Raw genomic sequence first — 57,671 nt, forward strand, 5'->3', positions numbered from 1 at the left:
GCCGCCGTCGTTGACCTGGCTTTCGCTGCGGCCGGCTCGTCCGACTTCGTCACGCTCGGCGAGGAGGGCAGGTCCTTCACGCTGAGTTGGCCCACACCGCTGCCCGAGCCGGTCCTGGACGGGGACACCGCCGAGTACCGCGAGGTGCTCCCCGGCGTGGACCTGCTGGCCACCGCCTCGGTAACGGGCTACTCGTACGTCCTGGAGGTGAAGACCCCCGAGGCGGCCGACAGCTCCGAGCTGGCCGAACTGCGGCTGCCCGTACGCTCCGAGGGCCTCGCCCTCGGCACCGGACCGACCGGTGGCCTCCAGGCGGTGGATGCCTCCGGGGAGCGCGTCTTCGGCGGACAGGCACCCAAGATGTGGGACTCCTCCACCACCGGGGTCCCCGCCGGTGCCGTTCCCGCCTCGGGCACGGACACGCCCGCCCAGGCGGCGCCCGACGCCGGCGCGAAGATCGCCGACATGACCCTCGACGTGTCCGCGTCCGCCGTCACGGTCGAGCCCGACCGGGCCCTGCTCACTGCCGCCGACACCGACTTCCCGGTCTACATCGACCCCGAGGCCGGCATGTCCAAGAGCGAGTGGCTGTATGTGTCCAGCGCCAACCCGGGCACGGAGTTCCACAAGTTCAAGAAGGACGAGGGTGTCGGCCGCTGCTCGGCCGACACCATCGGTGGCATCTACTACGTGTGCAGCAACTCGCCGTACACGAACCGGATGTACTTCCAGTTCGCCACCAAGGGCTGGAAGAACCGCACCATCTCCAAGGCGGTCTTCGAGGTCTACGAGACCTTCTCCTTCTCCTGCACCAAGAGCACCGTCAACCTGCACATGGTCGCCGAGGGTGGTGTCGACTCCGCGACCAACTGGAACAACAAGCCCAAGGACGGCGACCTGCTGGTCGACAAGAACGTCGCCAACGGCCGGGGCGACAGCTGCAGTCCGGACGCCCCGCCGAGCTGGGTCGACTTCCAGGACAACGCCGACGAGAGCAACGAGAACCTCACCTCCTCGGTCCGTAAGAAGGCTGCCGGTGAGGATCCGATCGCCTTCTCTCTGCGTGCTGCCGACGAGGGCGACCCGAACTCCTGGAAGCGGTTCCGGGGTGACAACGCCAAGCTCGTCGTCACGTACAACACCCGTCCGAGCAAGCCCACCGGGGAGAAGCTGAGCAACCCGGAGGAGAAGACCTGCACCACCGACAACACCAAGCGCCCCTGGATCCGGGACGCGACCCCGACCATGTCCGTCACCGGCACCGACGCCGACTCGTACACCGATGGCACTGGCCAGAACCTCACCGCCACCTTCCGGGTGTGGGACCAGATGGATGGCCGGCCCATGGTCTACGAGGGCAAGGACGGACCGCAGAACGAGGGCAAGTTCGAGCGGGGGATTCCGGTCCGGGAGCTGAAGCACGGCCACGGCTACAAGTGGCACGCCCAGACCTACGACGGTTCCACCGGCAAGCTCAAGGACTCCGGGTACTCCGAGTGGTCCGACTGGTGCGAGTTCGTGGTGGACGTGGAGCGGCCCGACACCAAGCCGCGCGTCGAACCGGTGGCGAGCGAGGCCGACCTGCCGGCGGGCGCCAAGCGGCACTTCACCCTCTCCGCCAACGGCAACTCCGACTCGGTCTTCAAGAACGACGTCGAGTTCTACGAGTGGGACCTCGGCAACGACACCCCCACCCGCAAGGCGGACCCGGCTTCCCTCGGCGGCAAGGCGACCATCGAGGTCGCGCCGAGCACCTTCGGACCGAACGTGCTCTACGTCCGCAGTGTCGACCGGGCCGGCAACCGGGGCCCGCTGGAGAAGTATTTCTTCACCGTCGACCGCGCCTGCGCCGACGCTCTCGCCGAGACCTGCGCCGCCGCCGTGTACGGCCTTGACCAGACCTCCGGCACCACGGCCCCCGACACCTCCGGCCACAACCGGACACTGACGGTGAAGGGCGCCGACTGGGTCGCCGGCCACAACGCCGCGAGCGTCCCGACTGACAGGGCGCTGCGCTTCAACGGCACCACCGACCACGCCACCGCCGTCTACGCCGTCCACACCGGCCAGGCGTTCACCGTCTCGGCATGGGTGCGGCCCACGTCACTGGCCAAGAACATCTCGGTGATCAGCCAGGCGGGCAGCCAGGGCAACGGATTCAACCTCTACTACTCCACCGCCTACAAGCGCTGGATCTTCGGCCGGCACATCAGCGACACGGCGGACTCCGACCTCGTACGCGCCATGGCCACCAGCGAGCGCCCCGCGACCGTGAACAAGTGGGTTCACCTGGCCGGGTCCTATGACCCGGTGGCCCGGAAGTTCACGCTGTTCGTCGACGGCGAGGAGCAGGGCAGCGCCACCGCCACTGACGTCTGGAACGCCACGAAGGGCCTCAACATCGGCCGTGCCCAGTACGGCGCCGACTGGTCGGACCCTTTCGCCGGTGACATCGACGACGTGCGCCTGGTCCCCGGCCTGCTGTCGGGGACGGAGATCTTCCGGCTCGCGAACAACTGATGACCGCTGACGACCACTGACGACTCCCGACCAGAGCCGTCCACCCGGGTGCCCGAACTCTTCGGGCACCCCGGGGCACTTTTCCACACCCATACGGGAGGGGGAGCGCGCGTGCGCGCATCTCGCAGACACAGAACACATCCCTGGGCCAGAGCCCTCGGTGTCACCCTCACTTCAGCCCTGACCGTCACCCTGCTCCAGGGCACCCCGGCCCTGGGCGACGACCCGGACGAGGCTAGGGAGAAGCGGCGTCCGAAGACCCAGGACGTCGCCTCCACGCCGGTCGTCGAACAGGACGGCGAGGTCACCCCGCTCAAGCACACCAAGGGGTACGGCAAACCGCTGAACCTCAAGGCCACCTGGCCGAAGGCGGGCAGCGCGACCGTCGACCTGACTAACTCCAAGAAGCGGAGCGCGCTGTCGAGCGCCGCCAAAGCGGGCTCGTTCCCGGTCCGTGTCGGCCCGGCCAAGGGCATGACCCGGTCCGCGATGGCGGCCGGCACACCCACCCGGGCGAAGGTGGACGTCCTCAGTCAAGCCGCCGCGCAGAAGGCCGGCATCGACGGCCTGCTCCTCAAGGTGACCCGGGCCGACAGCCGCACCGCGAACGGCGTGGTCTCCGTCGAGGTCGACTACGCGGCCTTCGCGCAGGCCTACGGTGGCGACTGGGCCCAGCGGCTGCGTCTGGTCGAGCTGCCCGCCTGTGCGCTGACCACGCCCAAGGCGGCCAAGTGCCAGACCGTCACCCCGTTGAAGACCGACAACAACGTCCGCGGCCAGCGGCTGACCGCCGATGTGGCGGCGCTGTCCTCCGCGAAGGCCCCGCTGCTGGCGGTCGCCGCCGGCCCGGCGGGCGATTCCGGCTCGTACGCCGCGACCTCGCTGGCCCCCTCCGCCTCCTGGCAGGTCGCCGGCCAGACCGGCGGCTTCACCTGGCAGTACCCGCTGCGCGTGCCGCCCGCGATCGCGGGCCCATCCCCGCAGCTCGGCCTCGGCTACAACTCCGCTTCCACGGACGGCCGTACCGCCTCCAGCAACAACCAGACGTCCTGGATCGGTGAGGGTTTCGATCTCTCCGCCGGTTACATCGAGCGTTCCTACCGCTCGTGCACGGAGGACGGCCACGACGAGGCCGGCTCGCAGAAGTACGACCTGTGCTGGCACTCCGACAACGCCACCATGAACTTCGGCGGCCGGGCCGGTGAGCTGGTCAAGAAGGGCAAGGACGAGTGGCGTCTGAAGCAGGACGACGGCACCCGTATCGAGCGTAGGTACGACGGCTTCAACTCCGACAACAACGACGAGTACTGGGTCGTCACCACCACTGACGGCACCCGCTACCACTTCGGCAAGGGCAAGCGGGAGGCGGCCGACACCGAGTTCACCGGCTCCTCCTGGGAGGTCCCGGTCTTCGGTGACGACAAGGACGAGCCCTGTCACGCGGACACCTTCAAGGAGTCCCGCTGCCAGCAGTCGTGGCGCTGGAACCTGGACTACGTCGTCGACGTGCACGGCAACACGATGACGTACTACTACGGCACCGAGACCAACAAGTACGACAGCGTGCGCGGTGACAAGGTCGTCTCCTACGACCGCGGCGGCTACCTCAAGCGGATCGAGTACGGCGAGCAGGCGGGCAAGGAGAACACGACCGCCGCGCCCTCGCAGGTCGTCTTCGACGTCGCCGAGCGCTGCACGGGTGCCGCCGCGGACTGTGAGCCGGGTGATCTGAAGGAGTCCACCGCCAAGCGCTGGCCGGATGTGCCGTTCGAGCAGATCTGCACCTCGGACACGGAGTGCAAGGACCAGTGGTCTCCGGCCTTCTTCTCCCGCAAGCGGCTCGCGAAGGTCACCACACAGGTCCTCGGGTCCGACGGCAAGACGTACGGGGACGTCGACGAGTGGGATCTGGCGCACAAGTACCAGAGCGCCGACACCACGCACGCCCCGGCCATGTGGCTGGAGTCGGTCACCCACTCCGGCAAGGACGGCGCGAACAAGCTCCCGAAGGTCACCTTCTACGAGCGCCAGGACGCCAACCGGGTCGACACCGGCTCCGACGACCGGCTGCCGATGTACAAGTGGCGCATCCGGGCCATCCAGTCGGAGACGGGCGGCACGATCTCGGTCAACTACAAGCCGACCGAGTGCACGCCGACGAATCTGCCGACCCCGGAGACGAACACCAAGCGCTGCATGCCGTCCTTCTGGTCGAAGGAGGGGACAGTCGGGGAGAAGGAGGACTGGTTCCACAAGTTCGTCGTCGACACGGTGATCGAGGACGAGGTCACGGTCACCGGCCCGAACAAGGTCACCTCCTACGACTACGCGGGCGCCGCCTGGGCCTTCGACGACAGCGAACTCGTCAAGACCAAGAAGAAGACCTGGAACCAGTGGCGCGGCTACCGCACCGTCACCATGAAGACCGGTGAGGCGGGCAGCAAGCAGCTCCGCACGGAGACCACCTACCTCCAGGGCATGGACGGCGACCGGGAGAAGGAGTCCGGCGGCACCAAGTCCGTCACGGTCACGGCCTCCGACGGCACGAAGATCCGTGACGATGCCCGCCACCAGGGCTTCGTCGTGGAGCAGCGGAGCTTCAACGGGGCCGCCGAGGTGACCGGTTCGGTCAGCACGCCCTGGAAGTCCGAGCCCACGGCGACGGAGGGTAAGGACGAGGCGTCCTACGCGGCCGTCAAGTCGACGAAGACACGTACGGCGTTGGACGACGGCAAGGTCCGCCGCGCTGCCATCGAGCACTTCTACGACTCGTACGGCATGCTGGTCCGCTCCTCCGACTCCGGCGACCTGGCGGTCACGGATGACGACACCTGCACGACGAACGAGTACAACCGCAACACGGACGCGAACCTGCTCACGCTGCTGAAGCGGGTCACGGTCGTCCCGGTCAACTGCGATGACGGAGCGCCGACTTCGTACAAGGGCGAGGCGATCTCCGACGTCCGCACCTGGTACGACGACCGTGACACCTACGGCACCACGCCCACCAAGGGCGACGTGGTGCGCAGCGAGAAGGTCAAGGGCTACACGGCCGACGGCACCCCGCAGTACGTGACGACGTCGACGGCCAGGTACGACGTGCACGGCCGTGTCGTGGAGTCCGCCGACCAGGCGAACAACGCGACGAAGACGACCTACACCCCGGCCACAGGCGGGCCGGTCACCGGCATGAAGGTCGAGGACCCGCTCGGCAACACCACCACCTCCACCGTCGACCGCCGCTGGGGCCTGGTCACCGCCACGGTCGACCCCAACAAGCAGCGCACCGACCTGGAGTACGACGCCCTCGGCCGCCTGCTGAAGGTCTGGCTCCCCGGCCGCGCCAAGGCGACGGACACCGCGAGCCTGGAATACGCCTACCTGATCCGCAACAACGCTCCCGTCGTCACCACGACGAAGTCGCTGTTGCCGAACGGCTCGGTGGCCACCAGCCACCAGCTCTCCGACGGCCTGCTGCGACCCCGCCAGACCCAGACGCCGGCCGCGAACTTGGGCCGGGTCATCACCACCACCGAGTACGACACCCGCGGCCTGGCCGTGAAGGAGATCGGACCCTTCTACAACACGGCGACCGTCGGCACGACGTTCGTGAACGTCGTCGACGCCTCCGAGGGAACCCCTCGCGAGACGGAGACGGTCTACGACGCGGCCGGGCGGACGACCGACTCGATCTTCCGCGTCGCGGGCACCGAGAAGTGGCGCACCAAGACCGCGTACCACGGCGACCACACGACGATCGACCCGCCGACGGGCGCCACCCCCACAGCGACGTACACCGACGCGCAGGGGCAGACGACCAAGGTCTTGGAGTTCAAGGCATCCTCGCCCACGGGCGCGGCGGACACGACGTCGTACGACTACGACGCGGCGGGCCGGCTCACCGAGGTGAAGGACACGTCGGGCAACGTCTGGTCGTCCGAGTACGACGTACGCGGCCGGCAGACCAAGTCGGTCGACCCCGACGCGGGTACGACGTGGATGACGTACGACGACCTCGACCAGGTCAAGACGGTCCGCAACCAGCGCGAGATCACCCTCACCTTCGCCTACGACAAGCTGGGCCGTCAGCGTTCGCTCTTCAACGGCGACAAGAAGCTGACGACCTGGGAGTACGACAGCGCGACCGTGCCGAACGGCAAGGGGCGGCTGACCTCGGCCACGAAGTGGGTGGGAGGCGACGGCTACATCTCGTCGGTCGACGCGTACGACGTGGCGGGCCGCCCGACGAAGACCTCGGTGACGATCCCCGCCTCCGAGAGCAAGCTGGCCGGGACGTACACCTCGACGGCGTCGTACAAGCCGGACGGCTCGGTCGACGACATCAGCCTGCCGGCGGTCGGCGGGCTCCCCGCAGAGAAGATCACCACGGGCTACACGGCGACCGGTCTGCCGTCCTTCACTCTGGGCGACTCGACGGACTACGCCCGCGAGACCCGGTACTCCAACTACGGCGAGATGCTCCAGCTGACGCTGGGCACGGCCAGCGCGGACAAGTACACCTGGCTGACCAACACCTACGAGGAGGGCACCCGACGCCTGGAGCGCGCCCGCATCGACCGGGAGATCGTCAAGACCCCCGACTCCGACATCACGTACGGCTACGACGCCACCGGCAACATCCAGAAGATCGCGGACACGCCCGAGGGCAAGACGGCGGACGTCCAGTGCTTCACGTACGACTACCTGCGCCGTCTGACCGAGGCGTGGACCCAGACGGCCACCGCCTGCGCACCGAGCGCCGGTGAGGCGACCGTCGGCGGCCCGGCACCATACCGGCACTCCTACACCCACGACGCGGCGGGCAACCGCACCGGCGAGGTCCGCCACGCGACCGGCACGACCGGGGACGCGGCGGTCACTCAGTCGACGACGTATGTGCCCAAGGCCACGGACACCAAGGGCGGCACGCACGCGCACGCCCTGAAGTCGGCCGAGGTGCGCACCGCGACGGCGGCCAAGGAAGTGACTGCGGCCCAGAGCTTCCAGTACGACGAGACGGGGAACACCATCCGCCGCACCAAGGCGGCGACGGACCTCTCCCCAGCGGTCGACCAGAAGCTGGACTGGGACGAGCAGGGCCGCCTGAGCGCGGTGACCCCGTACCTGTCCGGCGACAACCTGGACGAGGCGAACAAGACCTCGTACGTGTACGACGCCTCGGGCGGCCGCCTGCTCCGCAAGGAGAAGGGCGCGGTCACGCTGTACCTGGGCGCCCAGGAGATCCGCCTCGATACGTCCAAGAACTCCCTGTCCGGTACGCGTTACTACTCACACGGCGGTCGGAAGATCGCGGTGCGGACGTCGGCTGGGGTGACCTGGCTGGTGGGTGGCCAGAACGGCACGGCTGAGATCGCGATCAAGGCCGTGGACTCGGCGATCACACAGCGTCGGACGTTGCCGTTCGGTGAGGTGCGTGGCGCGAAGCCGGCGGCGGGGGCGTGGCCGGGTGACAAGTCGTTCGTGGGCGGCACGGCGGACGCGACGACGGGTCTGGTCCAGCTCGGCGCCCGTGCGTACGATCCGGCGACGGGACGGTTCGTCTCCGTCGACCCCGTGCTGAACGTCGCGGATCCGCAACACCTCAACGCGTATGCCTACGGTCGCAACAACCCGTTGGCCTTCCCGGACCCGACGGGCTTGTACTGGGGCGAGTCCTGGATCAGCCCGATCGGTCACGGTGCCCTCGATGTCTTGGGCCTGGTCCCGGTCTTCGGCGAGCCCGCCGACCTCCTCAACGGCGTCTGGTACACAGCCGAGGGCAACTACATCGACGCGGGCCTGTCCTACGCCTCGGCGATCCCCATCGCGGGCTACGCGGCCACGGCGGGGAAGGGCGCGCGGTACGTCAACAAGGCCGTGGACGCCGTCGACACGGCGTCGGACGCCACCAAGGCGACCAAGAAGACCGAGGACGCGGTTGACGCTGCGGACAAGGTCACCCCGCCGGTGACCCCGAAGCCGAAGGAGAAGCCGGCCCCGGCACCTCCGGCCAAGGCCAAGGAGGCACCCGAGGCGAAGAAGGGCGACTCCGGCGGCAAGAAGGGCGACGGAGCGGATAAGAAGTCCGAGACCGGAGGGGGCGGCAAGGACGCCGACGCGCCCGCTGCGGGCGGAACCTGCAAGACGAAAAACAGCTTCGTCCCCGGCACGCTCGTTCTGATGGCCGACGGTTCCACCAAGCCGATCGAGGACGTCGAGACCGGTGACAAGGTCCTCGCCACGGACCCCGAGACGGGTGAGACGACCGCGGAGACGGTCACCGCCGAGATCAAGGGCGAGGGCCTCAAGCACCTGGTCGACCTCACGGTCGACACGGACGGCTTCGAGGGCGCGCAGACGAACACGATCACCGCGACCGACGGGCATCCCTTCTGGGTCCCCGAACTCGACGCGTGGGTCGACGCCACCGACCTCAAGAGCGGGCAGTGGCTGCGTACAAGTGCGGGCACCCTGGTCCAGATCACGGCTGTGGAACGCTGGACGAGCCGTGCTGCGACAGTCCACAACCTGACTGTCAGTGACGCCCACACGTACTATGCGCTGGCGGGGGCTACGCCGGTACTGGTACACAACTGCAATTCCTCCCTTTCGGATCTGCCGATCCATGAGAAGCCGACGCGCTTTTACGCAAAAGCCAGTGAAATGTTGGATCGGATTCCTGGGAACCCGGCAACTCGCGAGCAAATGTATGGCAGTGCGGACGCTGGGCACGGCGGCGTGACATCCTTGTCCAACGAGGATCTGATCCGCTTCGGCGGGCCGAATGGGCGTGAGCCTATTACCGGGCACCGGGACTTCGCCCCGGGGGACGATGTTAATCTTCCCGGATCTCGACTGAATATCGTCGACGGGAATAACAGGACCGAGGAGATAAGGAATCGCGTTCTGGATGGGCGGATGGATCCGGACACGCTCATCGAGATCATGATCGGAGGAAGCTAGTGGAGGCATGGGCCGTTCGATTGGACTCACCTGCGCACTTCACAGCGTTTGTTCTGCGTGGGGACGCGGAGGTTTCCGTGCGGACGTGGGTCTGCCTGAGGGCGGCTGATTCGTTGCCGCCTGTCTCCTGGCTCGGTAGTTGGAGTTGCGCCGATGGGGCTGACGCGGACAAGGTGCGCCAACTGCTGGAAGTCATCAGGGCGTCGATCGGAGAACCGGTTTTGATCGGTCCTTACGGGCCAACCATGAAGGCCCCAGTCTTTCTCGATCCATGGGAATCATGGGGTGGAGGAACACCGCGCCCCCTTCTTGGGGTTCGGCTGTGGGAAGCCGAGCCGCGAATCCAGGAGGTCGATGCTGCGTCCCTCGATTTTTCGGACGGTGGCGTAGAAGTCGAGCTGTGACGGTTTTCCGCCTTTGGGCACAGGCCGGGATGGCTGCCGAGCGCGGATAAAACCCTCAAGAGCCCCGTCGGTCTCCTGCCGACGGGGCTCTTACGTTTGCCAGCGAGCGCGTCAGGGCCGCAGGCGGGCCGCCAACCCCTCGAAATCCGCCGATCAGGCGGGCAACGCGACGAAGACGACGTACACGCCGACGACTGGTGGTCCGGTGACCGGGATGAAGGTTGAAGACCGCTCGGCAACTCCACGCCCTCCACGGTGGTCCGTCGCTGGGGCCTGGTGACGGCCACGGTTGACGCCAACAAGTAGCGACCGATCTGGAGTACGACGCCCTCGGCCGCCTGTTGAAGGTCTGGCTCCCGGGCTGTGTCAAGGCCTCGGACACCCCGAGCCTCGAGTACGCCAACTCAGGCCGTGTCATGACGAAGGGGCTCACGGAATGGAGGATCCCGGCCGACCGTTTCGACGAGTTCAACTCGTACATCGACCATGATCTGACGGAAGTGGTGGCCCGCTGGTGGTGGCCACTTCTTCCCGCCACCCGGAACCAGGCACACGGTATGACAGAAGAGGGCGGGCCGGGCCGCACGCCGTTCGATCACCGAACGGATCGCTCGGGGCGCGCGTGGCACAAGCTTGACGACGGTCTCCGCCGCCGCCCGCGCCAGGTCGTCAAGGACGGACTGGTAGATGTCTCGCGTGATGCGGCTGTCGCTGTGACCCAGCGTCTCCGAAACGACCTTGATGTCGACACCGGCGGCGAGCATGAGGGTCGCGGCGCCGTGACGCAGGTCGTGCAGGCGGATGGGTGGCAGTCCGGCTTCGGCGGCGAGCCGTTCGAAGAGATCGGAGATCTTGCCTGGGTGGAGAAGAGAGCCGTCCTCTCGGTGTCGACGTTCAAGTTTTTCGGCTCTGTCGGTGATCTTGTGATGTCTCGCGGCTGAGCTGGGCATATACCGAGTGTGCGGTTCAGGGGGTTTGGGGCGGTTGCTGCCGCATTTAGCTGATGTGGTGGTGGAGTCGGCCGGGCGTACGGCGGGGACGTCACGTTACGTGCGTCCTGCTCGTCGTTACCAGCGAGATTTACGGGGTGCCGGATGCCGTCGTGGAGAGTGCACGGCCGCTACGTCCGCCGGTTGTCCGATGCGCCGCTCGGCGGCGCGGCCGTCGTGATCGAACTGACCGTGCGCCGGTTCAAGTGCCTCAACTCGGCTTGCCCGGCGGTCACGTTCGCCGAGCAGATCCCGGGGCTGACCAGCCCGCACGCCCGCTACACTCCGCTGCTGCGCGATGCGCTCACCTCCATCGCGCTCTTCCTGGCCGGACGCCCGGGGGCCAGGCTGGCCGCCTCGTTGAAGTCGTACGCACGTCTGCGATGCTGGCCAGATGAGCAAGGTGTGGCAAGGACACGTCATCGATGGCACGCGCTTCGTGGTCCCGGCGTCCGGTGTGACGCCGAGGCACGTGCTGTGCGCGGTCGGCGTGGGGCTGGATCCCGATGTCATCAGCCGGGTGGTCGAGGAGGCGGGCGCGGGGGACTTCACGCTCGACGAGTTCCAGCGGGAGCCTGACCCCCGGATGCGTGAGGCGTTCGACGTCGCGGTGGCTTCCCGCCGGGTCACCGGCGTCGACGAGTTCGGCGACGACGACTGGGCCGCGGTGGACGCGCACGACTCGGTCGCCTACATCCTGTCGCCGCCGATCTCCCAGGCCACCGGCCTCGACGTGTCCCGCCGGGCGCTGGCCGTCACCGCGGCCCTGCTGGCCAACGGGGCCACCGCGGTGAAGAACGAGTCCAGCGGGGTGGCCTGCGGGCGGGGGCGGTGGCTGGCCCTGGCGAGCGAGGCGGCGGCCGCCGAGACTACGGACGACCTGGTCGGCGCCCTCATGCAGGCCTGGGTCGTGCCGGTGATCCACGACGGGGAGGTCTACTACAGCTGTGGCATGCACCTCCTGGGCGAGGCCGACGTGGAGCTGGCCCCCGGAACCATTGAGGTGCCCGAGCCGGAGCTGCTGCTCGATTGGATCACCACCGTGGAGATCGCGTTGTACTACCTGCTGACGGAACAGCCGGAGCACGGCGTCCAGAGCGGCGAGGGCTTCCGCATGGCCCAGGACGCCCCGCGCTGGATCATGAACCGTCTGGAGTGCGAACGGTTCGAGGACGACGACTTCTTCCACAACCCGTACGGATACTGGCGCCTGACCCCGGCCGCCCGCGGCCCCCAGAGACGGGCGAGGCTCAAGAGGCGCAACCCCCGCACGACCCTGGGAACGCGACGGAAGAGGTGAGAACGGCGAGGGCGTGACATCTCCGGGCCACGGGCCGAACGCCGTGCCCTTCTCCGGCGTCTCAGTACCGATCGCGGTCCCGCCCACCCGGGCGACCGCACATGGGGCGAAGAACCGCAGGGACGCATGGCCAAGCGAACACCCGCCAGACCCGGCGCGATCGCGGCCGTGGCGGTCGCAGTCCTGGCTCTCGGCGGACTCCAGGGCTCGACGGCCGGCGCGCAGACCGTGGAAGCCGTGTCGAGCCCTTCGACAACCTGCCACGGCACCCAGCCGAAGGGCGGCGGCACCGGTGACTCCGGCGACGGCGGCCCGGAGGACGACACCCCCATGTACCGAACCCTGGGTCACGTGGGCAAGCTGGTCACCGGCCGCTACGCCGCCGTCCACACCGGCCTGGTCCTCGACGAGGACGAAGCCTCCGTGGACATCTACCGCATCCCCTCCAAGCCCTTCGACACCGCGGTCTGCGAGGCCGCCGAGAAGGGCGTGACCGTACGCCTCCACGACCGCGACATCAACGAGAACGATCTCAACGCCCTCCTCGACCGTCAGCGAGGACATGACCCGCTGGGACGGTACCTTCGCCATGCGCGAGGTCGGCCTAGACGGCACCGGCCTCATCGCGGTCGGCGTGGACGACTCGGGTACCGCCGAACCCGTCCTCCGCGACGACCATGGCACTGTCCTCGGTCGCGCGGTCTGATCTTGCGGTCATGGCCTATCTGAAGGCCGCGCGGATGGGTAGACCGCGACTCTGTAGCGGCCGCTCCTGAGACGGTCCACGACCAGGCGCCGCCGTCGGCGAGGTGCCGTACGGCGGCACCGTCGTCTTCGAGACGCCGTGGTGCGCGTGCGGCCTGCGGTGGGTGGCGAGTTCGCCAGGCGGCGGGTGGTCAGCGGCTGGACGGCGGTGTCGAGGGCCTGGCGGATGCGCTCGCGGATAGGCGCCGCCCATGATGCGACTGGCCATAGCGATCGCCTCCACGGTGACTGGGCTCAGTTGAGGCTCTCCCCTCTTCGCTACGGTTACGGAACCGTCACATGCCCCACATGCCTCTGCAACCCCTCATACGCTGCCCTCTCACCACAACCCGCACAACAGGGGGCACGGCATGGCGAACTGGAAAGTCATCGGCGGCATCATCGGGGGCGTTCTCGTCCTCGGCGCCATTGGCAACGCCATTGACGGCAACGACACGACCGGCACGCCCAGTACGGCCGCGAGCAGCCAGTCCGAGACGCTGGCTGCCGACAGCAAGCAGAGCGCAACCGCCGACGAGAAGAAGGCCGCGGAGAAGGCCACCGTCCCCAACTTCGTCGGCATGGGCCTCCAATCCGCCCAGGACACCGCCCAGGAAGCCGGGTTCTACACCCTCGCCTCCCACGACTCCCTTGGCAGAGGGCGCCTGCAAGCCTTCGACCGGAACTGGCAGGTCTGCTCCCAGAACATCAAGGCTGGCACCAGTACGTCGACGGACACCGAACTGGACTTCGGTGCCGTGAAGCTGGAGGAGGACTGCCCGAGGGAGGACCAGTCCGAGCCCACGGCCGCTGGCGGGAAGATGCCTGACTTCGTCGGCAAGTCCGTGAACACGGCCCGTTCGGCGCTGGACGACAGCACTTCGATCACGGTGGAGGACGCGTCTGGCGACGATCGGTTCGTGCTCGTCGAGTCGAACTGGAAGGTGTGCACCCAGTCCCCGGCGAAGGGCACGGTGCTGAACGGGCAGCCGGTGAAGCTGACTGCGGTCAAGTTCGAGGAGAGCTGCCCCTGAACCTGCTGGGGCCCCGCCAGTTGGTGGGGCCCTTCGTGTGCGCCCTACTGGTCCTCGTCGTCAAGGGTGTCCTCCAGCATCTTGTTCTTGTCGAAGTTGCCCTCGTCGTCCGTCCATCCGAGGTCGTCGATGGTCTGCGACATCAGCAGCGCCTGGTAGTCGTCATCCTTCAGCCCCTCGCAGGCTTCCGGCTTCTCCTTGTCGCCGTCCGCGCGTTCCTTCAGCGCAGCAACGCAGTCCTCGCCGATCTCGTCGTACGACTTCGAGCAGCCGACCGCGCCCCCGGCGAGCAGCAGGACGGAGGCGGTAAGCAGAGCGGTGGTGTGGCGCATGGTCCCCCCAAGGGCGTTGCAGTGCGTGGAGAGCATCATGAGGCCGACGTCGGGCGTACGAGGCCGGTATGGCCGTCCTGTGACCCTCGGGTGTGAGGCCCGGCAGCTGGTCTTCAGCACAGCGCCTCGATGGCCTTCAGGATCAGAGCCCGCTCTTCCGCCCCGTACACGGCCATCCCGCGCAGCTGCTCGAAACGCCTTCAGGTAGATGGCGATCCCGGACGGCTGGGTGATGTCGACCTCGGCGGAGAGGGACTCCACCGACATGAGGCTGTCGTCGTACACGTGGAACGTCTCCACAGGCCACTGCCGGCCGGGGTGCCCTGGGCCTGGCCGGGCACCTCGAACGCGGCGCATTCCGCTTTGCGTTCGGGGCCAGGCTTCCAGCCCCGGAGCACGAGTTCCTGCTTGTCCTTGGCGACGTGGCCACCTTCGCCTGATCGATGTGCAGTTAGTCCACCACCGCCGGGCCACGGGAGGGGCGGGTCAAGAGGGCGTGACGCCCGTCTGCCCGCGTCGGGTGGTCGAGTAGACAGATCTGCACATTCCTGGCTGTGCCGCACACGACGCTCATAGCGTCGGCCGGTACGACAAAACCCGGCGGGGGAGCTACCTCCCGGGGCGCGGCCAACGCTGCTGAGGGGTGCCGACATGGCAACTTCTACTACCCCGCTCGGGCGGACAGACCACGATGGATCCGCCGCCCTTCCTCGGGCTTGCTTGAGGAGCCCGCGCCCGTACCGGGCTGAGAGGAATGCGCCGCGCTCACCTGGCAGCGTGCCGAGGCCCGCGCGCTCGGCGACCTGTCGCGGGTCTCCGACTGCAACGCCCGCATGCGCGCCCACCACCCGGCACGCTGGAAGGCGAGGCGATGACCAAGGACAGCCGCGAGGACACCGGCAGGAACCAGGCCAGGAGCAAGATCGAGGAACGCTGGCTCGACACCGGATCAGGCCCCGGTCGCACGGTGCAGGTGGAGGTGTGCGACTGCGTCGAGGACCCCGAGACTGCGTACCGGCGGATCCTGGACCACGGGATGAACCGCCCCACGTGTCGGGCCCTGGACGAGGACGGCCGCGCGAACGGCGACTGCGATGCCGCCCGGCGCCTTAACCTCGCCTGGGGGATGGCGCGCCGCCAGACCGCCTGAGCCAACGACTCCCGCCCGCTCCTGCACCCCGTGAGTTCCTGGGGGCGGGCGGGGCCCGGCGCGTACGAAGCGGGCTCCGGGCGTCCGCCCGTGCCGCGTACGCCCGGCGCGTCTCCGTGGGCGGGTACGCGGTAAGCCCCCCGAGGACGGCTGTCACGCCGGTGGAGTATCACCGGTCGCGGCTCTTAGCCCCGGTGCCTAGCGTCGTGGGCACAGACTGACGAGCATGAAAGGAGGGCTGGCGTATGCCCGTCCTCGCGTATCACCACGGTCCTGACTGGAGCCAGGAGCTCTATCAGGCGACCCTCAACCGGGCCATCCCCGACCCCGACAGCCTGCCGAGCGGGATGATCGCCCACTATGCGGCGCCTGCGGAGGGAGGCGGCTGGCAGGTTGTCGATGTCTGGGAGTCCGCGGAAGATCATGATCGCTTTGTTCGAGAGCGGGTGGTACCTGCTGCCCAGGAGTTGGGCGCGCCTCCTTTCGAGACCAAGGTGACCGAGCTGTACAACTCGCTGGTCGCTTAGCAGTGCTCGCGTCCCGAAACTCGAGCTTTGGCGGATGGGGGCTCGGTATGCGTGGTGAAACCGGCTCTGGATCAAGGTGAAGCCACAGCCTCTCCCCGAAACCAGCCCAGCGGCCTCTACTCGCCGTCCTCGACGGCCGGAAGATCCGCGTACCGCACGCCCCTGGTGACGAATGGACCCATGGCAGACATTTATCTCATATGCGGTGAATAGTGGTGCAGGTCGTGGGCACTTCGTCAGGTGAACCCACCTCAGAACGGAGCCGCCATGGTTATCAAGAAGATGCACGACATGGGCATCCGCAGCGAACACGCCTACATGGCCGCCCTCGGCAGCATCGGTCTCTCCATCGCCACCTGGGTCACCAGCCTCAAAGCCGAACCCGTCGGCGGCCTCGCCCGCGCAGACCGATGGGGAATCTTCGTCGGCGAATGGGCACCCACCTTCTTCGGCCTCGGCCTCGCCCTCTCCCACTACGAGCAGCAGGAAGGCACCCTCACGGCCAGCGTCCACGAACTGCGAGAGCAGAAGAAGGCCGGCTGAACATCCGCCGGGAGGGAGGTTCGGCGAGGGAGCCTGGACCCCCCGTTTTGCGGGGTCCTGAAGGGCCCCGCAAACTGCCTCCCTCGCCTCCCTGACAGGCGTATCCGCAGGCCAGCACGGGGAGGCGAGCCGGGGAGGCGGGTAAGGAGGATCCTCCAAGATCCGGCCGCCTCCCTACTCGTCGAGGTCGTCTTGTGCTCGCCGTGCCCGCAGTCGTCGAGGACGCGCCGCAGGTCGGGGAGCGACCAGCCGTCGTACTCGCCCGGGTTGTGATCACGGAGCGGTGAAGGGCGTCCTGTGTGCGCAGCTTCGGCTCGTGGCCGAGGGTGGTCAGGATGTCGGCGAGATGGTCGACCGGCGCGTAGGCGGGCGCGTCCGGTTCCGCGGGCCCTCGTACGGCCCCATGGCCCGCTCGACGACCGGGGGTCACCTTGTCGATGCCCTTGTCGGGGGCACGGGCCACGCAACGGGCGCGCACGACCTCGAACGGCTTGCCGCTGAACCCGACGGTCACGGCGGTGCCGACGTCGCCATCACTCCCTCGTACGTGCCCGGATCGAATAGTCGAGAAGAGGCTGGGCGGCCACCCTCCATCCCGTTCGCAGTGCTTCAGTGGTGGCGGATGGGGCCTCGCCGGTCATCTACTTCCCGGAAGTTCCCGTCCAGTGCATTCTGCTGGCCATTGAGCGAGACCGGGTTCGTGGCCACGGTCTGCGCCACAGAATGTGCCGGGGTGGGCGCTTACGGTGACAGCCGGCGCGTTGGTGGCCCGGCCCCAGCCCGATGATCGGCGCACGCAAGTTGGTTCACGAGTCTAGGGGCGCACGATGCCCGCGCGTAGTGTGAGACAGCATGGGGGAATTGCGTGCGGACTGGAGGCTCAGGTTGCGGCGCGGGGGCGCGCACGGTCCCATCTGTGGCGCCGGCGTGCTCGTCGACCAGTACACGGCGCTGACGTGCGCCCATGTGGTGCGCGACCCGGACGCCGTGATGTGGCTGGAGTTCGCCGAGAACGGCGACCTCGAACCGGTGTCCGCCCGCGTCGCGCCCGGCGGTTGGCTGCGCGGGAGCGGCGAGGGTGAGGAGGGCGGCGGCGGCCGGGACGGCGAGGGGCGTCGGGGCGGTGAGGACATCGCCGTACTGCGGCTCGACAGTCCTCGGCCGCAGGCGCGGCCGGCGCGGCTGGAACCCCGGCTGTGGGGCGGCATGGAGGTGTACGCGACCGGGTACGCGGCGGGTTTCGACGACGGCATGACCCTGTGGGGGCGCGTCAGCGGGGTCAGCGGTGAGCTGGTGCAGCTCGACGCCGTCACCAAGGCCGAGGTCGTGCGCAAGGGCTTCAGCGGTGCCGCCGTGTGCACCCGGCCGGACGAAGGGCGTCCCGCGCGGGTGGTCGGCCTCGTCGTCAGCTGGCGTGGCGACATGCGCGCGGTGCTGCCCGAGAACAACCGGCTCGCCTTCTCGTATCTGATCCCCGTCGGGCGCATAGCCGAACTCTCGCCGTTGATCAAGGAGTTGAGCAGCGACCACGCCTGGGACCACGGCTTCGAGGAGCGGCTGACCCGGTGGTTCGAGGACCCCGACGAGGAGCCGGTGAAGATCACCGTGGTGCCTCCGGGCAGTGGCAAGGACCGCTCCCTGCGTCATCTGCTGCACCGGGCCCATCTCGTCTACCGCCGAGGGGGTACTTCCCGCTCGAGCGGAGCCGAGAGTGGGGGAGGCTCCAGCAGACCGGACCTCGCCGATCACGCCCTCGGCCACATAGCCTTCCCGCCCGGTCAGTACCTGGCCTACTGGGACTGGCTGCTCGGCACCAGGCCCCGGCCCCCGCAGGCGCCCCCGCCCACGTCCCCACAAGCACCCACCTTCGCTCCCGCACCCGCCCCCACGCCCACGCCCGCACCTGCCCCCACGCCCGCGCACGCTCCCGCTCCCACGCCCGTTTTCGAGCCCTCCCTCCTGCCCGGCGGTCCCGTCACGGTCGTCGTCGACGGTCTCGACGAGGAGCCCGAGCCGGGCCCGTTGATCGAACTCCTCGGCCGATTACGCTCGCTCGGCTTCCGGCTGCTGATCGTCTTCCGGCACGAGGGCGGCACCGGCTGGAACGCGGCCCGCGACGAACTCCTGCGCCCTGGACTCCTCGGTCACGCGGACGCGCTGCTCGCCCGGCTGGAGCATGAGGAGTTCAGCCGCGCGGTCCGCTACGGCGTCGTCGACAGCGCCTCCCTCGGCTCGATGACCGAGACGGCCGACCGGCGCCGGGGCGAGCGCCGTCTGGTCGACGAGACCGCCGATCCGCAACAGCGGCTCGCCCGGCTGCGCGTACTGATCCGGACCCTGCGCGCCGATCTGCGGCGCTTCGGAGGCCCGCTATGACGTCCCCCGCCAGGCCGGGCAAGGGGGCGGACCACGAGAGCCGGACGGTCTGCCCGCACCGGCGCTTCAGCGGCGCCCCCTGCGGCGGCACCGTGCTCCCCACCGGCTACTGCGCCGAATGCGGCCGCGAGGAGAACGACCGCCCCCTGCCCGCGCTGCCCGAGGACCCCCGCGACCTCGGCCCCGCCGAGCTCCTCGCGCTCCCCGAACGCGCGCCGCGCCCCGCGCAGGAACGCCTCATCCACCCCGAGGCGCCGCTGCGCATCCGTATGGGCTGCTCCTCCGCCGAGTGCGGCATCACCTTCGCACCGCCCTACACCGTCGGCCCGGTGCCGGTCGAGGGGCACTGTCCGGCCTGCGGCGAGCCGTACTCGTACCGGCCGGAACTGGCCGAGGGCGATGTGCTGCGCGACCAGTACCGCATCATGGGGCCCATCGCGCACGGCGGCCAGGGCTGGGTCTATCTCGCCGAGGACACGCACCTCGGTGACGTGGTCGCCGTCAAGGGGCTGCTCAACCGCTACGAGCAGGACGGGGCCCGGCTCGCCGACCTCGAACGCCGCAACCTCGTCGCCATCCGCCACCCCCGCATCGTCCAGATCCGCGACTTCGTCGCCCGGCGCGACGGCGGCGGTCAGGTCACCGGCGGCTACATCGTCATGGACGACGTCGGCGACGGCACCCTCGAGAAGGTCGTCAAGGAGACCCGGCGCGGGGAGTCCGTCCTCGACATCGAGCACGTCGCCGCGTACGGGTGCCAGATCCTCGAAGCCTTCGTCCATCTGCACGCCGGCGGTGAACGGGTCTTCGTGTACGGGGACATGAAGCCCTCGAACGTCGTGCACCACGGGGACGGCGTCAAGGTCATCGACCTCGGCGGCATGCGCGAGCAGGGGCAGAGCCAGCCGCCCGCCCATGTCACGCCCGACTACATGGCGCCCGAGACGGGGTCCTCGCCCGTGCCCACCGTCGCCCACGACCTGCACACGGTCGGCGTCACCCTGCGGGAACTCGCAGGCTGGGCCGTCGACGGGGTGCCCGGCCTCGGCACCGCCTCCTTCTGGGGGGTCGTCGAGCGCGCCACCCGGGGCGACCCCGGCCTGCGCTTCGCCGACGCGCGGGAGATGGCGGGCCAACTGCGGGGCGCCCTGCGGGAGATCCGCGCCCTGCGCGGCAAGAGCGACCCGCCGGAGCCCTCCGACTACTTCTGGCCGTCCCCGCAACTGCTCGGCGCCCGGCTCGGCACGGTGCCGGGCATCGAGCACTGGCTGGAACGCCCGCGTCGCGACCGGTACGAGCCGCCCACCGCCCCCGCCCTCGACCTCGGTACGCCCACACCGACCGAGATCGCGCGCTGTCTGCCGGTGCCGAGGCGTTACCCGGGCGACCCGCAGACCGCGCGGTTCGAGGTGAGCAGCGGCTACGACCCGGGACGGCTCCTCGACCAGGAGGACGGCAAGCCGCCCTCGGTGGAGATCCGCCTGCACAACGTGCGCGTCCTGCTGGGCCGCAACACACGGGACGACCTGGAGCGGGCCCAGGACGAACTCGACACCGCCGACTCCATCCCCGGGCCGTCCGCCGTGCGCCGGTGGCGGCTGGAGTGGCACCGCGCGCTGGTCGCGCTGCGCCGCGCCGGCCTCGACGACGACCCCCGCCAGGTCGCCGAGGCCAAGAGCCACTTCACCAAGGTCCGCCTCGAACTCCCCGGCGAGTACGCGCCCAAACTGGCCCTCGCCTACTGCGGGGAACGTCTCGGCGACGACACGGCCGGGCCCACCGCCAAGGAGCTGTACGAGGCCGTGTTCGCCCGTAACCCCGCGCACGGCGGCGCCGCTCTGGGCCTCGCCCGGCTCGCGCTCCGTGCGGGTGACCGCCGGGCCGCCCTCGACGTGCTCGACCGGGTACGCCCCGGCACCCTGGACCACACCGTCGCCCGTATCGCCTCCCTGCGCATCCGCGCGGCCCGGCTGCCCCGGCGCGCCGATCCGCTGCCCGCGCCCGCCGAGGTCGACGCGGCACTCGCCGAACTGGGCGGCCTCGTACGTCAGGAGCCGGGCGCCGGCGGGCCGAGTCTGTCCGAGGACGAGGCGCTGCGGCTGAGCACCGAACTGTACGAGTGGAAGCTGGACGCGCTGTACAGCCGGGGGGACCGGCCCGGACCTCGGGGACGGCACGGCGGCCGGCTCGACGCCCGCGCTCTGCGACGCCTGAGCGGGCAGGAGCGGGAGCTGCGCGAACGGATCGAGGCGCACTACCGCCAACTGGCCGCCCGGCACGGCGGATCGGCCGCCGCCCACGAACACCTCGTGGACCTGTCCCACGCGGTACGACCGCGAACGGTGATCTGACGACAACGAAAGGAAGGAGCGGCTGGGGATGCGATGAGCGGGGTGTTCGGCGCGGACGCACACCGTGACCCGACCGCACGGCGACGACCCGGCGTACGGACCGAACACGGTCCGTACGGCGATGGTCTGGCGGGTGGCGTATGCGCGGTCCGTGTGGCGGTGGTCCGGCGGGCGGCGCATGCGTAGTCGGTGCGGCAGGCGGCAGGCGGCACGTGGAAAACGGCAAGCGGAAAGCGGCGTTTGGGGTCGGCACGGCGTGATCCGGTGAGCGGCGTTTGTGGGTGGCACGGCGGTGGTCCGGCGGGTGGCGCACGCGTCGTCCGTGTGGTGGTGGTCCGGCGGGGGGCGTTCGTGTCGTCCGTGCGGTGGTGACGGGGAAGGAACGGTGACGTACGACATGAGCAGCCATACTCGGCCGGTGCGGCCGGACATTCGGCCGGACATTCGGCTGGGCGTCGAGCTCGGCGGTGATCTGCGGCCGCACCGTAGCGCGAAGATCGAGGCACATCTGCGGGTCGACGTCGGCGCCGGAGGCGCCCCCACCGAGCTGCCCGCGATCGAACTCGCCGTGATCATCGCGGTGGACGTCGCCGAGGAGCGCCGGGCGGCGGTCCGGCGCGCTCTGCCGGCCGCCCTGCGGGCCCTGCCCGACGGCATCTCCTTCACCGTGCTGGGCGGAGGCCCCGAGCCCGTCCGGTGTCATCCGGGAGGTGACACCGAGTGGGCCGTCGCCGACGAGCGCGAGAAGCGGCGGGCCGCCTTCGCCGCGGGAGCGGTCCCGCTGCACCGGGACGGTCCGCGCCCCGCCGGGTACGCCGTCTGGGCGGCCAGGTCACGTGCCCTGCTCGCCGCCCGGCCCCTGTCCGTACGCCATCTGCTGCTGATCACCGACGGCAGCAGCGCCCCCGGCGAGACCCGTCTGGAGGAGGAACTCGACGCCTGCGCCGGGCACTTCACCTGCGACGTGCTCGCCGTGGGCGCGGACTGGACCCCCGAGCCGCTGCTGACGCTCGCGGAACGCCTGCACGGCACCGCCGAGTTCGTGGACGACGGCCTCAGCCGGGCGATCACCGCCGCCGTCCGGCGGCTGCGCCGGGTGCACACCCCCCAACTGCCCATCGAGGTGACCGTACGGCCCTCGGTGCGTCAGGTCGCGCTGAACGAGAAGGCGCCCCGCCCGCACCGCCTCGGTGGACTGCCCCAGCCCGGCCGGCCGCACCGCTGGAGTTTCCCGACGTACCAGTGGGAGCAGGGCAGCCGTGACTACCTGCTCACCCTCGTCGCCGACGCCGACACCGACCCGTTGGACACGTACCTGCAGTTCGCCATGGTCTCCATCGGCGATGTCCACGCGTCCGTCACCGCACGCTGGCACCGCCCCGAGCAGCGGCCGCCCGATGTTCCGGCGGGCGACAGGAGTGTGCGCGACTGGAAGTCCACCACCGTGATGCGCGACGCCCTGAGAAGAGGGCTCGTCCTGCTGCAGGAGGAGCGGCAGGACGCCGCCGAGGGCCACCTGGGGCGGGCCGCCCGCCTCGCGGCCCGCTTCGGCACGGACTGGGTGCTGGACGAGATCCGCGCGGTCGCCGACATCGAGGACGCGCCCGCGGGACGGATCCGGCTGCGCCCCGCCGTCGACGCCGGCACGCTCGGCCCGATGATCCTGCGCGCCGGGTCCCGCCCCCTGCCCCTGACCGACAGCGCCGGTCCGCGGTCCGGCCCGTGTTGCGTCCACTGCGCCACCCCGGCCGGGAGCGAGGCCCGTTACTGCATCGCCTGCGGGGAGAAGCTGCTGTGACGGCCGGACGCGTGGGCTCCCGGCAAGACTCCTCCCGGCGCGAGCCCTCCCTGCGCGGCCCCTCCCTCCCCGCCTTCTGGCGCACGCGCCTGAGCCCCTGGCGGACCCGCCGACTGCTGGAGGCGCATCTGGTGGTCCTGACGCTGTGCGCGCTCGTGGCGGCCGGCGCCCTGTTTCTCTCCTGCCGCCAGATCCAGGGCGGCGCCGACGCCCTCGCCGCCGACGAGGCACCGGCCGTACAGGGGCTCGCCGCCACCCGGCTCGCGGTGCTGCGCGCCGACCACGAGGCCCGAGCCCTGGGGAAGATGGAACTCGTCGACGTCGCGGGCTCCGGCGAGACCTACCGGGCCCAGCTCTCCGCCGCCGACCAGGGACTGACCAGGATCGCGGACCGCACGGACCAGGACCTCGGCACCGTCAACGGTCTCCTCGCCACCTACAGCACCTCGATCACCGTCGGTACGACCTACCGCGACCAGCCGCTCATGCGGGAGCAGAAGCTCGCCGAGGCGCGCTCGCTGCTCGTCCGCCCGGGCGTGGGGCTGGTCCCTCGCCTGAACGACATGCAGACCGCCCAGTTGCGGCACGCCGAAGCCACCGCCACCGAGGGGTGGGCGCAGCGCGGCGGCTGGTGGCTCGCCGAACTCGCCCTGGCGGCTCTGGCCCTGGCCCTGCTCTCCGCGCTGTTCGTGCTGCGCGACCGCTGCGGCCGCGACTGGAACCCCTACCTGCTCGCCGCCTTCGCCCTGACCGTGCTGCTCGCGGTCGTCCCGCTGCTGACGATGGCGTCCGCGCAGAACGACCTCGACAGCGTGATCGGGGACCTGCGGCGGATCACCGAGGTCTCCGCGGAACCCCACCGCGGCCCGGAACTGGCCGACGCGCAGCAGACCGTCACGGAGACGTCCGAGGACGTCCGGCGGGTCCTCGCCGACGACACCTGGACCGACCGGGTGTACCAGGGCACCCTCATCGGCGGCCTGCTGGTCGCCGTGCTGCCCGCCGTGGGGCTCGGTCTCCGGCTCGACAGCGACTACGGGAGGCGACGGTGACCCGCCGGTTCAAGGTGCTGGTGCTCTTCGTGGTGCTGCTGCTGGTCTCCGCGGGCAGCATGGTGGCGGTCTGGACGCAGCGGGACGAGGAGCCGGTGACCATCCTCGGGCCGTGGACCGACGACCAGGGGGAGCAGTTCGAGAAGGTGCTGCGGGGCTTCGGCATCCCCTTCGAGTACCAGGGCACCGCCGCCCAGCGCGAGGTGCTGCTGTCCAAGGTGCAGTCGGGTGAGCCCCCGGACATCGCGATCATGCCGGGCGTCGGCGAACTCGCCGAGTACGCCGACCAACGGCGCCTCGAATCGCTGAACGGCCTCTACGCCGAGGACGAGTACGGCTCCCCCTGGAAGTCGGAGAGCGAGCCGCCGGGAGAGGCGTACTGGGTGCCGGTGAAGGCGGACCTGAAGAGCATCGTCTGGTACCGCGAGGGCAACCAGCCCATCAACGCGCCCGCTCCGCTGGCGAGTTGGTGCATCGGCATGGGAGACGACGGTGCCTCCGGGTGGCCCGGCAGCGACTGGATCGAGGACCTCGTGCTGCAACGGGAGGGCCCGGAGGTCTACGGGAAGTGGGCGCTGGGCGCGGACGGCGTGAAGTGGTGGACCGGGGCGCCGGTGCGCAGCGCCTGGGAGGCGTGGGCCGGTCTGCTGCGGCAGGACGAGGAGGCGGCCAGGAGCGCCCTGCTCACGGACCACCGCGGTGACCCCGACGAGTACGGGCTGCTGTTCGACGGCCCGCAGGGGTGCGGCCTGGAGCACCAGGGGTCCTTTGCCCGCTCCTTCTACCGGGACAAGCGGGAGCGGGCGGGCCTGATGGACTCTGCCGCCCTGCTGCCGGGCGGCCCCTACCAGGTCCGGGCCCATGAGGTGACCGGCGACTTCGCCGCGCTGTTCAGCGACCGTCCGCGGGCCCGTGACCTGATCCAACGGCTCGCCTCCCGGGAGGGCCAGCAGAAGTGGGCCGACTCCGCGGACGTCTTCTCGGCGAACCGCCGGGTGCGGCCGGAGGACCGCCCGGTCGCACAGGAGATCGCCAAACGGCTCACCGGCATGGGCCCCCGCTGCCTCGACGCCTCCGACGTCATGGCCCCCGCCGTGCGCGACGCCTTCTACGAGGCCGTCCTCCTGACCATCGCCAGGGCCGCCGCCGGGGAGGACCTCGACCTCTCGGGTCTCCTCACCGACGTACAGAAGGTCCAGGACGCCCAGCCGCCCCGCCGCACGGCACCCCAGACGGTGTGCAGCGAGGGGTGAGGGGCGCGGGGCGATCAGGAGGTCGGGGGCGATCAGGGGGTTCGGGGTGGTGAGGGGGTGCCGGTGCCCGCTCCCGGGACGATCAGGCCCGTCTCGTACGCCACCACCACGGCCTGGGCGCGGTCGCGGAGGCGGAGTTTGGCGAGGATGCGGGCGACATGGGTCTTGACGGTGGCCTCGCTGAGGCGGAAGTGGGCGGCCAGTTCGCTGTTGCTGAGGCCGGTGGCGAGTGACTGGAGGACCTGCAGTTCGCGGGGCGTGAGGGGGGCCAGGTCGCGGTGGAGGGCGGGGGTCTCGGGGGTGGGCGAGACGAAGCGTTCGATCAGGCGGCGGGTGATGGCGGGGGCGAGGAGGGCGTCGCCGGTGCGGGCCAGATGGACGGCGGCCACCAGGTGCTCGGGGGTGACGTCCTTGAGGAGGAAGCCGCTGGCGCCGGCGGTGAGGGCGGCGTAGACGTAACGGTCCAGGTCGAAGGTGGTCAGCATGATGACGCGGGGCGGGTCGGGGACCGCGCCGGAGAGGATGCGGCGGGTGGCCTCCAGACCGTCCGTGCCGGGCATGCGGATGTCCATCAGGACGAGGTCGGGGCGGGTGCGCTGGACCGCTTCCAGGGCCTGGTCGCCGTCGGCCGCCTCGGCGACCACGTCGATCCCGTCGGCGGAGAGGATCATGCTGAAGCCGGTACGCACCAGGGCCTGGTCGTCGGCGATCACGACACGGGGGCGAGCGACCTCGGAGGAGTTCGCGTCACGGGGGTGACCGGCCGTCATGAGGGGTCCGTGGGGGGTGGGGTGCCGGTGGGGCCGGGAGCGATGGGCGGGTGGGTCCCGGTGGGCTGGTTCTCGGAGAGCTGGTTCCTGATGGGCTGGTTCCCGGTGGGCTGGTCATCCCATGGGTGGTCCTCCATGGGGTGGTCGTCGAGTGGGATGACCGCCTGGACGCGGTAGCCGCCGGTCGGGCGCGGGCCTGTCCGGAGGGTGCCGCCGTGGAGGGCGAGACGTTCGCGCAGGCCCAGCAGACCGCGGCCGGAGCCGGAGGCGGCCGCGGGGGTGGGGGTGCCGCCGGTGTCCGTGACCTCCAGGCGGACCGCGGTGGGGGTGTGGTCGACGGTGACCCGTACCCGGGCGCCCGCGGCGTGCTTGACGGTGTTCGTCAGGGCCTCCTGGACGACGCGGTACGCGGCCAGATCGGCGCCCGGGGGCAGCGGTGACGGGGTGCCGGTGACGGTCAGCTCGACGGGGACGCCGGAGGCGCGAACCCGGGAGGTGAGGGCCGGAAGCCGGCCCAGCCCCGGTTGCGGTTCGAGCTCCGCGTCACCGGCCGGTCCCGCCGAACCGGCTGCGCCTGCCGTACCGGCTGCGCCTGCCGTACCGGCTGCGCCTGCCGTACCGGCTGCGCCTGCCGAACCGGCCGGGTCCGCCCAATGGGCTGCGCCTGCTGAACCGGCTGCGCCTGCCGAACCGGCCGGGTCCGCCCAATGGGCTGCGCCTGCTGAACCGGCTGCGCCTGCCGAACCGGCTGCGCCTGCCGTACCGGCTGCGCCTGCCGAACCGGCCGGGTCCGCCCAATGGGCTGCGCCTGCTGAACCGGCTGCGCCCGCCGAACCGGCCGGGTCCGCCGAACCGGCCGGGTTCGCCCAATGGGCTGCGCCCGCCGAACCGGCCACCCGCGCCCCATCGGCCGTCCTCGCTGAACCGGTTGCGCCTGCCCAACGGGCTGCGCCTCTCCAACGGGTCGCGCCCATCCGACGGGCTGCGCCCATCCAACGGATCGCGCCCATCCAACGGATCGCGCCCACCCCACCAGCCGGAGTCGCCCCACCGACCGACCCCGCCCCGGCCGCCCCGGCGGACCCGGCCGACCCCGCCCCGGCGGATCCGGCGGCCCCGGCTGGCCCGGCCCCGGCCCCGGTGGCCCCGGCGGACCCGGTGATCCCTCCAAGGTCCTCGTCCCCCATCGTCAACAGGCCCATCACATGGCGTAGTTCCGTCATCGCCGTGCGGCCGCCCGCCTCGACGGCGAGTAGGGCCTCGCGGGCCCGGTCGGGGGCGATGTCCATCACCTTGCGGGCCGCGCCCGCCTGGATCACCATCACGCTCACATTGTGGGTGACGACATCGTGCAACTCCCGTGCGATACGGGCACGTTCGTGGTCGACCGCCAGACGCGTCGCCGCTTCCTGCCGCTCTTCGAGGGCGTGCGCGCGCTGCTTCCAGGTGTGGATGGCGTGGGCGCCGAGCCCCACGCCGAGCAGGACCAGGAACGGGATCACGCCCGGGGTGGCGTACGGGAAGTTCTCCTCGGGGAACGCCGCGATCAGGGCGGCACCCGCCACCAGGCTGCCGAGCGCGCCCAGCCGGTACGGGCTGTGGACGGCGGCACTGTAGGCGGCGACCAGGCACGCCAGGAACGTGTACACGGTCGTGTCGCCCGCGTCACCACCCTGGTTGAACAGCATCGTCGTGACGATCACCGCCCAGAACGCGGTCAGCGGCCAGCGCCGGCGGACCAGCAGCGGCAGCGCGGTCAGGGCGGCCAGGAGCAGCTGCCCGGGGTGCACGCCGCCGAGGTCCTGGCCCAGGTAGGGAGGTGTCGGCAGAGGAGGAGGCGGGGGGTCCGGCACCACCGGCTCGCCCCCGGGGACCGGCGTCCACCCCTGGACCGGGAGCCGCGGGACGACCGCGCGCCCGTCCCGCGTCAGCGCGGCGCCCAGCGTGCAGGCGGACAGGAGGAGGGCGAGGCACACGTCGGCCGTCCACATCCAGCGGGACGGGCGCGGCAGCGGGCCCGTGGCGTGGAGGAGCCGCGACACCCCGCCCCACCGGCGCCGCACGAACTCCGCCCACGCCCACGCCCCAGCAGTCCTCGTCCCCGTCTCCCCGCCGCCCATGGGCCCAGTGTGGCAAGCGCACGGCGCCTGCCACATCCGCCCCGTTGGGGACGGGCGCCGCAGGCACTGCACCATCCGCGTACATCTCAGGGATGACGTGCGCGCCGGGTCCGCCCGACACGGCAGACGGGTTCGCCTTCGAGGGCGACGACCGGAGCGCGGGACCGTCCCTAGCGTCATGGCCACACGACAACCGCCCACCACCTTCCTGGGGAGGCCTCGTGGCCACGACCACGACCACCGGCACGCCGTTCACCGCCGCCGCACCCGTCATCGACATCCATGAGGTGAGCAGGGCGTACGGCGGTGAAGGGCCACCGGCGCTCGACGGGGTCTCGCTGTGCGTGCGGGCCGGGGAGGCGGTGAGCGTCATCGGGCCGTCGGGGAGCGGCAAGTCGACGTTGCTCCATCTGATCGCGGGGCTGGATCGGCCGAGCTCGGGCAGCGTCACGGTCGACGGGGTCCGGGTGGACGCGCTGAACGAGACCGGTTCGGCGCGCTACCGGAGGGCGAAGGTCGGCATGGTCTTCCAGTTCTTCCATCTGCTGGACGACCTGACCGTCGCCGAGAACGTGCTGCTGCCCGCCCGGCTGGCGGGGCTGGCCAGGGCCGAGGCCCGTCGGCGCGCCGCGGGCCTGCTGGAGTACCTCCGCATCGACCGGCACGCCGACGCGTATCCCGGGCGGCTGTCCGGCGGCGAACGGCAACGGGTCGCCGTCGCCCGCGCGTTGATGAACCGCCCCGCCCTCCTGCTGGCCGACGAGCCCACCGGCGCGCTCGACACCGCCGCCGGCGAGGACGTCCGGGCCCTCCTCACCGAACTCAACGCGGACGGCCAGACGATCGTCCTGGTCACGCACGACCTACGGCTCGCGGAGGCCTGCGCGCGACGGACGGTGGAACTGGTGGACGGCCGCGTGGTGCGGGACGTCACGCGGGGTGCCGAACGGGACGGCAGGAGAGGCGGCCCGGGGAACGGGGTTCCGGGCGGCGCGGGGGACGGCGTCGCGCGCGGCGCGGGCGCGACGGCGGTGGAGCGATGAGTGCGCTGGGGCGGGTGGTGCGCGCCGGTGTGGGGCGGCGGCGCGTGCGGACGTTGGTGATGGTGCTGACCACGCTCATGGCGGTCACCGCCTCGGTGCTCGCGGCCGGGCTGCTCGTCTCCGCGCGGGAACCCTTCGACCGTGCGTTCGCGGAGCAGCGCGGTGCGCATCTGACCGGGCAGTTCGACGGGACGAAGGTGACGGCCGCGCAGCTCGCGGCGACCGCCGACGCGCCCGGTGTGACCGCCGCGGCCGGTCCCTTCCTGACCCTCTCGGTACGGCCTCGCACCGTCACACGGTCGGACTTCCTGCCGGCCGGGGTGGACCTGCCGCCGCTGACCGTCGTCGGCCGGGAGGACGCCGGCGGACCGGTTGACCAGATCGACCTGGTCGAGGGCGCCTGGGCCACGCGCCCGGGGCAGATCGTGCTGGCGGCCGGCGGTATGCCCGTAGGGCCGGGCGCCCGCATCGCCCTCCCCGGCACACCGGGCAGCCCCACCCTGACCGTGACCGGCATCGCCCGCTCGGTGACCGGCACGGCGGACGCCTGGGTGACTCCGGCCCAGGCGGAGGCGCTGGTGGGGAACGGCGTGCGGAACCGTGTGGGGAACGGCGTCGAGAGCGGTGTCGGGAACGGCGTGGAGAGCGGTGTCGGGAACGGCGTGGAGAGCGGCAACGGCGTTGACGACACAGGCGGTTCGATCTCGTACGAAATGCTCTACCGCTTCCGTCAGGCCGCCACCGACGCCGACGTGGCCGCCGGGCGTGCCGCGGTCGCGGCGGCGGTGCCGGAGGGGGCGTCGACCGGGGCGCGGTCGTACCTGACCGTGAAAGAGGACGAGACGGCGAACGCGATGGCCTTCGTACCGTTTCTCGCGGCCTTCGGGGTGCTCGGGCTGTGCCTGTCGGTGCTGGTGATCGGGATCGTGGTCGGTGGGTCGGTGGGGGCCGCCACCCGGCGGATCGGCGTTCTCAAGTCGCTCGGGTTCACGCCCGCGCAGGTCGTCCGGGCGTATGTGGCGCAGGCGTTGGTGCCCGCGGCGGTGGGCTGTGCGCTGGGTGTGCTGCTCGGCAACGCGCTGGCCGTGCCGGTGCTGGAGGAGGCCGGGGAGGCGTTCGGCGCGGCGGCCGGGGGGATCCCGGTGTGGGTGGACGTCGTGGTGCCCGGCGCCGCGCTCGTGCTGGTCGCCGGTGCGGCCGTCGTGCCCGCGCTGCGCGCCGGACGGCTGCGGACGGTGGACGCGCTCACGGTCGGGGGCGCGGCCGGGGCGACCCGCCGTGGCGGCCCGGGACGTGGGCGGCTGGTGCGGAGGGTCGCGGCGAGGCTGCCGTTGCCGTGGGCGGTCGGGCTCGGCCTCGCGCACCCCTTCGCCCGGCCGGCCCGTTCGGCGACGGTGGCCGCGGCGGTCGCCTTCGGCGCCGTGTCCGTCACCTTCGCGGTCGGCCTGGCGCTGACGCTGGGCGCCGTACAGGAGAGCCGCATGCTCGACTCGGCCGGCTCGGTCGTGGTGGAGGCGGGCGGCGGCCAGGGACCGCCCGGCGCGGAGGTGGTGCCTGCGGGGCCGGGCGGCGAGGGCGGCGCGGGGGACGGGGTGCGGGCCGACCCCGTGGCCGTGGCCCGTGTGCTGCGGTCGCAGGAGGGGACCGGGCGCTTCTACGGCACCGCGCAGGCGCAGGTCGCCGCCTCCGGCATCACCGGGGCGACGACCGTGGTGGCGTACGAGGGCGACTCGGCGTGGGGCGCGCCCAAGATGGTCTCGGGGAAGTGGCTCGACGGTCCGGGACAGGCGGTGGTCACCGCGCGGTTCCTGAAGGCCGCCGGAATCGGTGTCGGGGACACGGTGACCCTCACCGAGAAGGGGCGGCGGGCGACCGTACGGATCGTGGGCGAGGCCTTCTTCACCGAGGGCGGGGGCATGGCGCTCCTCACCTCGACCGCCACCCTCACCGAACTCGGGCTCGGCGCGGACGCCTTGCCCGGCCGGTACCACGTACAGACGGCGTCCGGCACCGATCCGGCGCGTTATCTGGACTCCCTGAACCGTGCCCTCGACGAGGCCGGGGCCGGCGCCTTCGCCCAGGCCGGCAGCGCCAACTCCTCCAGTGTGATCGTGGCCATGGACGCGCTGATCGGGATGCTCACGCTGATGCTCGTCGTGGTCGCGGGGCTCGGCGTCCTCAACACGGTCGTCCTGGACACCCGCGACCGCGTCCGTGACCTGGGCGTCTTCAAGGCCCTCGGGATGACACCCCGCCAGACGGTCGCCATGGTCGTCACCTCGGTCGCCGGGGTCGGCCTGCTCGCGGGGCTGGTCGCCGTACCGGCGGGGATCGCGCTGCACCGCGCCGTCACCCCGCTCATGGGCGACGCCATCGGCATGACCCTCCCGGCCACGGTCCTCGCCGTGTACGACGCACCCGTGCTCGTGGCGCTCGCGCTCGGCGGACTGGTCATCGCGGTGGCGGGCGCGCTGGCGCCGGCGGGATGGGCGGCCCGCACGGGCACGGCCACGGCCCTGCGCACGGAGTGAGAGAACGCCGACGTCGGCCCTCACCCCCTTCATCGTCACCCCTTCGTCGTCCCCGCCGTCAGCCCTCCCACAATGAACCGCTGCAGGGCGGCGAAGACGCAGACCACCGGGACGCTGATGAGGGTGGCGGTGGCCATGAGGGCGCCCCAGGCGGTGCCGTGGGCGCCGACGAAGGCGTTGAGGAGGACGGTGACGGGCTGGACGTCGGGTTCGGCGGCGAGGGTCAGACCGAAGACGAACTCCCCCCACGCGATGAGGAAGGAGAGGGCGGAGACCGCGACCAGACCGGGGGCCATGATCGGCAGGACCACCCGCAGCAGTACGCCCGCCGGCCCGCACCCGTCGACGAGGGCCGCCTCCTCCAACTCCCTCGGCACACCCCGCAGTACGGGCCGCAGCACGATCACCGCGAAGGGCAGCGTGAGCGTGGTGTCGGCGGCGATCAGACCGGCGTACGTGTCGTCGAGTCCGGCCCGGCGTTCGAGGATGAACAGCGGGGCCGCCAGCACGATGCTGGGCGGGAGCTGGGCGATGAGCAGCGCGAGCACCATGGTGCCCGAGCCGCGCATGGGGATCCGGGCGAGGGCGTAGGCGAGGGGGACGCCCAGGAGGAGGGTCAGGGCGACCACGCCGCAGGAGATGACGACGCTGTTGAGCAGGGCGCGGGGAAGGGCGTCGTCGGAGAGGGCGGTCGAGTAGTTCTGCGTGGTGGCGGGGGCGGGGAACCAGTTCGGGGTCTCGGCGAGGATGCGGTCCGGCCTGGTGAGGCTGGTGTCGACCATCCAGTACACCGGCAGCAGAAAGGCGGCGGTGATCAGCGCGGCGACGGCGGTGAGCAGCCACGGTCCACCCCGCCCCCGGCCCGCCGTACGCCTCACGACGCCTCCCCCTCCTCCCGCAGCCGGCGTACGTACACCACACCCGCCAGCAGGGGGACGAGGAGCAGCAGGAGTCCCGCCGCCGCGCCCTCGCCGAAGCGGAAGAACTTGAAGAAGACCTCGTAGACATAGACGGACAGGACACGGGTGGCGTCGACCGGGCCGCCGCCCGTCATCACGAAGACGATGTCGAAGACCTTGAACGTGTAGACGAGGCCGAGGAGGAGGACGGTCACCGAGACGGGCCGCATCAGCGGGACGGTGATCCAGCGGAACCGCTGCCACGCGTTCGCGCCGTCGAGGGCGGCGGCCTCGTGGAGTTCCGGGTCGATGGTGTGCAGGCCCACCAGGAGCAGCAGCATGTTGAAGGGCACGCCGACCCAGACGTTGGCGAAGATCACGCCGGCCAGCGCGGTGCCGGGGTCGATGAGCCAGTCGTGGGCGAGGGCGTCGAGGCCGACCGCGCGCAGCAGCGCGTTGTAGGCGCCGGCGTCCTGGTCGAGCATCCAGCGGAAGAGGGTGCCGCTGACCACCGGGGGCAGCAGCCAGGCCACCAGCAGGAGGGAGCGGAGCAGACCGTTGAAGGGGAACGGCCGGGCGAAGAGCAGGGCCAGGGCGAAGCCGATCGTGAACTGCAGCAGCAGCGAGCCCGCCGTGAAGACCAGCGAGAGACGTACGGCGTGCCAGAAGTCCGGGTCGGCGACGGTGGTCCCGTAGTTGTCGAGGCCCACGAACGGCGAGGAACCCCCGAGGAGTTCGGACAGGTGTACGGCGTGGACGGACGTCCACACGTTGTAGAGCAGCGGGTACGCCAGCACGAGGGCCACGAAGACCAGACCGGGCAGGGAGAAGAGGTAACCGGCCCGTCGGCGGCGGGTGGCGAGGGAAGCGGTGGCGGTACGGCGACGAGGGCCGGGCCGCCCTTCCCTCACCGCTCCTCCAGCGCCCGGTCGAGCTTGGTCGCGGTGGTCCTCGCCACGGCGGAGGGGGAGGCCGTGCCGGTGAGTACGGACTGTTCGGCCTCGGCGACGGCCTGGGAGGCGTCGGCGTAGCCCGGCCCGTACTGGCGGGGCCGGGCCAGGGGCAGCTGGCTGAGGAAGAGCCGCAGGGCCGGATCGGAGGCCCAGGTGCCGGTGTCCGCGAGGTCCTCGCGGGCGGGGAGGTTGCCGAGCGCCACCAGATACGGGACCAGGACCGAGGGCCGCTGGGTGTACTCCAGGACCTGCCAGGCCTTGTCCTGGTGGTCGCTGCTCGCCATCACCACCCAGTTCTCCCCGCCCAGACAGGTCGCCGCCTCCTGGTCGCGAGGCAGCGCGACGACGCCGTACTCCACGTCCGTCTGCTTGATGGTCGGCAGCTGCCACGGTCCGTTGATCTGCATCGCGGCCCGCCCGTTGACGAACCGGGTGTTGACGTCCTGCTGCGTCCAGCCCACGCACTGCTCGGACAGCGAGCCCTTGGCGACGAGATCGTCGAGGAAGGCGAGCGCGGTCGCGCCGTACGTCGCGAAGGTGTCCAGGTCACCCCCGGCCTGCCAGAGGAACGGCAGGAACTGGAACACCCCCTCCTCCGTCCTGATCGCGCTCATCGCCAGCCCGAACCGGTCCCCGGCCGTCAGCCGCTGGGCCGTGTCGGCGAGCTGGTCCCAGGTGGTCGGGGGTGCCACTCCGGCGGAGTCGAGGACGCGGGTGTTGTAGTAGAGGGCGAGGCAGTTGCTGTTGTTGGGGATGCCGAGGCTCTTGCCGTCGACCTGACAGCCGTCCCAGGGGCCCTTGTAGTACTGGTCCGCCTGGCCCCACTCCTCGACCCGCTCGGTGAGGTCGGCCAGCAGGCCGCTGCCGGCGAGCGAGTTCATGGAGACGTTGTCGACGATCGCGATGTCCGGGAGGTCCCCGGAGACCGCGCCCAGGGTGATCTGCCGTTCGAGGTCGGCGAAGGGGAAGGTACGGCGTTCGATGCGTACGCCGGGGACCTCGGCCTCGATGTCCTTGATCAGCCGGGCGAAGGCGGGCTGGAAGTTGTCCAGGGTGAAGTAGTCCCACCAGGTGAGGGTGACCGTGCCGCTCTGCTTGTCCGAGCCGCAGGCGGCCAGCGCGGAACCGAGGCCGAGGCCGGCCGCGCCCGCGCCGGCGGCGCGCAGGAAACCGCGGCGGTCGACGGGGTGGGACATGCTCTGCTCCTGGGGGTGTCGGGGACGGCGGGGGCGTGGAGGAGGTGCGGGGCTCAGAAGTCGGAACCCGGTAGGTCCGGCAGATCCGGGAGGTCCGGGAAGTGGTCGAGGTCCGGGAACTCCTGTTCGGGCTCCGAGCCGGGGACCGGGCGGCAGGGGCCGGTGCTGGCCCGGAGTGAGATCAGGGGCTTGAGGAGGACGTGCCGGGGCGGTGACTCGGGGGCGGTGAGGCGGCGCACGATCAGCTCGACGGCGACCCGGCTCATCTCCTTGGCGGGGATCTCGGCGGCGGTGAGCTGCGGGTTCACCTGTTCCGCCCAGTGGCCGGCGGCGACGCCGACGATCGAGAAGTCGCGGGGGACGTTGCGGCCGTGCCGGATGAGGCCGCGGTAGAGGCCCTCCAGCGCCGCCTCGTTCATGGTGACCAGGGAGGTGGTCGCCGGGTCGTCCGTCAGGATCCGCTCCAGGACGGCCTCACCGGCGGTGACCTCGTCGTCGCAGAGGTACGCGTGCGGGGTGAGGACCTGCTCGGCCATGGCCTTGGTGTAGCCCTCCAGGCCGAGGTGGGCGAAGCCGTAGCCGCTCTGGAAGAGCTGTTCGGACCTGTTGACGAAGGCGATCCGGCGGTGGCCGAGGTCGGCCAGGTGGTACACGCAGCCACGGGCCAGACCGGCGAAGTCCAGATCGACCCAGCCCGTCTCCTCGGCCCTGCTGTTCCGGCCGATCGTCACGAACGGGAAGCCGGTCCTCGCCAGGTGCTCCACCCGGTCGTCCTCCAGCTTGATCTCCATCACGATCACGCCGTCCACCCGGCCCCCGTCCACCATCCGCCGGAACGACGAGTCGGCCGCGCGGTTCGCGGGCGACAGGAACACGTCGTAGTCGTACGTCGTCGCCGCCTCGGCCACCCCGCCGATGAACGCCAGCTGCATACCGGTGTAGTCGCGGTTCCGCCCCGCGGGCGGATACACGAGACCGAGCGCGTGGGTGCCGGTGGGAGCGGGTCGGGGTGTCATCGTCAGGTGGCCGGGAGGGGTTGTTCGGCCCAGATGGTCTTGCCCGTGGAGGTCTGGCGGGTGCCCCAGCCCTGGGTGAGCTGGGCGACCATGTGCAGACCCCGGCCGCCCTCGTCGTAGGCGCGGGCGCGGCGGAGGTGGGGCGCGGTACTGCTGGCGTCGGAGACCTCGCAGATCAGGGTGCGGTCACGGATGAGGCGGAGGCCGATGGGGACGGCGCCGTACCGGATGGCGTTGGTGACCAGCTCGCTCACCACCAGCTCCGTGATGAACGCCGCCTCCTCCAGGCCCCACAGCGCCAGCTGCCGGGAGGCCTGCGCGCGGGCGTCCGCGACGATCGAGGGGTCGGACGGCAGGGACCAGGCGGCGACCTGGTCGGTGTGCAGGGCGCGGGTACGAGCGAGGAGCAGGGCGACGTCGTCGGCCGGGGCCGAGGGCAGCAGCGCCCTCAGCACGGCGTCGCAGGCGGCGTCCAGCGAGGACACGGGGGAGGCGAGGACCTCGCAGAGCCGGTCCTGGCCCGCCCCGATGTCATGGTCGCGGGCCTCGACCAGACCGTCGGTGTAGAACGCGAGCAGGCTCCCCTCGGGCAGTTCCACCTCGGTCGCCTCGAACGGCAGACCGCCGACGCCCAGCAGCGGGCCCGGTGAGAGCTTGACGACGTCGACCCGGCCGTCGGGGTAGAGCACGGCCGGCGGCGGATGGCCGGCGCTGGCGAGCGTGCAGATCCGCGAGACCGGGTCGTACACGGCGTACAGGCAGGTCGCGCCGATCTCGGCGGCGGAAGGCATCTCCAGGTCCTCGGGGATGGTCCCGTCGTCGTAGGTGAGATGGGTGACCAGGTCGTCGAGATGGGTGAGGAGTTCGTCCGGCGGGAGGTCGACATCGGCGAGGGTGCGGACCGCCGTGCGCAGCCGGCCCATGGTCGCGGAGGCGTGCAGCCCGTGCCCGACGACGTCGCCGACGACCAGGGCGACCCGGGTGCCGGAGAGCGGGACCACGTCGAACCAGTCGCCGCCGACGCCGGCCCCCGAACCGGCCGGCAGATAGCGGTACGCCACCTCGACCGCCGCCTGTCGGGGCAGGTCACGGGGGAGCAGACTGCGCTGGAGGGTGAGCGCGTTGGTGCGTTCGAGCGTGTAGCGGCGCGCGTTGTCCACGCCCACGGCCGCCCGGCCCGCGAGTTCCTCGGCGAGGACCAGATCGTCCTGCTCGAAGGGTTTCGAGCCGTTGCGGCGGGCGAAGAACGCCACCCCGAGCGTGATTCCCCGGGCCCGCAGGGGCGTGGCCATCACCGAGTGGAACCCGAAGCGCCGGACGCGGTCCTTCCGCCTCTCGTCCTGTCCCACCCAGCGCAGATAGTCGGGGTCGTCGACCCCGCTGAGCAGCGGTTTCCCACCGGCCAGCGCGCGGGCGGGCGGGGAGAACGGGGGATAGGCGTCGAGCCCGCCGAGCGGCACCGCGGCCTCCGGTACGCCCTCGTACGTGGACTGGTGTGCCGCCCGGCGCAGCGCGACCGCGGTGTCGACCGGCCCCGGGGCCGGTTCCTGCCCGCGCAGCACGGAGTCGAGGAGGTCCACGCTGACGAAGTCGGCGAGCCGGGGGACGGCCAGATCCGCCAGCTCCTGGGCCGTACGGGTCACGTTCAGGGTGCTGCCGATACGGCTGCCGGCCTCGTTCAGCAGCGCAAGCCGCTGCCGGGCCCAGTGCTCCTCGCTGCTGTCGAACGTGGCCGTGCCGACGGCGCACACCTCGCCGCTGCCGGGGTCCCGCACCGGCCACATCTCGGTGATCCAGGCCTGCTGACGGGAGGTGAACGGGCCCTGCGCGGTGTGCTCGTAGCGCATGGGCCTCCCCTCGTCCGCCACCTGCTGGACGAGCCGCAGAAACCCCGCCTCGGCCGCCTCCCCGGGGGGATCTCCCGACAGCTCCGCGTCCAGCCGCCACCCCTCCGGCCCCCGGGTGAACGTCGACATGCCCAGCGGCGACTGCGTGTGCGACCACTCGACGGTCCGCCGGTCCCGACGCGCCTCGGGGGAGCCGGGGGAGCCGGACATGCCGGTGGGCCCGGAGGAACCGGCGGACAGGCCGATGGCCCCGGCGGGCGCCGTGGCCGTGACCACGAAGGCCCGCGCCTCACCGTCGGCGCCCAGTGAGGGCGAGCAGTGCAACGTCAGCTGGACGAGGTGACCGTCCCGATGGCGCAGCACGGCCGTACCGCTGCCGCCCCACCCCGCGCGGAGGTCCGGTCCGTCGTACGCGTCGAGCAGCTCGCCCACCGCCCGCCCCACCACGTCCCCGGCGCGGTGGCCCAGCAGTCGTCGGGCCCCCTCGCTCCAGCCGGTGACGAGGCCCTCGGGACTGATGGTGGCCGTGGCGGGTTCGGCCGTGTACGCGTAGTGACCGGACGGGTGTTCGGAAACCGGCCTTGCTGTGTCCATCCCTGCTCAATTCGCGCCGGACGTGTCACTCATAGTCCTCAGCCTGCGCGCTGCGCCAAAAACGGACAAGTCGGACCTATCTCAGGAGTGCTGGTGGGTCCGGGCAGAATGTTGTACGAGCTCTAACCCTGGCTGGCTCTCCCTTGTCCCTCGCCTGTCCGCGCGCTGTTCGGCCAGGTCGAACAGTGGTGTCGACCGCGAAGTCCGTGTCGTGGAGGACTGGCCTCGCGGTACCGGGATCCGGGGTGGGGGTCCGCGTGGCGGAGTCCGCGTACCGGGGCCCCGGGTTCCGGAAGGCGTCCCGCGCACGACTAGGGTGCGCGGGACGCCGCATTCCGGCACCCATACGGCAAACGCCTTGGGTCGCAAGGGCGTTGACCTGCCCCAGAAGCACCAGCAGAATGAGCGCGCACGTGCTTGAGAGCGCTCTCAGAGCGGCTCCGGGCGTGCCCTCCGGCCCCGCACCTCCAAGGGAGACCCATGACCGGCAGCACCGGTAGCACCGGCAGCAGTGGCACGACCGGCAGACAGGCCGGCCCGGCGTTCAGCCGCCGCAGGCTCCTCGGCACCGGCCTCGGGGCCGCGGCGGCGCTCACCGCCGTCGGCTCCGGCCCGGCCCACGCGGCGGCCCGGACGGCCGAGCCCTCGTCCCGGCGGCGCGGACAGGCCTTCCTCGCCGCCGCCATGGACGCCTACCCCGACCACGGCTCCATCCGGCTGACCCAGAGCTACACCGACCAGGCGGGCCTGTTCAGCACGGCGTTCACCTACGACAACGCGCTCGCGATCCTCGCCCACCTGGCCGTGCGCACGGACGACGGGCGGGCCCGGGCGGTGGCTCTCGGGGACGCGCTGATCTACGCCCAGGAGCACGACCCGGCGTACGACGACGGCCGGCTGCGCCAGGCGTACAACGTCGGGCCGTACGTCTACTACGACGGCGTACCGCAGCCGGACGGGTTCGTCCGGGCGGACGGGACGGCCAACGTCGGCACCCAGTTCGGCTTCACGGGGACGGCCGTGGGGGACATGGCCTGGGCGGGGATCGCGCTGAGCGCGCTGGCCCGGCGGACCGGGGCCCGGCGCTTCCTCGCCGCCGCGGTGCGCATCGGGGAGTGGATCGAGCGGACCGGCCGCACCGACGAGCCCCTCGGCGGCTACAAGTTCGGTGTGAACGGGGCGAACGAGAAGCTGCCGTTCACCTCGACCGAGCACAACACCGACTTGGTCTGCCTGTTCGGCAGGCTCGCCCGGCTCACCGGCGACCGGGTGTGGTGGCAGCGGCGCGCGCGTGCCGAGGCCTTCGTGAAGGGCATGTGGGAGCCGTCCCGGGGTTCGTCCGGCGGCTTCTTCTACACCGGCACCAACGACGGGGTGACCGTCAACAAGTCGCCGATCCCCGAGGACACCCAGACCTGGACCCACCTCGCGCTCGGTTCCGGCCGGTACTCGCGCTCCCTCGACTGGGCGGCCCGGGAACTCGCCGTCCTCGACCACGCCGAGCGCCGCAACAGCACGGTCCCGGCCGGGCAGTCGTACGAGGGCGTCACCTTCAGCTCCGCCAGTCTCCTCGCGAACGAGGACGCGCCCATCGCCGAGTTCCAGCCCAAGCCGAACCGCGAGGGCGTCTGGTTCGAGGGCACCGCCCACCTCGCGCTCGCCCTGCGCGACCGGGGAGCGCGCGGCGACGAGACGCGCGCCCGGCGCCTCCTCGACTCCCTCGAACGCGCCCAGGACCTGCTCGGTGGCGGCCAGACGGTCGGCGGCCGCTCCCTCCCCGAACGCTCCGGCATCGTCTCCGCCAGCAGCCCCCTCGACACGGGTTTCGGCTTCGGCTACTACCCGTACCGGCACACGGGCGCGACGGCCTGGTACCTGATGGCGGCGGTACGGTCGAACCCCCTGCGGGCCTGACGGCGCCTCACTCCGGCACCGACCAACCGTCGGCGAAGTCGCACAGATCGTCCATGGACGCCTGCTCCTGGGCCGGTGAGTACGAGGGGTACCCCAGGCGTGCGACGCCGTCCACCCAGCGGTCGAAGAGGCCGCCGGGCTCCGTGAAGCGCGCCGCGTGGGCCGTACCGAGTCGGCTGTCGAGGCGCAGGAGGGCACCCAGGGCGATGGGCTGGTCGTAGTGGAGGTCGGTGCGGGGCAGATAGCGGTTCAGGTAGGCGGTCAGGATCTCGGCGTCCTCGTGGGCGCCGAGGCGGGCCAGGGCGAAGCAGTAGCCCATTCCCGCGTACGACATCTCGCTGGCCAGCAGCAGCTCACCGACGCGGGCCCGGTACGAGGTCCGCCGGGAGACGCCGATCAGCCACGCCGCTGTGAGGCGGGGCCGCCAGCCGTCGGTGAGGAGGAGGCCGAGGTCGGCGTCCGTGATCGACGCGGCGTCGGCGAGGAGCGGGTGGAGGAACCGCCTGCGGGTGGCCCCCTCGAACCGCAGGAACCGGCCGCTCATCAGCTCGCCGCACCGGCCGATGCTCCGCCGGTCGGCGCGCGGGGTGACGTACCGCCTGACGGCGTTACGGCGAGCGACCTCCTCGGGCGTCATGTCCGGCCAACCCGGAACCTTCCCTCCGCGCGGTTCTCTCGTCTCAGCCATGCCGGAAGCGTAGATCCACCGGCCCACGGCCCACGGCCCCCGGCTCACCGCCCCCGGAGCGGGCCGGGACCCGCCCCGCGAGCGGGGCTCGAATTCACACCTCGGTCTCTTACCTCGATTACGTACAGAGGGAGGAGAACCGGCGTACTCGAGGAGTCGATGAGCCGCCTCGGACGTGAACGGCTAGCATCCCGCCCGTAAACAGTGGGTGGAAAACGGGATGTTCGCCGGCGGCCGTCGGCTCTGCTGGTGTCGTCGGCGGTCGGTGGACGGGATGGGGTTGGTGTCGTGGTGGAGGCCGGGCCTCGGGTCGCTGTCGCCGTGGTGACGATGGGCAATCGGCCCGCCGAGGTGGACGCGCTGCTCGCCTCCGTGGCCAAGCAGGACATCGCGCCCGAGCGGATCGTCGTCGTGGGCAACGGGTGCCCGCTGCCCGACTTCGCCGAACGGCTCGGCCTGCCTGGCGAGGTCACGCTCATCGAGGTCGACGAGAACCTCGGCTGCCCCGGCGGCCGCAACGTGGCCCTCGAACGGCTGCGGGAGTTCGGCGACGTGGACGTCGTCGTCGAGCTGGACGACGACGGCCTGCTCGTCGACGCCGATGTGCTGCGCCGCGTACGGGACCTGTACGCCGCCGACCCCCGCCTCGGCATCGTCGGGTTCCGCATCGCCGACGAGCGGGGCGAGACCCAGCGACGGCATGTGCCGAGGGTCGGCGCCAAGGACCCGATGCGCGGCGGGCCGGTCACCGGCTTCCTCGGCGGCGGACACGCCCTGTCCATGGCCATGCTCGGCGAGACGGGCGACTGGGCCGCCGAGTTCTTCTTCGCGCACGAGGAGACCGACCTGGCCTGGCGGGCGGTCGACGCCGGCTGGACCGTGCTCTACGCCCCCGAACTGCTCCTCCAGCACCCGAAGACCTCACCCGCCCGGCACGCCATCTACTACCGCGTCAACGCCCGCAACCGCGTCTGGCTCGCCCGCCGCCGTCTCCCGCTCCCGCTCATCCCCGTCCACCTGGGCGTCTGGGTCCTCATCACCCTGCTGCGGACGCGTTCGGCGGGCGGTCTGAAGGCGTGGTTCGCTGGCTTCGTGGAGGGCTGGCGCGAGCCGGGCGGCGAACGGCGGCCCATGAGCTGGCGGACCGTCTGGCGCCTGACCCGACTGGGACGGCCGCCGATCCTCTAGCCCAACGGGCCTGGTCGGCCAGCGACATGAGCCGTCCGTCCCACGACACGAGTGCCCCGGTCGTTCACCTCCACCGACCGGGGCACAGCGCGTTGTGCGGTTTGCCGGATCCGGCGGCGGCGGCGGCACTCCCCCGAGCTACGCGTAGTACGCGTGCGCCGTCGGCGCCGGATCCGATGAAGTGATCACATCAGGTTCCGCCAACGGATCGCTAACATGAGCCCAACGGTTCCATGGGGAGCCGTACGGGAGGCGGCGGAGCGGGTCGCCGCGGGGCGGGCCCGGAACGACGGTGCGGGAAGGCAGCGGACGGGTTCTATGCGGGACGAGCTGCGGTTCGGACTGCTGGGTCCGCCGGTTCTGTACGAGACCGGGGGCGACGGCCGTTCGCATGGCGATCCCGGTCACGGCGTACGGCCCGTCGGCAGCGGCAAGATGCGTGCCCTGTTCGTCGCGCTGCTGCTCGAACCCGGGCGGATCGTCTCCGTCGACACTCTGAAGGACGTGCTGTGGGACGGCTCACCGCCGCCGTCCGCACACGCCTCCCTGCAGAACCATGTGACCCGGCTGCGCCGCCTGCTGGACGACCCCGACCGCCTGCGCGCCGTGCCGCCGGGCTATCTGCTCCGCGTCGGCGAGGGCGAGTTGGACGTCCGCGTCTTCGAGACCCGCGCCCGCGCCGCCCGCACCGCCCACGCCGCGCGCGACTGGAGCCGCACCCTGCGCGAGTCCACCGCCGCGCTCGCCCTCTGGCGGGGGACGCCGCTCAGCGGACTCCCGGTGGAGGAGTTCCGCGCCCAGGCGTTCGTCCAACGGCTGGAGGAGGCCCGGCTGTTGCTCCTGGAGCGACGGTACGACGCCGAACTCCATCTCGCGGCGGCCCCGGACGGCACGGCGGTGCACACGGGAGGGGACGCGCTCGGCGCCCTCGCCCCCGAACTCGCCGCCCTGGTGGCCGAACACCCGCTCCGCGAGGCCTTCCACCGGCTCCTCATGCTGGTTCTCCACCGCACGGGCCGCCAGGCCGAGGCCCTCGCCGTCCACCGCGACCTCCGCGCCCGCCTCCTCGACGAACTCGGCGTGGAACCGGGTCCGGCCGTACGCGACGCCCACGTGGAGATCCTGCGCGAACAGGACGCCGAGCCCCGGCCGGCGCCCCTCGGGCCCCCTGTCGACGAGCCCCCACCGCGCCCGGCCCAACTACCGCCTCCGCCAGCCCATTTCACGGGCAGGGAAGCGGTACTGGCGGAGCTGCGCCAGGCATTGGGTACGGGTGCGGACGAAGAGACCCGCGCCCCGACCCGGCCAGGGGCGCGGGGAACCGCGCGACCGGCCGCAACGAACCCGCACCCGCCGACCAACAGCTCCCCCCGAGCTCAGAGGCGCCCCGCTTCACCGACGGTGGTCATCAACGGCATGGCCGGCGTGGGCAAGAGCGCCCTCGCCCTCCACCTCGCCCACGAACTCTCCGAGCACTTCCCCGACGGCCAGCTGTACGTCAACCTCCACGGCGCCACCCCGGGCATGACCCCCCTCACCCCCGCCCAGGCCCTCGCCGCACTCCTCCGGGACCTCGGCACGGCCCCGCGCCGTATCCCCGAACACCCGGACGCGGCCGCCGCGTTGCTCCGCTCGACGCTCGCCCCCACCCGCACCCTCATGGTCCTGGATGACGCCGCCCACGCCGCCCAGGTACGCCCGCTGCTGCCCGCCGGCCCCGGCTGCGCGGTCATCGTGACGAGCCGTTCACCGCTGACCGCGCTGGACGGCGCCCACCGCTTCCCGCTCGCCCCGCTCTCGGACGACGAGAGCGCCGCCCTGCTGCGGGCGGCATCGGGCCGCGCGGCGGGCCTGGACGCCACGCATCCCCTCGTCGAACTCACCGGCCGGCTCCCGCTCGCCCTCCGCGTCGTCGCGGCCCGCCTCGCCGCCCGCCGCGCCCTCACCCCGGATGCCCTGGCCGGCCAACTCGCCGCCACGGAAGGCCGGTTGCACCACCTCGAATACGACGACCTGAGCGTCCGCCGTTCCCTCGCCGTCGCCCACGAGGCCCTGCGCGCCTCCGACCGCGAGGCCGACCGCGACGCCGCCCACGCCCTCCGCCGCATCGGCGCCCTCGACCTGCCCGCGTACGGCGCGCCCCTCCTCGCCCGCCTCACCGGCACCGACGAGTTCCGCGCCGAGACCGCCCTCGACCGCCTCGTCGACGTGGCCCTCCTGGAGGAGACGACGTACGGCCGGTACGTCCCCCACGATCTCGTACGCCACTTCGCCCGCGAACTCGCCGACAAGGCCGACACGGCCGAGGCCGTCGCACAGGCCCTCCGCTGGTATGCCGAACGCGCCCGGCAGAGCCTGCTGGTGATGCTCCCGCCGGGGTACGAGCGCGACGAACGCCTCCGCACGACGGCGACCACGGCCGAACCGCCGCCCATGGAGCCGCCGTTCGCCTTCGCCTCCGCCGAGGAGGCATTCGCCTGGGGCGACCGCGAACTCCCCAACATCGTCGCCCTGGTGGAACGCGAGCACGCCGAGGGCGGCGGTGCCGGCGCCGGTGTGGGGGCGGGGGCGGGCGCGGGTCGCGGGGGGGCGTCGGCGGCACTGGTCCCCGCCCTCGTCCGCCACCTCTTCCCGTATCTGCACCGAGGCGGCCGGCTCGCCGAGCTGGACGTGCTCGGGCGGCTGGCGCTGGACGTGGCCCGGTCGCTCGGGGACGACGAGGCCGAGGCGTTCGCGCTGACGGACCGGGCCGGGCTGCACTTCATGTCGGGCCGGGCCTCGGACGCGCTCGCCCTCAACGACCAGGGCCTGAGGCTGTGGCGGCGCCTCGGGGTGGTGTCCTGCGTACGGCGGTGCCTGAACAACCGGGGGCTCGTACTGGCGAGCCTCGGCCGCTACGAGGAGAGCGAGGAGACGCTGCGGCAGAGCCTGGAGCTGTCCCGGCAGCTCGACGACCCGTACGGCGAGGCGGTGACCTTCAGCCACCTCGGCAACCTGTACAAGCACACCGACGCGCGGGCCGCCATCGCCCACCACGAGCGGAGCCTCGCCCTCGGCGAGATCGCCGACAGCCTCGTCGTACGCCACACCGCGCACTGCAACATCGGCTACGCCCACCTGCGGCTCGGCGAACCGGCCGCCGCCGTACGCCACTTCGAGCAGAGCCTGCGGATCCTCGGCGACGACGAGGACTGGCAGGGCGAGTCCAAGTCCCGGCTCGGCCTCGTACGGGCCCTGCGGGAGCTGGGCCAGCCCGACCGCGCCGCCCACGAGTGCGCCGTCCTCCTCGACCTCGCCGACCGCCGAGCCGACGAGTACGCCGTAGGCCTCGCCCGCCACCAGCGGGGGCTGCTGCTGCGGGAGAGGGGCCGCAGGGAGGAGGCGTTCCGCGAGTGGGAGCGCGCCCAGGAGATCCTGGACGGCACGGAGTCGACGGTGGCGGTGGAACTGCGGGACCTGCTCAAGGCCCGGGAATGAGCCCGACCGCGGCAGCAGCCCCCTTTGTGCACCCGTGCGCACTTGGCGACCCGTGATCACTTGGCCTACCCGCGCTCACTTGGCGTCGGCGTAACACTCCACCACCGCCGTGGTGAACGGGAACCGCACCGGCGTCTCCCCGAAGGTCAGCCGCCCCGACAGCTCCGACGCCTCCCGGATGGCCGCCACGACGGCCTCGGCCTCCTCGGCCGGGCAGTGCACGATCACCTCGTCGTGCTGGAAGAAGACCAGCTCGGCGGCCATGTCGGCGAGGGAGCGGCGGAGGGCGGCGAGGAGGAGCAGGGTCCAGTCGGCGGCGCTGCCCTGGACGACGAAGTTGCGGGCGAAGCGGCCCCGGGCGCGGGAATTGGTGGAGGCGTACCCGGGCACCCACTCGTTGCCCTGGCCCTCCGAGGTCTCGTGGTCGGGGTCGGCCTGGGGGAGCCCCGCCTCCTCGCCCGCCGCGTCGGAGGCACCGGCCGCCGGTGGGCACGTACGCCCGAGCCAGGTCCGTACGAGCCGCCCCTCCTCACCCGCTCGGGCCGCGTCGTCGACGTACTGAACGGCTCTGGGGAACCGGCGGCGCAGCGCGGCGAGGTTCTTCAGCCCGTCCCCGGAGGTCTGCCCGTACACGGCACCCAGCACGGCGAGCTTGGCCTGCGCCCGGTCCCCGGAGAAGGCGCGGTCGGAGACGGACTGGTAGAGGTCGGTGGGACGGCCCGCGACCTCCATGAGCCCCGGATCACGGGAGATGGCGGCCAGCACTCTCGGCTCCATCTGATCGGCGTCGGCGACGACGAGCCGCCAGCTGGGGTCGGCCACGCAGGCCCGTCGGATGACCTTGGGGATCTGCAGCGCGCCCCCGCCGTTGGTGACCCACCGCCCGGTGACGGTGCCGTGTGCGAGGAACTCGGGCCGGAACCGCCCGTCCCGCACCCAGTCCTGCAGCCAGGACCAGCCGTGGGCGACCCAGATCCGGTACAGCCGCTTGTACTCGAGGAGCGGCTTCACGGCCGGATGGTCGACGCTCTCGATCTCCCAGCGCCGAGTGGACCGAATGCGGACCCCCGCCTGGCCGAAGGCCTTGACGACATCGGCGGGCAGGTCGGGGCGCACCCGCCGCCCGAAGGCGTTCGACACCTCCTCGGCGAGCTCGGCGAGCCGACGGGGCTCACCCCCACCCGCGTACCGCTCCCCGAGCATCTCGTGCAGCACCTCCCGGTGCACATCGGCCCGCCACGGCAGCCCCGCCCGGTTCATCTCGGCGGCGACGAGCATGCCGGCCGACTCGGCGGCGGTCAGCAGCCGCATCCGGTCCGGGTGGGCGGTGGCGTCATGCCGCCGCAGCTGGTCCGCGTACACCTCGACGAGGTCGGCAAGCGGCACATGGACGGGCCGGGGCTCGAAGAGAGAGGGCTGCGCGCCGGGCTCGGCGGAGCGGAGGGGCGGATCGGGCGGCACGGGGGCGTGGCGCAGCCGGGCAAGTGCGGCGGCAGCGGACCGGGGCTCCCCGAGCCGCCCCTCATGCCCGAGCAGCAGACTCTCGGCATCCTCGACGTCATAACACCGCTCGACGCGGATGCCCCCGGCGAGCAGCCGGGGGTAGACCTCGGTGGTGGCCCGCCACACCCACCGCCCGACCTCCGGCCCGCGTCGCCGCACGGCCTCCACGAGGTCGGCCTCCCACGTCACGGCCCCCGCGGGCAGCCCGTCCGGGCCGAGGGGGGCGACCTCCACACCACCATCCTCGGCCGATGCGAGCGCCCATCGGTCGGTCATGGGTGCGAGTGTGGCAGGGGGGTCTGACAGTGGGGCTCCGCCACGGGGGCGGCAGGCCGGGGGGCAGGTTCTCGCGTACGTGATCGGGCGCCCCGGCAGCGCGTGCGCAGACGTCTGCCGGGGGCGCTACGAGTCCCCGCACGGGGGACCGAACGACTACGCGCGGCCCACGATGTGGGCGCTGCCGCGCGAGGTCTGAACGGGCTGACGGCAGTCCGGTGCGTCTGCGGGCGCCGGGTGCCCGTCGAGATCCCGGCACAGGGCGGCGTGCAGATGCTCGGCGTCGACGCGGGAGAGCGCCAGCTCGACATCGGTCGGAGACTCCCCGTCGAGGGACAGCCGTAGCGGGACGGCCACGCGGCCATCGCCGATGCGGTGCACGCGGCTTCCCGGAGTGCGTTCGATTTCCCAGCTCGTGACGGCCTGCACCGACGGGTCCGATCCTGACGCGTCCAACGGTTCACCAGCAGTCGAGCGATATCCACATCCGACCGGCCACGCACTGCAGGACGCCTCGCTACGCCTGGTTCTTCTTCTCCGCTTCCACGACGGCCCGCAGCGCCTCCGCCACGTTCGCCTCGGTCGCCTCCTTGGTCACCCCAAGGCCGCTCAGCACCCCCTCCCCGTTCTCGAACTCCAGCAGTGCGAGCAGGATGTGCTCCGTGCCGATGTAGTTGTGGCCGAGGCGGAGGGCTTCGCGGAAGGTGAGTTCAAGGACCTTCTTGGCGTCGGGGCCGTAGGGGATGAGCTCGGGCACCTCGGCGGAGGCCGGCGGCAGAACGGCGGTCGCCGCCTCTCGTACCGCTTCCGGGGAGACGCCCTGCGCGACGATCGCCTTGGCTGCGAGACCCTCCGGTTCGGCGAGGAGGCCGAGGACGAGGTGGGCGGGCAGTCCTTCGACCGCGCCGGCGGCCTTGCCCTCGTCGTGCGCGGCCGTGACCACGTTCCGGGCGCGCGGGGTGAAGCGGCTGAAGCCCTGGCTGGGGTCGAGGTCCACCTCGCCCTTGGGCACGAACCGCTTCTGCGCGGCCTGCCGGGTCACGCCCATGCTCTTGCCGATGTCCGTCCAGGACGCGCCCGACCGCCGGGCCTGGTCCACGAAGTGGCCGATCAGGTGGTCGGCCACTTCACCGAGGTGGTCCGCGGCGATGACCGCGTCCTGGAGCTGGTCGAGAGGTTCGGGGTGGACCTTCTTGATGGCTTCGATGAGTTCGTCGAGACGGATGGAAGCGGTGACTCGCGGATTGGTCGTCATGTGTCAACCTTAGGTTGACAGCAGTTGAGTGTCAACCGAGAGTTGACACCCAGGCGCTTCTTTCGTCGGCGAGGTCGCCGCCAACCGCACCGTCAGCCGCGCGAACACCGTCCCGGTGAAGATGTTCAGCCCGCGCCACCGCCGGCTGCGGCGCGGCACTGACGAGGTGACGCGCCACTACGTCGTACAGCGCCACTCTCACGCGGCAGGGTCTGCTCCACGACGTCGACGGTCTGCGCGAGGAGTACGAGACCCGCTACGGGGAACTGCGGCGTGAGCTGCTCAGACGCCACGCTGCCGTCCTATGCGCCGTCCTGGCCGGGTTGTGCGGGCGCCAGTGCAGCCGTTCACGTTCTGTGGCGTTGAGCTCCGATGGAGCCGGCCGCTGGAACCAGCCGCATGCGAGGAGCAGGAGCGCCGGCCCACGCGAGAGGTAGGTGGCCTGGCGCGATCCGGGTACCCGGCGGTGGACACACCCGCCAGGCGGAGGTGGTCGACATGGCGACGGCGCACCATCCGGACCAGGTCCGGTCCGAGCGGGACCCCGAGCAGATCCTGATCCGGGGACAGCGGCAACAGATCATCGGGCTGCTGCTGATCATCAGCGTGTTTGTGCTGTTCGTGGCTCCGTGGATCGCGGGCTATCCCGAGACGGCCAAGGACGCGCACCGAAACGAGCTGGGTGCCGGGCTGGTCGTCCTGTTCCTCGCGATGGCCCGGTTCGTCTGGTACCCGGGCAAGTGGTCCGATCTGGCAGTGCCGGCGGCGGGTGCCTGGATGATGGCCTCGCCTTGGGCCCTCAGCCGGCAGAACACCGTGGTGTTCGACGGCACCCAGGTGATCGACGTCGTCGTAGGCATTGTTCTGGTGGTGCTGGCGGGCCTGTCCTCGCTGCTGCTTGTGCGCTCGGAACGGCACAGTGCCCGACAGAAGGCTCAGCGGGTGAGTGGTGCCGGGCACGAGCGCGGGCCAAACGCCGGCGGATTAACTTGAGCGACCCCACCACCCACAGCCTCCGCGAACGTCCTCGAAGTCATCCAGCCGGTCCGGGAGGAGTCATGTCGAAGTCCCTCAAGGAGCAGACGCCGCAGGAACTGGGCGGTCGGAGCAGTGTGCTGGTGCGACAGCGCCGTGATCACGCGGAGATCGACCGCCTCATGGAGCTGTACCGGCGCGGTGCCGGTCAGGAACGGGAACAGGCGTTGAAGAACGTCGTCCAGCTGGTCTTCAGCCACGCCTTCGCGGAGGAGACCGTGCTGTGGCCCGCCGTACGGCGCTCGGTCCCGGACGGAGAGGAGCTGACCGCCCGGGTCGAGGAGGAACACCAGCAGATCAACGATCTCGTGGCCGACATCGAACGGCTGCCTCCCGGGGATCCGGAACGCGAGGACAAGGTGGAGCGGGCGTTCGCGCTGATCCGGCAGGACATCAGGGACGAGGAGGACCTGCTCCTCCCGCGGTTGCAGGACGCGCTGGACACGGCCGGACTACGGCGCCTCGGCTCCCTCTGGGAGACGGTACGCCGCACCGCGCCCACCCATCCCCACCCGGTCGTCCCCCGTCGCCCACCAGGCAACGCCCTGCTGGGCGTGCCGCTGAGTCTTTACGACCGCGTGCGCGACGCACTCGGTCCCACGGGTTCGCACCGGGGAGGCGACGGGGCGTCCGGCCGGTGACCCCGTCCCAGACGGCTCACCGCCGCCCCACCGCCCCCACAACGGCAACCGCAGCCACCACGCCGCACACCCCCACACATCCCCCGACCACACCCCAGGGCACCGCCACCCCCACCGGCGCCGCCAGGACCCCCAAGGCCCCCGTCACCCCCGCCAGATTCACCGCGGTGACGGCGACCCCCAGCACCACCCCCACCACCACAGCGACCAGAGCCTCACCCACCACGACCACCCGCACCTGCCCCCGAGTCGCCCCCGCCAGCCGCAGTGACCGCAGCTCCGCACCCCGCGCCGACGTGGCCATCAGCAACGTCCCGGCCAGCGAGATCCCCGCGTACACGAGGGCGATCCCCAGCACCATGAAGAACCCCAGGCGAGTGTGGGCCTTGGACCCCGGACGGTTCGCCGCGAGCCACTCCTCGGCCGTCCGGACCGTCCCACCGGCCCCGGCCAAGTCCGCCGCGACCACCGCCCGATCGACCCCGCGCCCGACCCGCACATCGACCCGGTCCACCACGGCCCCACCCGCGTTCGCGGCCGTCACGTACGCCCCGTTGTCCCCGGTGCCCTGCGCGAGCACGGCCACGATCCTCAGCCGTACGGGACGCCCGTCCCCGAGCCACACCCGCACGGTCTGCCCGACCTCGTGCCGCTCCCACTCCTCGTTCACGACGATCGACCGGTCATCGAGATCGCGTACGTCCCCGGCGACCACCGGCAACCGCGACACCGACGCGAAGGCCGCCACATCCGTCACCGCCCGCGCGTCGGACCGTACGAGCGCGCTCCCCTCCTCCACCGCATACACAGCGGTCGAAGCCGACCCAGCCACGGTCACCCCATCGGCAGCCCCAGCTCGTACGCCGGCCCGTGCCCGATGCTCCGACCCAGCCGTCACGACGAAGTCCGCCCGAGTCCGGGCCTCCGCCTCCGCCCCCTTCGCCTCCGCCACCGTCCCCGCCGTCCCCAGCAGCGACCCGGCCAGCGCGACGGTCACCAGCACCGGCGCGGCCACGGCCGCGGTCCGGCGTACCGACGTGGCGGCGTTCTCGCGGATCAGCAGCCCGCCGGCCCCGGGCAACACCGCCCCCACCAGCCGTACGACCGGACGCACGAGCAGGGGCGCGAGCGCGGCCACCGCCGTGATCAGGAGCATCGGCTGGGTCGTGTACGTCTTCCGCTTCAGCAGCTCCGCCGGATCCGTCCCCAACTTCCAGGCCAGGAGCCCCAGTCCACCCGCCAGCAGAACGGAACCGATCACCCGGCGCGACAGCGGCAGCACCCCGGTGTCCACGGACGCCTCACGCAACGCCTCCACGGGCCCGATACGCCCCGCCCGCCGCGCCGCCACCCAAGCCCCCGCGAGCGCCACCGACACCCCTGTCCAGAAGGCCACGTGGTACGGCCACACCACCGCGTCCGGCACCGCGAACCACGTCGGCGCCACCCCGCCGTCCACCAACACCCGTACCAGCGAAGGCGCCCCCCACGCCCCCAGCGCACACCCCGCACCGGACGCCACGACCCCGACCGCGACCGCCTCCCCGAGCAGCAGCCGCCGTACCTGACCGGGCGTCGCCCCCGCCATCCGCAGCAGCCCGAACTCCCGCCTCCGCAAGGCCACCACGAAGGCGAAGGTCGACGCCGTCACGAACACCGACACGAAGACGGTGACCCCGGCCGCCGTCCCCAGCAGCGAGTTCACGGCGACCAACGCCTCCGCGTCCCGCTCGTACGACGGATCCACCTGCCGCCGCGCGTCACCGGTGAGCACCCGCGCCCGGTCCCCGACCACCGCCCGTACGTCCGCGACGGCCGCGTCCACCCCGACCGCGTCCACCCCGACCGCGTCCACCCCGACCGCGTCCACCCCTGGAGCGTCCCCGGCCGCCGCTCCGTCCGCCCCGTCCGTCGTCACCGGCCCCAGCTTCCGGAGTTCGGCCAGCAGTTGGTCGTCCACAGGGTGTGGATGAGCCAGCCTCTGCGACACCCGGGCCGTGCCCGGCCCCCGCCGCACCTCCACCGTGAGCCGGTCCAGACCCGCCACGACGACGGGGGAGGAGCCGAAACGCTCCGGCGCACGCGCGGGCGGATCCAGCGTCGCTGCGAGCCCCAGCCCCATCGCCGCCATCACCCCGACCCCCAACGCCACGGCGACGAACGACCCGACCAACGCGGCCCACCGCGTACGCAACGACGACAAGGTCAGCACGTCACACCACCCCCGACACCCGCCGTGCCCGCCACCCCGGCGACACGCTCCAGCCCCGCCATACGACCCGCCACCGCCTCCGCCGACGGCCGCACCAGCTCCCCGCTCACGCGCCCGTCGACGAGGAACACCACCCGGTCCGCGTACGACGCGGCCACCGGATCATGCGTGACCATGACCGTCGTCTGCCCCTCCCGGTCCACCAACTCCCGTAACAGGCACAGCACTTCGCGACTGGTCGTGGTGTCCAAGGCCCCCGTCGGCTCGTCGCCGAACAGCACCGCCGGGCGGGTGATCAACGCCCGGGCCAGCGCGACCCGCTGCTGCTGCCCGCCGGACAACTGGCCCGGCCGATGCCCGGCCCGCTCGGCCAGCCCCACGCGGGCCAGTGCCTCGCGCACCGCCCCGCGCGAGGGGCGCCGTCCGGCGAGCCGCAGGGGGAGGGCGACGTTCTGCGCGGCGGTCAGGGAGGGGAGGAGGTTGAAGGCCTGGAACACGAAACCGATCCGCTCCCGGCGCAGCAGCGTCAGACGCCGCTCGCTCATCCCGGCCAGCTCCACCCCGTCGACGCTCACCGTCCCGCCCGACGGCCGGTCCAGCCCCGCCGCACACTGCAACAGCGTCGACTTCCCCGACCCCGACGGCCCCATCACCGCCGTGAAGGTCCCGGCCCCGAAGTCCAGGTCCACCCCGTCGAGGGCGACGACCTCCCCGTACGACCGCCGCAGGCCCCGTACACGTACGGCCGCGAACCCGGTCTCTCCCGCCTCCGCCGAGGCCCTGTCTGTCTCTGTCGTGGTCATGCCCCAAGCGAACCGTCCGCGCCCCGCCCGCACACGACCCCTGGAGGGCGTCCTCGGGGTAGGGCCAGCCCTACCTACCGCCCCCGGTCGCCCCGGGCCGGCTCATGACACGATCGAACACGTGAGTACGACCAGCACGGTGGACCGCGCCTTCGAGGCGGCCCTCTACGCCGACACCGACGCCGCCCTCGACACCGGCGCCTCCCTGCTCGCCGCCGACCCGGCGGCCGACGCGGAACTCGCCCGGCGCGGACGGGAGTTCGTCGCCGGCGCATGGCGGCGCGGGTGGCAGCCCGCCGACGTCGTACGGTTCGCGCGGCGCGAGCTGGAGGACGAGCACGTACGACTCCTCGCGCGGCTCGTCGTCGAGGAGCACGAGCATGAGCAGGCGGGCGCCTCTCCACAGGCACCCGGCCCCCGCTGGGCCGCCCAGCTCGACGAGGTCGGGGAACTCGCGGCACACCCCACCCGCACGGACCGTTTCTCGCACGCCACCGTGTCCCTGGAGCTGTACCGCCTCCTGCTGCGCCTGCCCACCCTCGAACCCCTGGAGCGCCCCCAGGCGGCCAGCGGCGCGAAGAACTCGCCCCACCCGGAATCCCGCATGCTCGCCCGCATCCGCGCCCTCCTCGCCAAGGCGGAGGCGACCGGTTTCCCGGAGGAGGCGGAGGCGCTCAGCGCCAAGGCGCAGGAGCTGATGGCGCGGCACAGCATCGACGAGGCGCTGCTGGCGGCGCGGGCACACAGCAAGGACGTGCCCGGCGCCTGCCGGATCGGCGTCGACCCGCCGTACGAGACGGCGAAGGCGGTGCTCCTGGACGCCGTGGCCCGCGCCAACCGCTGCGAGGCCGTCTGGAACGAGGCCCTCGGCTTCTCCACGGTCGTCGGTTTCGAGGCCGACCTGGAGGCGGTCGAGCTGCTCCACACCTCGCTCCTCGTCCAGGCCACCACCGCGATGACCAAGGCGGAGGCCGCCCAGCGCAAGGGCGGCCGCAAGCGGACGAAGACCTTCCGGCAGTCGTTCCTGGCCGCCTACGCCCACCGCATCGGCGACCGTCTGGCAGCGGTGGCCGAGGCCCAGATCGCGGAGGCGGAGGCGGAGCGAGCGGGTGGGGGAGGGGCGGGCGCCCCGGAGCAGGACCTCCTGCCCGTCCTGGCCGCACGTGACGTCGCGGTCCGTGACCAGTTCACCCGCATGTTCCCGGAGACGGTGACCACCCGCGTCCGAGGCGTCAGCGACGCGGCGGGCTGGCAGCAGGGCGCGGAGGCGGCGGACCGCGCCCAGGTCCGGGCACGACCCCGGCTGCCGTCGTGACTCGGCCGCCGTCGTGACTCGGCTGCCGGTGTGACTCGGCCGCTGCGGCGACTCGGCCGCCGCTGTGACTCAGTCGCCCACCGGCAGGAACGGCCCCACGTGCGCGTCCAGCGTGCCCCCCGACGTGAACGCGACCTCCGCGTCCGGCCAGTCGTAGCTGTTGGCCTTGGTCTCGCCGGGCAGGCCGAAGCTCAGCTTGTCCACGTCGGCGCCCTTCTCCGGGTCACCGGCCGGCCCGCGCACGTAGGCGATGGTGAAACTCACCGACTGCCCGTCCCCCAGCGTCACCTCGGTGTCCTCGGACGTCCCCTCCTGCGCCACGATCGGCATGGACTTCTCACCGAAGCGCAGTTCGACGTGGGCGTTGCCCTTCAGCGTGCAGGCGGCGCCGCTCTTGTTGGTGACGGTGACCGGTACGGCACCCTCGTCGCCGGCGGCCGGGGCGGCGCTGCTCGGCCCGACCTCGAAGTCGGCCTGCGCGGCCGTGCAGGCGGCCCCCTTGGCGGCCTCGGGCGTGGCCGCGCCCGTCGTGCTGTCGCCACCCCCGCCGTCCCCGCCGTCACTGCTGCAGGCGGTCAACGTGAGAGCCGCGAGGAGGGCGGCGGCGATGGCGGTCGGAGCGGTGCGCATGCGATTCCCGGGGAGTTCGTGGCTGTCACAGCCGACGCCGGCTGTCATAGCAGCGGTGGCTGTCATGGCCGTGGTGGCTGTCAGAGCTGGTGATGGTGTGCACGGATGGGACGGGCCACGAAACCCGGAGGTTCCGAGGCCCGCCCCACCCATGATCTACGATCCGGCACTGGCCGTGGGCAGATCCGTCGGCAGCCCGGACGGCATCGTCCCCTCGGCCTTCTGGAACGTCTCCTCGCCGACGCCGCCCTCCCACGTGATCGTGAGGGACTTGGCGGTGACCTCGTCCACCATGCCCTCGGTGCGGTCGTCGCTGCCGTCCTGGCACTTGAGGCTGATCATCCGCATGTTCGCCTCGTCGGAGACCTTGCCGCCGCACACCGAGGTGCCCACGAAGACCGCGACCTCCTCGCCGTTGACGAACAGGGCGACCGGCTTGCCCCCGGTCGTGGCCAGCCAGTTGCCCTGCATCTCGGTCTGGGCGCCGGAGGATCCGCCGGAGTCGGAGCCGCCGCCGTCCGAGCTCTCCGTCGCCTTCGGGGCGGCGGACGACTCCGTGGCCTCGGAGCCGCCGTCGTCGCTGCTGCACCCGGTCAGTACGAGCGCGGCCGCGAGACCGGCCGCCGCGGCCGCGACGCGCACGCGCCGGCGCGCGGAGGTCGCTCTGGTCGCGGGCCTTGCCGTCATCGCCGTAGTCACTGGAGGTCTCCCCAAGGGTGTGGCCGGATCCTGTCGCCGCGCCGGGCCGGGCGCCGCGGCGACAGCGGCAAGCTACCAGGAGCAGCTCTGCGACAGATGGCCGGGAACTGTGAGGACTCCGAGGACGACGGGGACACTCCGGCGCCCGGCCCTCGACGGAACGAACCCGCCTCCACCAGGATGACCTGCCTCTACCGGAACGAACCAGCCCCTACCACGACGACTTGCGCACCCCCGGCAGGAACCCGGCGTGCGCCTGCTCCCGCAGGCTCACCCGCGACAGCCCGAACGTCCGGAAGTAGCCGCGCGGCCGCCCGTCCACTTGGTCCCGGTTGCGTACGCGGGTGGCGCTGGCGTCACGCGGCTGCCGGCGCAACTCCTGTTGGGCGGCGTCGCGTTCGGCCTCGGTGGAGGAGGGCCGCCGGATGATCTCCTTCAGCTCGGCCCGCCGCTCGGCGTACCGCGCGACGATCTCCTGCCGCTTCTCGTTCTTCGCGATCTTGCTCTTCTTCGCCATCAGACACCCACTCCCGTCAGATCTTCACGCCGCGCGCACGGATCCGCGCGACCGCGGCCTCCACGCCGATGACGTCCACGGTCTTGATCCCCTTGGCGCTCAGCCGGAGCCGCACATGGCGGTTCTCGCTGGGCAGCCAGTAGCGCTTGGACTGGATGTTCGGGTCGAAACGGCGTGACGTGCGCCGGTGGGAGTGCGAGATGCGGTTGCCGAAGCCGGGCTGGGCGCCGGTCAGCATGCAGTGGGCGGACAAGGGTGATGCACCTCTCTCGATCCAGTGGTGTAAATGGAATTCATTTTCAGTAAGATATCAGCATGGCACGCAACGAACTCCGACCGGTCATCAAACTCCGGTCCACGGCCGGCACCGGCTACACCTACGTCACCCGCAAGAACCGCCGGAACGACCCCGACCGGCTGACGCTGCGCAAGTTCGACCCGATGGTCGGCCGCCACGTCGACTTCCGAGAGGAGCGCTGACCGCGATGAAGAAGGACATCCACCCGTCGTACGGGCCCGTCGTCTTCCGGGACCGCGCCGCGAACCACACCTTCCTCACCCGCTCGACGATGACGAGCGAGAAGACGATCGAGTGGGAGGACGGCAACACCTACCCCGTGGTCGACGTCGAGATCTCCAACGTCAGCCACCCCTTCTACACGGGCACCGCGCGCGTGCTGGACACGGCCGGCCGCGTGGAGAAGTTCGAGAAGCGGTACGGCGCCGGGAAGAAGCGGGGCTGACCGACGTGACCCAGCTGTCTGTCGCGATCGTCGGCGGGCTGCACGCCGACGCCCGGCGGGCCGCCGTCGAGGCGCTGCTCGCCGGGGTCCCGGGCAGCGTCGCGCTGCACCACGACCTCTCCGACGCCACCGAGGGCCCCGAAGCCAAGGTCGTCCGGACCGTCCGTGACGCGGCGGGCCTCATCTCCACTGGTGAGACCCCGCTCGTCAACGACTGCGCGTGCTGCGCCCTGCGCGAGGACCTCGTCCCCGAACTGGAGCGCCTGGCCGACGCGGGCCTGACCCGGCTGGCCGTGGTCGAACTCTGGGACTCGGTCGAGCCGAAGGCCATGGCCGAGGTGATCGCCGCCGGCGGCCTGCGCCTCACCTCGGTCATCACGGCCGTCGACCCCGCCCTCCTCCTCCCCTACCTCGGCAACGGCGACGACCTCGCCGACCGAGGCCTCGCCGCCGCCACCACCGACCAACGC

42 protein-coding genes and 3 pseudogenes (1 of these 45 running past the window's edge) are annotated in these 57,671 nt (G+C 71.7%); 25 read left to right on the forward strand and 20 right to left on the reverse strand.

Annotated elements, in window-relative coordinates; genetic code table 11:
- Positions 1-2,520 (forward strand): LamG-like jellyroll fold domain-containing protein (locus ACWD26_RS32945; protein ID WP_451275621.1); only part of this gene is annotated, 2,520 nt, incomplete at its 5' end.
- 111 nt (positions 2,521-2,631) lie between these two features.
- Positions 2,632-9,483: a polymorphic toxin-type HINT domain-containing protein gene (locus ACWD26_RS32950; RefSeq protein WP_451275622.1), complete on the forward strand. Its 6,852-nt coding sequence runs from the start codon at positions 2,632-2,634 to the stop codon at positions 9,481-9,483.
- A gap of 988 nt (positions 9,484-10,471) precedes the next feature.
- Here the strand turns inward: ACWD26_RS32950 and ACWD26_RS32955 are convergent.
- Positions 10,472-10,771 (reverse strand): annotated as a pseudogene (locus ACWD26_RS32955) (tyrosine-type recombinase/integrase); the annotation flags it as partial.
- Positions 10,772-10,981: 210 nt separating this feature from the next.
- On the opposite strand from ACWD26_RS32955, the pseudogene ACWD26_RS32960 reads away from it, so the two are divergent.
- The 4 genes and pseudogenes from ACWD26_RS32960 to ACWD26_RS32975 form a co-directional block, all read left to right on the forward strand.
- Positions 10,982-11,077 (forward strand): annotated as a pseudogene (locus tag ACWD26_RS32960) (hypothetical protein); the annotation flags it as partial.
- A 193-nt stretch (positions 11,078-11,270) separates the two neighbouring features.
- Positions 11,271-12,176 carry a hypothetical protein gene (locus ACWD26_RS32965; RefSeq protein WP_451275735.1) on the forward strand — a complete coding sequence of 302 codons (906 nt, stop codon included), beginning with the start codon at positions 11,271-11,273 and terminating at the stop codon, positions 12,174-12,176.
- Positions 12,177-12,302: 126 nt separating this feature from the next.
- On the forward strand, positions 12,303-12,905 hold the full coding sequence (locus ACWD26_RS32970; protein ID WP_451275623.1) for a hypothetical protein: 603 nt from the start codon (positions 12,303-12,305) through the stop codon (positions 12,903-12,905).
- Positions 12,906-13,291: 386 nt separating this feature from the next.
- A complete protein-coding gene (locus ACWD26_RS32975) occupies positions 13,292-13,954 on the forward strand; it encodes a PASTA domain-containing protein (protein WP_451275624.1) in 663 nt (220 codons plus the stop codon).
- Between the two features lie 44 nt (positions 13,955-13,998).
- On the opposite strand, the gene ACWD26_RS32980 is transcribed toward ACWD26_RS32975, so the two are convergent.
- Together ACWD26_RS32980 and ACWD26_RS32985 are read right to left on the reverse strand one after the other, a co-directional pair.
- The gene (locus ACWD26_RS32980; protein WP_451275625.1) at positions 13,999-14,286 is read right to left on the reverse strand and encodes a hypothetical protein; all 288 of its coding nucleotides are present in this window, start codon (positions 14,284-14,286) and stop codon (positions 13,999-14,001) included.
- Between the two features lie 113 nt (positions 14,287-14,399).
- Positions 14,400-14,595 (reverse strand): annotated as a pseudogene (locus tag ACWD26_RS32985) (transcriptional regulator); the annotation flags it as partial.
- A 562-nt stretch (positions 14,596-15,157) separates the two neighbouring features.
- Here ACWD26_RS32985 and ACWD26_RS32990 point away from each other — a divergent pair.
- From ACWD26_RS32990 to ACWD26_RS33025, 8 genes are all read left to right on the forward strand, one after another.
- Positions 15,158-15,436, forward strand: coding sequence for a hypothetical protein (locus ACWD26_RS32990; RefSeq protein WP_451275626.1), 279 nt, complete (start codon positions 15,158-15,160; stop codon positions 15,434-15,436).
- A 245-nt stretch (positions 15,437-15,681) separates the two neighbouring features.
- Positions 15,682-15,963: a hypothetical protein gene (locus ACWD26_RS32995; protein WP_451275627.1), complete on the forward strand. Its 282-nt coding sequence runs from the start codon at positions 15,682-15,684 to the stop codon at positions 15,961-15,963.
- Positions 15,964-16,230: 267 nt separating this feature from the next.
- A complete protein-coding gene (locus tag ACWD26_RS33000; protein ID WP_451275628.1) occupies positions 16,231-16,506 on the forward strand; it encodes a hypothetical protein in 276 nt (91 codons plus the stop codon).
- Positions 16,507-17,358: 852 nt separating this feature from the next.
- Positions 17,359-18,882: a S1 family peptidase gene (locus ACWD26_RS33005; protein WP_451275629.1), complete on the forward strand. Its 1,524-nt coding sequence runs from the start codon at positions 17,359-17,361 to the stop codon at positions 18,880-18,882.
- Positions 18,879-21,233 (forward strand): tetratricopeptide repeat protein, encoded by a 2,355-nt coding sequence (locus ACWD26_RS33010; RefSeq protein ID WP_451275630.1) that lies wholly within the window; start codon positions 18,879-18,881, stop codon positions 21,231-21,233. The genes ACWD26_RS33005 and ACWD26_RS33010 overlap by 4 nt, the downstream gene beginning before the upstream one ends.
- Before the next feature lie 397 nt (positions 21,234-21,630).
- Positions 21,631-23,031: a vWA domain-containing protein gene (locus tag ACWD26_RS33015; protein ID WP_451275631.1), complete on the forward strand. Its 1,401-nt coding sequence runs from the start codon at positions 21,631-21,633 to the stop codon at positions 23,029-23,031.
- Positions 23,028-24,083, forward strand: coding sequence for a hypothetical protein (locus ACWD26_RS33020; RefSeq protein ID WP_451275632.1), 1,056 nt, complete (start codon positions 23,028-23,030; stop codon positions 24,081-24,083). The genes ACWD26_RS33015 and ACWD26_RS33020 overlap by 4 nt, the downstream gene beginning before the upstream one ends.
- A complete protein-coding gene (locus ACWD26_RS33025) occupies positions 24,080-25,336 on the forward strand; it encodes an extracellular solute-binding protein (RefSeq protein WP_451275633.1) in 1,257 nt (418 codons plus the stop codon). Before ACWD26_RS33020 ends, ACWD26_RS33025 begins: the two co-directional genes overlap by 4 nt.
- A 32-nt stretch (positions 25,337-25,368) precedes the next feature.
- Here ACWD26_RS33025 and ACWD26_RS33030 read toward each other — a convergent pair whose 3' ends face one another.
- Both ACWD26_RS33030 and ACWD26_RS33035 read right to left on the reverse strand, forming a co-directional pair.
- A complete protein-coding gene (locus tag ACWD26_RS33030) occupies positions 25,369-26,106 on the reverse strand; it encodes a response regulator (protein ID WP_451275634.1) in 738 nt (245 codons plus the stop codon).
- Positions 26,103-28,226 carry a sensor histidine kinase gene (locus ACWD26_RS33035; RefSeq protein ID WP_451275635.1) on the reverse strand — a complete coding sequence of 708 codons (2,124 nt, stop codon included), beginning with the start codon at positions 28,224-28,226 and terminating at the stop codon, positions 26,103-26,105. Before ACWD26_RS33035 ends, ACWD26_RS33030 begins: the two co-directional genes overlap by 4 nt.
- A gap of 221 nt (positions 28,227-28,447) precedes the next feature.
- On the opposite strand from ACWD26_RS33035, the gene ACWD26_RS33040 reads away from it, so the two are divergent.
- A complete protein-coding gene (locus ACWD26_RS33040) occupies positions 28,448-29,269 on the forward strand; it encodes an ABC transporter ATP-binding protein (protein WP_451275636.1) in 822 nt (273 codons plus the stop codon).
- The gene (locus ACWD26_RS33045) at positions 29,266-31,800 is read left to right on the forward strand and encodes an FtsX-like permease family protein (RefSeq protein WP_451275637.1); all 2,535 of its coding nucleotides are present in this window, start codon (positions 29,266-29,268) and stop codon (positions 31,798-31,800) included. The genes ACWD26_RS33040 and ACWD26_RS33045 overlap by 4 nt, the downstream gene beginning before the upstream one ends.
- Positions 31,801-31,835: 35 nt before the next feature.
- Here ACWD26_RS33045 and ACWD26_RS33050 read toward each other — a convergent pair whose 3' ends face one another.
- The 5 genes from ACWD26_RS33050 to ACWD26_RS33070 are packed head-to-tail and all read right to left on the reverse strand — an operon-like array spanning position 31,836 to position 38,305.
- On the reverse strand, positions 31,836-32,678 hold the full coding sequence (locus tag ACWD26_RS33050) for a carbohydrate ABC transporter permease (RefSeq protein WP_451275638.1): 843 nt from the start codon (positions 32,676-32,678) through the stop codon (positions 31,836-31,838).
- Positions 32,675-33,610, reverse strand: a complete 936-nt coding sequence (locus ACWD26_RS33055) for a carbohydrate ABC transporter permease (protein ID WP_451275639.1) — start codon at positions 33,608-33,610, stop codon at positions 32,675-32,677. The genes ACWD26_RS33050 and ACWD26_RS33055 overlap by 4 nt, the downstream gene beginning before the upstream one ends.
- Positions 33,607-34,848 (reverse strand): sugar ABC transporter substrate-binding protein, encoded by a 1,242-nt coding sequence (locus ACWD26_RS33060; protein ID WP_451275640.1) that lies wholly within the window; start codon positions 34,846-34,848, stop codon positions 33,607-33,609. Before ACWD26_RS33060 ends, ACWD26_RS33055 begins: the two co-directional genes overlap by 4 nt.
- A gap of 53 nt (positions 34,849-34,901) precedes the next feature.
- The gene (locus ACWD26_RS33065; protein WP_451275641.1) at positions 34,902-35,864 is read right to left on the reverse strand and encodes a LacI family DNA-binding transcriptional regulator; all 963 of its coding nucleotides are present in this window, start codon (positions 35,862-35,864) and stop codon (positions 34,902-34,904) included.
- Between the two features lie 2 nt (positions 35,865-35,866).
- The gene (locus ACWD26_RS33070) at positions 35,867-38,305 is read right to left on the reverse strand and encodes a SpoIIE family protein phosphatase (protein ID WP_451275642.1); all 2,439 of its coding nucleotides are present in this window, start codon (positions 38,303-38,305) and stop codon (positions 35,867-35,869) included.
- Between the two features lie 480 nt (positions 38,306-38,785).
- Here ACWD26_RS33070 and ACWD26_RS33075 point away from each other — a divergent pair, with 480 nt between their 5' ends.
- Positions 38,786-40,219: a Tat pathway signal sequence domain protein gene (locus tag ACWD26_RS33075; RefSeq protein WP_451275643.1), complete on the forward strand. Its 1,434-nt coding sequence runs from the start codon at positions 38,786-38,788 to the stop codon at positions 40,217-40,219.
- Positions 40,220-40,226: 7 nt separating this feature from the next.
- Here the strand turns inward: ACWD26_RS33075 and ACWD26_RS33080 are convergent, their stop codons facing one another.
- A complete protein-coding gene (locus ACWD26_RS33080; RefSeq protein ID WP_451275644.1) occupies positions 40,227-40,907 on the reverse strand; it encodes a DUF6000 family protein in 681 nt (226 codons plus the stop codon).
- Between the two features lie 288 nt (positions 40,908-41,195).
- Here ACWD26_RS33080 and ACWD26_RS33085 point away from each other — a divergent pair, with 288 nt between their 5' ends.
- Together ACWD26_RS33085 and ACWD26_RS33090 are read left to right on the forward strand one after the other, a co-directional pair.
- On the forward strand, positions 41,196-42,095 hold the full coding sequence (locus tag ACWD26_RS33085) for a glycosyltransferase family 2 protein (protein WP_451275645.1): 900 nt from the start codon (positions 41,196-41,198) through the stop codon (positions 42,093-42,095).
- Between the two features lie 318 nt (positions 42,096-42,413).
- Complete coding sequence (locus ACWD26_RS33090; RefSeq protein WP_451275726.1) at positions 42,414-45,572, forward strand: BTAD domain-containing putative transcriptional regulator; 3,159 nt, start codon at positions 42,414-42,416, stop codon at positions 45,570-45,572.
- A 75-nt stretch (positions 45,573-45,647) separates the two neighbouring features.
- On the opposite strand, the gene ACWD26_RS33095 is transcribed toward ACWD26_RS33090, so the two are convergent.
- The 3 genes from ACWD26_RS33095 to ACWD26_RS33105 form a co-directional block, all read right to left on the reverse strand.
- A complete protein-coding gene (locus ACWD26_RS33095) occupies positions 45,648-47,351 on the reverse strand; it encodes a bifunctional 3'-5' exonuclease/DNA polymerase (protein WP_451275646.1) in 1,704 nt (567 codons plus the stop codon).
- 156 nt (positions 47,352-47,507) lie between these two features.
- Positions 47,508-47,732, reverse strand: a complete 225-nt coding sequence (locus ACWD26_RS33100; RefSeq protein WP_451275647.1) for a hypothetical protein — start codon at positions 47,730-47,732, stop codon at positions 47,508-47,510.
- 136 nt (positions 47,733-47,868) lie between these two features.
- Entirely contained in the window at positions 47,869-48,606 is a 738-nt protein-coding gene (locus tag ACWD26_RS33105; RefSeq protein ID WP_451275648.1) for a Clp protease N-terminal domain-containing protein, read from the reverse strand.
- A gap of 498 nt (positions 48,607-49,104) precedes the next feature.
- On the opposite strand from ACWD26_RS33105, the gene ACWD26_RS33110 reads away from it, so the two are divergent.
- Both ACWD26_RS33110 and ACWD26_RS33115 read left to right on the forward strand, forming a co-directional pair.
- Positions 49,105-49,599: an SPW repeat domain-containing protein gene (locus ACWD26_RS33110; protein ID WP_451275649.1), complete on the forward strand. Its 495-nt coding sequence runs from the start codon at positions 49,105-49,107 to the stop codon at positions 49,597-49,599.
- A 65-nt stretch (positions 49,600-49,664) separates the two neighbouring features.
- Positions 49,665-50,282 carry a hemerythrin domain-containing protein gene (locus ACWD26_RS33115; RefSeq protein ID WP_451275650.1) on the forward strand — a complete coding sequence of 206 codons (618 nt, stop codon included), beginning with the start codon at positions 49,665-49,667 and terminating at the stop codon, positions 50,280-50,282.
- Positions 50,283-50,298: 16 nt separating this feature from the next.
- Here the strand turns inward: ACWD26_RS33115 and ACWD26_RS33120 are convergent, their stop codons facing one another.
- Both ACWD26_RS33120 and ACWD26_RS33125 read right to left on the reverse strand, forming a co-directional pair.
- Positions 50,299-52,494, reverse strand: coding sequence for an ABC transporter permease (locus tag ACWD26_RS33120; protein WP_451275651.1), 2,196 nt, complete (start codon positions 52,492-52,494; stop codon positions 50,299-50,301).
- Positions 52,488-53,297, reverse strand: coding sequence for an ABC transporter ATP-binding protein (locus tag ACWD26_RS33125; RefSeq protein ID WP_451275652.1), 810 nt, complete (start codon positions 53,295-53,297; stop codon positions 52,488-52,490). Before ACWD26_RS33125 ends, ACWD26_RS33120 begins: the two co-directional genes overlap by 7 nt.
- 121 nt (positions 53,298-53,418) lie before the next feature.
- Between ACWD26_RS33125 and ACWD26_RS33130 the strand changes: the two genes are divergently transcribed.
- Positions 53,419-54,612, forward strand: coding sequence for a DUF2786 domain-containing protein (locus tag ACWD26_RS33130; RefSeq protein ID WP_451275653.1), 1,194 nt, complete (start codon positions 53,419-53,421; stop codon positions 54,610-54,612).
- Between the two features lie 69 nt (positions 54,613-54,681).
- Here ACWD26_RS33130 and ACWD26_RS33135 read toward each other — a convergent pair whose 3' ends face one another.
- From ACWD26_RS33135 to rpmB, 4 genes are all read right to left on the reverse strand, one after another.
- Positions 54,682-55,242 carry a DUF4232 domain-containing protein gene (locus tag ACWD26_RS33135; protein ID WP_451275654.1) on the reverse strand — a complete coding sequence of 187 codons (561 nt, stop codon included), beginning with the start codon at positions 55,240-55,242 and terminating at the stop codon, positions 54,682-54,684.
- Between the two features lie 156 nt (positions 55,243-55,398).
- Positions 55,399-55,929 carry a hypothetical protein gene (locus ACWD26_RS33140; protein WP_451275655.1) on the reverse strand — a complete coding sequence of 177 codons (531 nt, stop codon included), beginning with the start codon at positions 55,927-55,929 and terminating at the stop codon, positions 55,399-55,401.
- Between the two features lie 223 nt (positions 55,930-56,152).
- The gene (gene rpsN, locus ACWD26_RS33145; protein ID WP_451275656.1) at positions 56,153-56,458 is read right to left on the reverse strand and encodes a 30S ribosomal protein S14; all 306 of its coding nucleotides are present in this window, start codon (positions 56,456-56,458) and stop codon (positions 56,153-56,155) included.
- 16 nt (positions 56,459-56,474) lie between these two features.
- Positions 56,475-56,711, reverse strand: a complete 237-nt coding sequence (gene rpmB / locus ACWD26_RS33150; RefSeq protein WP_451275657.1) for a 50S ribosomal protein L28 — start codon at positions 56,709-56,711, stop codon at positions 56,475-56,477.
- A 62-nt stretch (positions 56,712-56,773) separates the two neighbouring features.
- Between rpmB and rpmG the strand changes: the two genes are divergently transcribed.
- The 3 genes in view from rpmG to ACWD26_RS33165 are tightly spaced (at most 5 nt apart) and all read left to right on the forward strand, a layout consistent with a single transcriptional unit that may run on beyond the window.
- A complete protein-coding gene (gene rpmG / locus ACWD26_RS33155; protein ID WP_451275658.1) occupies positions 56,774-56,938 on the forward strand; it encodes a 50S ribosomal protein L33 in 165 nt (54 codons plus the stop codon).
- Positions 56,939-56,943: 5 nt separating this feature from the next.
- Positions 56,944-57,201 carry a type B 50S ribosomal protein L31 gene (locus ACWD26_RS33160; protein WP_033524682.1) on the forward strand — a complete coding sequence of 86 codons (258 nt, stop codon included), beginning with the start codon at positions 56,944-56,946 and terminating at the stop codon, positions 57,199-57,201.
- A 5-nt stretch (positions 57,202-57,206) separates the two neighbouring features.
- Positions 57,207-57,671, forward strand: partial view of a CobW family GTP-binding protein gene (locus ACWD26_RS33165; RefSeq protein WP_451275659.1) — the beginning only. It continues 780 nt past the right edge of the window; the window shows 465 of its 1,245 coding nt (coding positions 1-465); its start codon is at positions 57,207-57,209; its stop codon lies off the right edge, out of view.

The organism is Streptomyces sp. NPDC002787 (genome assembly GCF_053592095.1).

Coding starts and splice junctions, on each gene's coding strand:
- ACWD26_RS33095 (WP_451275646.1), bottom strand. CDS start 47,351: ATGACCGACCGATGGGCGCTCGCATCGGCCGAGGATGGTGGTGTGGAG.
- ACWD26_RS33065 (WP_451275641.1), bottom strand. CDS start 35,864: ATGACACCCCGACCCGCTCCCACCGGCACCCACGCGCTCGGTCTCGTG.
- ACWD26_RS32970 (WP_451275623.1), top strand. CDS start 12,303: ATGGCCAAGCGAACACCCGCCAGACCCGGCGCGATCGCGGCCGTGGCG.
- ACWD26_RS33010 (WP_451275630.1), top strand. CDS start 18,879: ATGACGTCCCCCGCCAGGCCGGGCAAGGGGGCGGACCACGAGAGCCGG.
- ACWD26_RS33000 (WP_451275628.1), top strand. CDS start 16,231: ATGGTTATCAAGAAGATGCACGACATGGGCATCCGCAGCGAACACGCC.
- ACWD26_RS33160 (WP_033524682.1), top strand. CDS start 56,944: ATGAAGAAGGACATCCACCCGTCGTACGGGCCCGTCGTCTTCCGGGAC.
- ACWD26_RS33115 (WP_451275650.1), top strand. CDS start 49,665: ATGTCGAAGTCCCTCAAGGAGCAGACGCCGCAGGAACTGGGCGGTCGG.
- ACWD26_RS33005 (WP_451275629.1), top strand. CDS start 17,359: ATGGGGGAATTGCGTGCGGACTGGAGGCTCAGGTTGCGGCGCGGGGGC.
- rpsN (WP_451275656.1), bottom strand. CDS start 56,458: ATGGCGAAGAAGAGCAAGATCGCGAAGAACGAGAAGCGGCAGGAGATC.
- ACWD26_RS32990 (WP_451275626.1), top strand. CDS start 15,158: ATGACCAAGGACAGCCGCGAGGACACCGGCAGGAACCAGGCCAGGAGC.
- ACWD26_RS33080 (WP_451275644.1), bottom strand. CDS start 40,907: ATGGCTGAGACGAGAGAACCGCGCGGAGGGAAGGTTCCGGGTTGGCCG.
- ACWD26_RS32975 (WP_451275624.1), top strand. CDS start 13,292: ATGGCGAACTGGAAAGTCATCGGCGGCATCATCGGGGGCGTTCTCGTC.
- ACWD26_RS33140 (WP_451275655.1), bottom strand. CDS start 55,929: ATGACGGCAAGGCCCGCGACCAGAGCGACCTCCGCGCGCCGGCGCGTG.
- rpmG (WP_451275658.1), top strand. CDS start 56,774: ATGGCACGCAACGAACTCCGACCGGTCATCAAACTCCGGTCCACGGCC.
- ACWD26_RS33090 (WP_451275726.1), top strand. CDS start 42,414: ATGCGGGACGAGCTGCGGTTCGGACTGCTGGGTCCGCCGGTTCTGTAC.
- ACWD26_RS33015 (WP_451275631.1), top strand. CDS start 21,631: ATGAGCAGCCATACTCGGCCGGTGCGGCCGGACATTCGGCCGGACATT.
- ACWD26_RS32965 (WP_451275735.1), top strand. CDS start 11,271: ATGAGCAAGGTGTGGCAAGGACACGTCATCGATGGCACGCGCTTCGTG.
- ACWD26_RS33060 (WP_451275640.1), bottom strand. CDS start 34,848: ATGTCCCACCCCGTCGACCGCCGCGGTTTCCTGCGCGCCGCCGGCGCG.
- ACWD26_RS33105 (WP_451275648.1), bottom strand. CDS start 48,606: ATGACGACCAATCCGCGAGTCACCGCTTCCATCCGTCTCGACGAACTC.
- ACWD26_RS33045 (WP_451275637.1), top strand. CDS start 29,266: ATGAGTGCGCTGGGGCGGGTGGTGCGCGCCGGTGTGGGGCGGCGGCGC.
- ACWD26_RS33125 (WP_451275652.1), bottom strand. CDS start 53,297: ATGACCACGACAGAGACAGACAGGGCCTCGGCGGAGGCGGGAGAGACC.
- ACWD26_RS33030 (WP_451275634.1), bottom strand. CDS start 26,106: ATGACGGCCGGTCACCCCCGTGACGCGAACTCCTCCGAGGTCGCTCGC.
- ACWD26_RS32995 (WP_451275627.1), top strand. CDS start 15,682: ATGCCCGTCCTCGCGTATCACCACGGTCCTGACTGGAGCCAGGAGCTC.
- ACWD26_RS33070 (WP_451275642.1), bottom strand. CDS start 38,305: ATGGACACAGCAAGGCCGGTTTCCGAACACCCGTCCGGTCACTACGCG.
- ACWD26_RS33075 (WP_451275643.1), top strand. CDS start 38,786: ATGACCGGCAGCACCGGTAGCACCGGCAGCAGTGGCACGACCGGCAGA.
- ACWD26_RS33135 (WP_451275654.1), bottom strand. CDS start 55,242: ATGCGCACCGCTCCGACCGCCATCGCCGCCGCCCTCCTCGCGGCTCTC.
- ACWD26_RS33035 (WP_451275635.1), bottom strand. CDS start 28,226: ATGGGCGGCGGGGAGACGGGGACGAGGACTGCTGGGGCGTGGGCGTGG.
- ACWD26_RS32980 (WP_451275625.1), bottom strand. CDS start 14,286: ATGCGCCACACCACCGCTCTGCTTACCGCCTCCGTCCTGCTGCTCGCC.
- ACWD26_RS33110 (WP_451275649.1), top strand. CDS start 49,105: ATGGCGACGGCGCACCATCCGGACCAGGTCCGGTCCGAGCGGGACCCC.